This window comes from Duganella sp. OV510 (genome assembly GCF_900100205.1).
Taxonomy (GTDB): domain Bacteria; phylum Pseudomonadota; class Gammaproteobacteria; order Burkholderiales; family Burkholderiaceae_D; genus Rugamonas.
In genome coordinates, this window is record NZ_FNEQ01000015.1 from 52,965 (window position 1) to 108,470 (window position 55,506).

Below are 55,506 nucleotides of genomic sequence, written 5' to 3' on the forward strand. Positions count from 1 at the left end.
CACGCGCAGCAGCTGTGGCGCCAGGCGGCGGTCTTCGCGCAGCAGCGTCCCCAGCTGTTCGGGCGCTTGCGGCGCGGCGTAGATGTCGCCTTGCACCAGATCGCACAGGTTGTCGCGCAGGAAGGCGCATTGTGCATCATTCTGCACGCCGTCGGCAGCGACGCGGATGCCAAGGTGCAGCGCCATGGCGATCAGCGCCTGGCACAGTGCGGCGACGGCTTCGCTGTCGGTGACGCCTTGCACCACGGCGCGGTCCAGCTTGATGTAGTCGAAGGGATAGCGTTGCAGATTGCCCAGGCAGGCGGGACCGGCGCCAAACTGGTCCAGCGTCAGGCTGGCGCCTTGCTGCTTGAAGAAGTCCAGCATGGCGGCGCTGGCGGCCGGGTCGTGCATCAGCGTGGCTTCGTCCAGCTCCAGTGTCAGTGCTACCGGCGCGATGCCGTATTCATCGAGCAGCGCGGTGACGGCGGGGCCGAAGCGGGCGTCGCCCAGTTGTTGCGGGCCGAGGTTGAGCGCGACCTGCAGGTCGCAGCAGTCCAGCACGCCGCCTTGCCACAGTTGCCGGTCCTCGCAACTGCGGCGCAGCAGCGCCAGGCTGTCGCCGTGCGCCGACAGCGCTTCCACGCAGGCCACCGCGCCGTTGCGCAGGTCGACCAGCGGTTGGTAGCGCGGCGATTGATCGTCGAACTTCATCAGGCGTTCCTATCGAAATGGAAGCTTGCTGCTCGAAAATGCTATCGCTGATTATTACGGATAAGCTCGCTGCATACAACCTTTTTAACAGTGCGTAAGCGAACGGAAGCCGCTGTCCATGCGGTTCACACTGGGGTCACGTTAATCCAGGAGAAGACCCATGACTACAATCATCGCAGGCCATTTCCAGCTACAAGATGAAATTGCCGACGCCCGCCTGGCCCTGCTGGGCGCCGGTTTCGCGGCGGCGCGCATCAGTTCTTTTTATGTCAATCCGCCCGGACAGCACGATATCCATGAACTGGGCGGCGACCATGACAAGTCGCCCGGCGCCAAGGAAAGCGACGAGGGCGTGGTGCAGGGCGGCGCCGCTGGTGCGATTGCCGGCGCGGTGGCGGGCGCCGCCACCATACCTATGACCGGGCCGGTGGGACCGGTGGTCGGGGCGCTGGTCGGCGCCCACGTTGGTTCGCTGTACAGCCTGAACAAGATGAAGGAGCGCGGCGAACCGGACGAGGATGGCAGCAATGTGCAGCCACCGCGCAAGTCCGGCATGATGATCGCCGTGGCGGTGGACGATGTCACCCAGGAAGACACGGCGGTGGACATCCTGCAGCGGCTGGGCGTACGCGATCTTGAACGCGCCGAAGGCACCATCACCGCTGGCGACTGGCGCGACTTCGACCCGAACTCGCTGCCGGTGCCAGTGCCGGCATAGCCAGTGGCAACAGTGTCGGCTTGCTATCTGCCATTTGGCTGGCGCTGTTGCATATCCGAGACTAAGCCTGCGCACAGGGCAATTTTCGGTATGATAGTCGCACGACATCACACCGTGAGCGGAGGCGGCAATGACCCAGGCATGGCTAGTACTCACGCGTCCCGACGGGCGCGACGTGGCGGCGCCGTCCGAGGCCCAGCTGGCGGCAGCGCTGGCGGACGTCTACGGCGGCAAGGTCGCCAGTCCCGAGGGCGGTCCCGGCAGCGCGGTGCTGCGCTTCGGCTACGATGACGGCCTGATGTACGAAATGGAAGTGGCGGCCGATGGCGCCGTGCGCTTTGCCGAATGGTCGGACCGTGATTGCGAAATTGCCCTGGCGACGCCGCGCACCATGACAGTCAGCCAGCAGGCCGACGCCCTGCAACTGTGGCGCCTGATGGCGCAGCGGCAGGTGGCCAAGATCCGCAGCCAGCCCTGGCTCAGCGGCGACTAGCGCTGTTGTTGTTCCAGCCGCGTCTGGCAGCTGATGCATAGGCGCGCTTCCGGGCGGGCGTTCAGGCGCGAATAGCCGATCGGCCCGCCGCAGCTTTCACACATGCCATAACTACGATCACCGAACTTGCCGAGCGCGTGGCGCACCACGTCCAGCTGGCGTGCCGTCAATGTTGCCGCCTCATGCACCGCCGCGTGCAGCGTGCGCTGGCTGGCGTTGTCGGCCGGCGAGGCTTCTGCCTGGTGCGGCAGCGGCGTGCGCAGATCGGTGTTGCGGTCGAGGTCGTCCGCGAGCTGACTAAGCAGCGCGGCACTGGCGCGTTCAAGCCGGGTTTGCAGAATCTGCCATTGTTGATCGTCCAGTTGGTTCATGCCGCGTCCTCCCTTGCAGCATTGGACCGGCGCGGCGGCGTATCGTTCTACAGCGCCTCGATATGGTGCTTGAGTTTCTCCAGCGATGGCAGCACGCGTTCCGGCCGGCCGCTGGCGATGGCCGCACCGGCGCCGATCAGCTCGCCAGCCAGATCAAGCAAGTCCTTGGCGCGGTCGATGCGGGCGATGATGAGCTCGGCGCGTGCGGCCAGTTCCGCCAGTTGCTGCTGTTGCGCCTGCAAGCCGCCGGCTGCCTGCATGGCGGCATCCAGATACAGGCTGTTGGCGCGCTGGCGCAGCTGCACCTCCTGTTCAAACAGCGACTGCGCGACGCGCTGGGAAATGCCGGGCAGGGCACCGTCGGGCGTGCTCTTGCGCAGCGCGCGCATCAGGCGTAAGTGCAGGGCGTCGGCGCAGGCCGACAGGCTGTCTGCCAATGCTTCGAGGCGCGCTTGTTGCTGTGGATCGGTCATGGCGGCTCCTTATTCGGCGGGAAGGTGTTGCAGCAGCGCGCGGTGGCGCTGCGCGATCAGATCGAGATTTTTGCGCGCCAGCGTGAAGCGCAGGCCGATCAGGCGGAACTCGGCCTCCTTCTCCTGCTGCCGCGACCGGGCGAGCGCCAGCAACAGGCGGTCGCGAGTGGTGTCGAGAAAGGGGATTTCCGATTCCAGCATGCCGATCACCAGGTCTTCCTCATTGTCGCTGGACTTGCTGTACAGGCGCAGCAGCGTGCGCATGGCGTCCAGTACCTGCTGCATCGATTGCTGGCCCTCGCGCAGCATGGTGTCGACGGTGTTTTCCTGTAGCGGTCCGGTGAACGCGCGCGCGGCCAGCCGCACCAGGCCGGCGTAGGCGTTGACGTGGCGATCCTCCAGGCCGGTGTCGGGCCAGGCCTTGATGCCGGTGCTGAGGCTTTTCACCTGATCCTCCAGGTCGTACTGGCTGTCGCCGGCCAGCGCGCCCAGCGCCTGCATATACGCTTGCAGGCCGTATTGCAGCTTGACGAAATCGTCGCAGGCTTGCTGGCGGCGGGCGTCCAGCTGCTGCTCGCGGGAGTCGGCGGCCGGATACATGAACGGCTGCTGGCGCTGGTAGGTGTGGCGGTAGCGTTCGGTTAGCTCATGGTAGGCGCCCAGCTTGGGCGCATCGGCGGCGAAGGCGCGCACCTCGGCCATGCGCGGCGTGCTGCTGGCGCAGCCGGACAGCAGGACCAGCGTGGACAGCATCAGGTAGAGACGTCTCATGGATCACCCCACGGTTGAGTGGGATGATTGTGGCGTGCGGCAACGGGGCGCGTGTTGCGCCGGCGCAGACTAAGTGGTCAGCACTGCGCGCCAGCCGAGGCCGGCGTTGGTGTCGCCGGACGGCAGGTACTCGCAGCCCAGCCAGCCGTCGTAGCCGATCTGGTCGATGAAGGCGAACAGATGGCGGTAATTGATCTCGCCGGTGCCGGGTTCGTGGCGGCCGGGGGTATCGGCGATCTGCATATGCTTGATCAGCGGCAGGTTGGCCTGGATGGTATTCGACAGTTCGCCCTCCATGCGTTGCATGTGGTAGATGTCGTATTGCAGGAACAGGTTGGGGCAGTTGGCTTCAGCGATGATATCCAGGGCCTGGCGGCTGCGGCTGAGGAAATAGCCGGGCATGTCGAAATGGTTGATCGGCTCGATCAGCAGATGGATGCCGGCCGGCGCCAGCTGCGCGGCTGCATGGCGCAGGTTCTCGACATAGGTAGTGTGGGCCAGTTCCGGTGCCAGTCCGGGCGGCAGCTTGCCCGCCATGCAATGTAGCTGCGTCACGCCCAGTTCAGTGGCGTATTCCAGCGCGGTCGCCACGCCATCGCGGAACTCCTCGACGCGGCGCGGATCGCAGGCCATGCCACGATCGCCGGCATTCCAGTCACCGGCTGGCAGATTGAACAGCACCAGCTTCAGCTGATAGCGGCGCAAGCGCTCAGCGATCTGCTGCATCTTGAAAGCGTAAGGAAAGAGGAACTCAACCGCCTCAAAGCCAGCCTCATGAGCGAGGGCAAAGCGGTCAAGAAAAGGGGCGTCGGCATACAGCATCGACAGATTGGCGGCAAACTTCGGCATGGCAATACAACTCCGGGGTCAGTTCTGCCAATCGTACACGAGCTCATGTACATTTGGCAGAACTGACCCCGGATTTTTAGCGGCCGCGGCCGCCGGAGCGGTGCTGGGCGGCGGCGCGCGGGGCGTTGCCGCCGCCGGTGCCGCGCGGTGCGCTGCCGTTGCCACCATTGTTGCCGCCGGCGGCGCGTGGCTTGTTGCCGTTGCCGCCACCGCTGCCTGCCTTGCGTGGGGCGCCGCCACCACCACCGCCACCACCACGGTTGCCGCCGTTGCGATGGCCTTGGCCGCCGCTGCGCAGCTGGATCGGTTGCGCACGTGCGGTCGGATCCGGCTCGAAGCCTGGGATGATGTCACGCGGCAGCGTTTGCTTGATCAGCTTCTCGATGTCTTTCAGCATGTCGTGCTCGTCCACGCAAACCAGCGAGACCGCCTCGCCCGTGGCGCCAGCACGGCCGGTGCGGCCGATCCGGTGTACATAGTCTTCCGGCACGTTCGGCAGGTCGTAGTTGACCACGTGCGGCAACTGGTCGATGTCGATGCCGCGCGCGGCGATGTCGGTGGCCACCAGCACTTGCAGCTTGTTGTCCTTGAACTCGGACAGCGCCTTGGTACGCGCCGACTGGCTCTTGTTGCCGTGGATCGCCATCGCGCCAATGCCGTCCTTCTCCAGCTGTTCGACCAGCTTGTTGGCGCCGTGCTTGGTGCGGGTGAAGACCAGCACCTGCGACCAGTTGTTCGACTTGATCAGGTGTGCCAGCATCGGGTGCTTCTTGTCGCGGTCGACCGGGTGGATCTTTTGCGCGATGACCTCGGAGGTGGCGTTGCGGCGCGCCACTTCGATCATCGCCGGGTTGTTCAGCAGGCCATCGGCCAGCGCCTTGATCTCGTCCGAGAAGGTGGCCGAGAACAGCAGGTTCTGACGCTTCGGCGGCAGCTTGGCCAGCACTTTGCGAATGTCGCGGATGAAGCCCATGTCGAGCATGCGGTCAGCTTCGTCCAGCACCAGGATTTCGATCTTGCTGAGGTCAACCGTGCCCTGGTCCATATGGTCCAGCAGACGGCCCGGCGTGGCCACCAGGATGTCGACGCCATGCTTGAGCTGCTTGATCTGCGGGTTGATGCCGACGCCGCCAAAGATCACCGCCGAATTCAGCTTGGTGTACTTGCCGTAGGTGCGCACGCTTTCTTCGACCTGTGCCGCCAGTTCGCGCGTCGGCGTCAGGATCAGGGCGCGGATGGCACGCGGCGAGTTGTTGCTGGTCAGCTTGGAACCGACCGCGTCGGTCGACAGGCGTTGCAGCAGCGGCAGCGTGAAACCGGCGGTCTTGCCGGTGCCGGTCTGCGCGCCCGCCAGCAGGTCGCCGCCGTTCAGGACGGCGGGAATGGCCTGCTGCTGGATAGGAGTCGGCGTGGTATAGCCGGTATCACTAACCGCGCGCATCAGGGCGTCGGACAAACCGAGAGAGGAAAAAGACATATTATTCTTACGTAAAGATTCTACAGGACTGGGCTTATGCCGCAGCTTTCAGTATAGCATCTAGTTTCAATGCGGAAATAAAACCTGCAATAAAAAAAGGAGCCGGAGCTCCGTTTTTTGTAACAAGCGGTGGCTTGCTTAGGCGAAGGGAGCAAGGAGGCCAACCATCTGTGCGAACACTTTCGGGCTGGCGGCGATGATATCGCCTTTGTAGAGATAGTCGGATTCGCCGTTGAACTCGCCGACAATGCCGCCGGCTTCGGTCACCAGCAGCGCGCCGCCGGCGATGTCCCAGGGCTTCAGCCCTTTTTCGTAGAAGCCGTCGAGGCGGCCGCAGGCGACATAGGCCAGGTCCAGCGCGGCGCTGCCGGCGCGGCGCACGCCGTGGCTGCGCTCGGCCATGACGCCGTACATTTCCAGGTATTCCTTCAGCGCTTTCGGGCTGCCGGTCTGGTAGCCGGTGGCCAGCAGCGCATTCGCGATGCGGTCCAGCTTGCCAACGCGGATGCGTTTTTCGTTCAGATAGGCGCCGGCGCCCTTGGTGGCGGTGAACAGGTCGTTGCGGACCGGGTCGTAAATGACGGATTGGGTGATGACGCCGCGCTGCGACAGCGCGATCGAGATCGCGTATTGCGGGAAGCCGTGCATGAAGTTGGTGGTGCCATCGATCGGGTCGATGATCCAGGTGTATTCTGCCTCGTCGTGGGCATTGGCCGATGCGCCGGATTCTTCCGCCAGGAAGGCATGGTCAGGGTAGGCTTTCGACAGCACTTCGATGATGGCTTGTTCAGCAGCCTGGTCGACGTCGGTGACGAAGTCCTTGTGGTTTTTTTCGGTGACGATCACGCGATCGAGGTCGAAGGAAGCGCGGTTGATGACAGCTGCGCCACGGCGCGCGGCTTTCACAGCCGTATTGATCATTGGATGCATGGGCTTTTCCGTATAAAAATGCTAACGCCCACCAGGGGTTTTCCAGCCCGGCGGCACGACAGGAGACAAAATGACAAAGAGCGGGGCGGCAGTGGCAGGGAGAATTCTGCTGGAATTTCCGCGTCACTACCGCGCGATTGCGCTATTTTAAATGAACCTGCCGCAAATCAACACGAATCTTTTCAAAACATCGCTGATTTATGCTGTTTTCCGGGCGCGGAAGGTTAGGGAGATGGCCGACACCAGGAAGTAGAACGCGCCGAATCCGGCATAGCCAACCACGGTGCTTATCGATGGTTCGGCGGCAGCCTGTGCCTGGAAAATGAAGGTGGCGCCCGCCAGCGCGGACTGGCCACCGCTCAACATCATCGCCCATTGCGCGCCGTACAACTTGCGCCGGCGCAGGCCCGCACCCAGTTGCAGCAGACCCGACAGAATGGCCCATACGCCGAATACCGCCAGCACATGGTGCATGTCCGGCAGCGCCAGCCAGACGGCCGCAGCCACCACCAGGCTGACCGCAACGTTGAATGCCTGCGGGCGGTTCTGCGCCAGGCCGCCGCTGCGGGTGGCGTCCGCCAGGTTGGCCAGTGCATCCCACAGCGGGTAGAACACCAGCAATATCGCGGCGATGCCGGCGGAGCGGGGCGCCAGGCTGATGGCGGCGACTATCCAGGCGATCGAGACGGCCGCGCGTGCGAAGTAATAGGTCTTTAGCCAGCTTTCGTTGGCGGTTTGGTTCAGTGCTTGCATGGGATGTCCTTTGGTTGGTTCATGGGAGTAGCCTACCTTCTAGTAGGTTTGTCGTCAAGCCAAATCGGATGGGAACAGTTAAAATCCGCTTCACGTGACCAGCTCTTGTTTATCTTTTAATGAATCATCTTTTTAAGCAGCTCCGCTTTATTCTGGTTGAAACCAGCCGCGCCGGAAATATCGGAGCGGTGGCGCGCGCCATGAAAACCATGGGCTATAGCGACCTGGTGCTGGTGACGCCGCGCTTCGACAACGCGTTGCAGGACCCGGAAGCGGTGGCCTTTGCCTCCGGCGCACAAGACATCCTGGCCAGCGCGCGCGTGGTCGGCAGCATGGCCGAGGCGCTGGAAGGCATCAATTTCGCCGCTGCGGTGTCGGCGCGGTTGCGCGAATTCTCGCCGCCGGTGCTGTCGCCGCGCCAGCTGGCCAAGCAGCTGGTGGCACAGCAGGACCTGCACGCCGCCGTCATCTTCGGCAATGAGCGCTTCGGCCTGCCGAACGAGCTGGTCGAGAAGTGCAATGTGCTGATCAATATTCCCGCCAATCCGGAATACTCGTCGCTGAACCTGTCGCAGGCGGCGCAGGTGCTGGCCTATGAATGCCGCATGGCGGTGCTGGAGGGCAGCGGTGTTACCCACACGCCGCGCCTGCCGGCCGGTGACGCCAGCGAAGTCGGTTTCCACGGCGAAGCCGCCAGCATCGAGCAGATCGAGGGCATGTATGCGCACCTGGAGCAGGCGCTGGTGGCGATCGGCTTCCTTGATGCCAGCAATCCACGCAAGCTGATGCCGCGCCTGAAGCGCCTGTTCGCCCGCGCGCAACTGGAAAAGGAAGAGGTCAACATCCTGCGCGGCATCGCCCGCCACATGACCGGAAAGAAGGAGCCATGAACTGGGACCATCCGCAGCCCTATACGCTGGAACTGTCGCCGGGGGCCGATGATATCGACGGCCTCGACCACACCAACAACGCGGTCTACGTGCAGTGGTGCGAGAAAGCCGGCTGGGCGCACTCGGAAGCGCTGGGCCTGAGCCTGGCCGACTACCGCCGCCTGGACCGCGCGATGGCGATCCGCCGCTCCCAATACGATTACCTGCTGCCGACCGCCGCCGGCGAGCAGCTGATACTCGGCACCTGGCTGTACAGCACCGACGGCAAGCTCAACATGGAGCGCCGCTTCCAGCTGCTGCGCGCCAGCGATGGCGCCACCGTGCTGCGCGGGCGCTGGCAGCTGGTCTGTATCGAGATCAGCAGCGGCCGCGCGCGCCGCATGCCCCCGGAATTCTGCGATGGCTACCTGCCCGCCGTGGTGGTGACGGGTTAGACGCCACACTCTAACTTTGCAACTTACACTACCGTCTAACGATAAAAATGGACGGAGACAATGCAAGTATCCCGCAGATCTTTTCTGAAGATCGGCGTGGCCGGCGCGTGCACGCTCGCTGCCGGCGGCGCCGTCTATCGCCTGGCATATCCGCCACAGGCTTCCCGATTCGCGCTCGATGGCAAGGCCCTGGAAGTGCTGCACGCGGTGATTCCCGCCGTGCTGGGGCCGGTCTTGCCGCTGGCGCCGGATGCCCGCGCCGCAGCATTGCAGGCGGCCAGCCAGCGCGTGCGCGACGCGGTGCTGGGGCTGCCGCTGGCAACGCAGAAAGAGGTGCAGGATCTGTTCGGGCTGCTGGCGCTGGGCCCGGCGCGGCGCCTGCTGGCCGGCGTGCGTGGCGATTGGGAGCAGGCCGATCCGGTCCAGGTGGCAGCCTTCCTTCAAAGCTGGCGCACGCATAGCTTGCAGACGCTGCAAATCGCCTACCACGCGCTGCACGACCTGGTGATTGGCGCCTGGTATGCCGATCCATCCACCTGGGAATCGATAGGCTATCCTGGCCCGCCGAAGGAGCTGCTGGCATGAGCGTGATTCCCGATCCCATCCAGGCCGGCCTGGCCGCCGGTTGGCGCGTGACCGACTGCGCACAGCTGCAAGCCGACCAGACGCTGGAAGCCGACGTGGTCATCGTCGGCAGCGGCGCCGGCGGCGGTGTGACGGCGGAGATCCTGGCGCTGTCCGGCCTCAAGGTGCTGATCGTGGAAGAGGGCGCGCTGAAATCGTCCCGCGACTTCAAGATGCGCGAGGCCGAGGCCTATCCGGCGCTGTACCAGGAATCCGCCGCCCGCAAGACCAAAGACAAGGGCATCACCATCCTGCAAGGCCGCACCGTCGGCGGCAGCACCACCATCAACTGGACCAGCAGCTTCCGCACGCCGGACATCACGCTGCACTACTGGAACCAGCACTTCGGCCTGAAGGATTACACGCCGGAGACGCTGGCGCCGTGGTTCGCCATGATGGAGCAGCGCCTGCACATCAGCGACTGGCCGACGCCGCCCAACGAAAATAATGATCTGCTGCGGCGTGGCGCCGCCAGCCTGAACATCCCGACCGGGCTGATACGCCGCAACGTCAACGGCTGCTGGAACCTGGGCTACTGCGGCATGGGTTGCCCGACCAACGCCAAGCAGTCGATGCTGGTAACCACAATACCGTCGGCGCTGCAACACGGCGCCAGCCTGCTGACGCGGGCGCGGGCGGACAAGCTGGTCATCAAAAACGATCACGTGACGCAGCTGGAATGCGTGGCGCTGGGCACCGATGGCCTGGCGCCGACCGGCCGCCGTCTGACCTTGCGCGCGCGCCATTTCGTGCTGGCCGGCGGCGCCATCAACACGCCGGCCTTGCTGATGCGCTCGACAGCGCCGGACCCGCACGGCCAGCTGGGCAAGCGCACCTTCCTGCATCCGACCGTGATTTCCGCCGGCGTGTTCGCGCAGCGCGTCGACGGCTATGCCGGTGCGCCGCAAAGCGTGTACTCCGACCATTTCCTGCACACCGACCGCATCGACGGCCCGATCGGCTACAAGCTGGAAGCACCGCCGCTGCATCCGCTGCTGTTCTCCACCACCATGCCGGGCTTTGGCGCGCAGCATGCCAGCGTGATGCAGCAGTTCCCGCATGTGCACGCGCTGCTGGCGCTGCTGCGCGATGGCTTCCATGCCGATGCGCCGGGCGGCAGCGTGGCGCTGGTGCAGGGCGCGCCGGTGCTGGACTATCCGCTGGCGCCGTTCATCTGGGACGGCGTGCGGCGCGCGCTGTTGAGCATGGCCGAGATCCAGTTTGCCGCCGGCGCCCGCACCGTTACGCCGGCCCACGAACGGGCGGCCGCCTACACCAGCTGGGCGCAGGCGCAGGCCGGCATCAACGCCCTGCCATACAAGCTGTTGCAAACGCGGCTGGTGTCGGCGCATGTGATGGGCGGCTGCGGCATGTCGGACGACGAGCGCCTTGGCGTGACCAGTTCCAGCGGCCGCTATCACGGCCTGACGAATGTGTCAGTGCACGATGGCTCGCTGTTTCCGACCGCGATCGGCGCCAATCCGCAGCTGTCGATTTACGGCATCGTCGCGCGCCTGGCCAGCGGGTTGGCGCAGCAGCTGACCGGCCAGCCGGCGGCCCGGCCAGGCGGCGCATGAGCGCCTGAACGCGGTATCATGGCCGGATGATCAAACGACTGCTGATACTGCTGCTGGTACTGCAAGCCCTGTGCATCGGCTTGCTGGCGACCGGCCTCTACTACTGGTGGCGGCCCGCGTGGCAGGCCGAGCTGAGCGCGCCGGCGACAGCGGCGTTTTACCTGGCTTGCGGGCTGGGCGCGGTGCTGCTGGTGCGGCTGTTCATCTCGGCGAATAATTTCTTCATGAGTTCGCGCGCCGGCAGCGTCACGCCGCCAGACCATGCGCTCAACCTGTTCAGCGCCGCCAGCCTGTTCTGGCACGAGTTCAATTCTTCCATGCTGACCTCGTCGTACTACATGCTGCGGCCGATCGGCATGCGCTTGCACCCTGCTGCCCAGGGCCTGCCGGTGCTGCTGATCCACGGCTACGCCTGCAACAGCGGCTACTGGCTGCCGATGAGCAAGTTGCTGGCGCAGGCGCGCATCAGCCACTACGGCATCGACCTGGAACCGCCGGGCGCCTCGATCGATGATTTTGCGCCGCAGGTGCAGGCGGCGGTCGAGCGTTTGCGCCGCGAGACTGGCAGTGCGCAAGTCATCATCGTCGGTCACAGCATGGGCGGGCTGGTGGTGCGCGCCTACCTGCGCCGCTACGGCAATGCGCAAGTCGCCCGCGTCGTCACGCTGGGCACGCCGCACCATGGCACGGCGCTGGCGAATCTTGGCCCTGGCAGCAATGCGGCGCAGATGCGGCGCCACAGCGAATGGCTGGGCACGCTGGCGGCATCTGAGGCAAATACGCAACGCATGTTGTTCAGTTCCATCTATTCTGTCCATGACAACATCATCGCTCCACAAGATTCCAGCGACCTGCCCGGTGCGCGCAATCTGGTGTTCGGCGCCATAGGCCACGTGGCGCTGGGCCGTCATCCTGCGATCCTGCGCTGCGCGCTGCAAGAGATCGTGACAGTGGGCCAGCGCGCGCACGTGTGATTTTGTGTGATTATCTTCCAGCCTTGTTGCTGTATGGTTAGTCCTGTACGCGTGGCAAAAAGGCGAGGCGATGGCGATCGATTTCGGCACCCTGATCCTGAATGAAACTCCCGATGCGGTGGTGCTGACCAGCACTGCGGGCGAAGTGGTGTGCTGGTCCAACGGCGCGCAGTCGGTGTTCGGCTATACCAGCGAGCAAGCGGTCGGGCGTCAGCTGGATGCGCTGATCGTGCCGGCCGCGCTGGCCACCGATGGCGCCGATGTGTTGCAACAAGCCGTCAGCTATGGCATTGCCAGTTACGAATCCATGCGCCAGACCAGCGACGGCACGCTGATCTACATTGACGGCTCGTGCAAGGTGGTGCGCAACGCCGACGGCGAGCCCGAGTACATCTTGTGGAGCAAGAAGGACGTCACAGCGCTGAAGGTGCTGCGCGACGCCAAGCTGGTCGAGGCGCGCTACGACGGCATCCTGGAGTCGATGCCGGACGCGATCATCCTGGCCAATGCCGCCGGCCGCATCGTGCTGGCCAACTGCCACGCCGAAGAACTGTTCGGCTACCCGCGCCACGCGCTGCGCGGCATGGTGCTGGATAAGCTGATGCCGCAACGCTTCCGCGCCGCCCACATCCTGCATCGCAGCGGCTTTGCCGCGCAGCCGCTGGCGCGGCCGATGGGCAGCGGCCGCGACCTGTTCGGCCTGCGCAGCGACGGCGTCGAATTCCCGGTGGAGATCAGCCTGAGCCCGGTTACAACCGAGGAGGGCACGCTGGTGATGAGCGCCATCCGCGATGTCAGCGAGCGCAAGCGGATTGAAACGGCGCTGCACGAAAAGAATGTCGAACTTGCAAAGGCGGTGGCGACCAAGGACCGCTTCCTGGCCGGCATGTCGCACGAATTGCGTACGCCGTTGAACGCGATCATCGGTTTTACAGGTACTATGCTGATGAAGTTGCCTGGGCCCATCAATGACGAGCAGAGCAAGCAGTTGCGCATGGTGCAAAGCAGTGCCCGTCACCTGCTGTCGCTGATTAACGATCTGCTGGATCTGACGCATATCGAGTCCGGCCGGGTGCAACTGGATGTCGAACCCTTGCGCTGCCGCGCGCTGATCGATGAGGTGCTGACCTCGTTCAAGCCGCAGGCGCGCAGCAAGGGGCTGGCGCTGGAGTTCGAGCCGTCGGCGGAGGACTTGTTGATCAGCAGTGATCGCCGTGCCGTACAGCAGATCCTGATGAACCTGCTGCACAATGCGATCAAGTTCACCAACAGCGGCGCGGTGCTGGTGCGCATGGCCAGGTCGCTGGTGGGGGAGCGGCAGTGCGCCACCATCAGTGTCAGCGATACCGGCATCGGTATCGGCAGCGAGCAGCGTGGCAACCTGTTCCAGGCTTTTTCTCAGCTGGATGGCAATGCGCTGCGGCAGTTTGAAGGCACCGGTCTGGGGCTGCACCTGAGCCGCAAGCTGGCGTCGCTGCTGCATGGCGAGATTTTATTTGATAGCGAGTATGGCAAAGGCAGCGTGTTCACACTGGCGCTGCCATTGCAAGAATAGAGAAAGGGAGTTCCAACGTGTCAGCACGTATCCTGATCATAGAAGACAACCCCACCAACATGGAGTTGATGGTGTATCTGCTGCGGGCCTTTGGCTACGAACCGCTGTCGGCCAGTGATGGCGAAGCGGGCGTGGCGGCGGCCAGGCGCGAAATGCCGGACCTGATCATTTGTGATGTACACCTGCCCAAGCTGGACGGTTATGGCGTGGTGGCGGCCCTGAAGGCCGATCCTGAAGTACGCCACATCCCGGCGCTGGCGGTCACCGCGCTGGCGATGGTGGGCGACCGCGAGAAACTGCTGGAGGCCGGCTTTGACGGCTACATCGGCAAGCCGATCGAACCCGACACCTTTGTCGCGCAGATCGAGTCTTTCTTGCAAGGGGCAGTGTCGTCCCCGGCCAATAAAAACGATACCGCCACGATCCTGATCGTGGACGATCACGTACTCAACCGTGAATTCCTGATGACGCTGCTGAGCTACGGCGGTCATCGCCTGCTGGAGGCTGCCAACGGCGCCGAAGGCCTGAAAGTGGTGCTGGCGGAGAAGCCGGACCTGGTGATCTCGGACATCCTGATGCCGAACATGGATGGCTACGAATTCGTCATCCGCATGCACGCGCACAAGGACACCGCCGACGTGCCGGTGATCTTCTACACCGCCACCTACCGCGAGCGCGAGGCGGTGGCGGTGGCGCAGTCCTGCGGCGTGCGCTGGGTGCTGCCGAAGCCGTCCGATCCGGAAGTGATCCTGGCCACCGTGCAGGAGGCGCTGGGCCTGGCGGAGGCGCCGGCCGAGGCGCTGCCGGCCTTCGCACCGGAACCGCCCCAGGAAGGGCGGCTGCACGACATCGATCACAAGGTGGCCGAATACCTGGACGAGCTGGAGTCGAGCAGCCAGCTGATTACCCAGCAACTGGCCAACGACACCGCCGAGGCCTCGCCGGAAAACCTGACACGCATGACGCAGCGGCTGTCGCATTCGCTGTCCAGCCTGCAGGCGGTGAGCCTGCGCCTGACCGCGCTGATCGAGCTGGGCATCGAGCTGGGTGCCGAGCGCGATCCGGTCGCGCTGGTGGAAATCGGCTGTCGCGTGGCGCAGAATATCTGCGTGTCGAAATATGCCTGCATCGGCGTGCTGGAACCGGGCGCCACCGAACTGGCCCATTTTGCCAGCTGCGGCGCCGGCATGCCGGTGCGGCAGATCGCCCAGACGCCGCGTGCCGGCGTGCTGCGCGGCCTGCTGGACCAGCGTCTGCCATGCCGCATCAATGACCTGAACGGCGACCCGGCCACTATCGGCCTGCCGCCGACACACCCGCCGGTGCATTCTTTCCTTGGCGTGCCGATTGCCTCGCGCGAGCGCACCCATGGCTGGCTGTACCTGGTCGATAAATTAGGCGCGGACGGCTTCTCGGAAGTCGACGAGCGCGTTGCCGGCACGGTAGCGGCGCAGGTGGCGGTGGCGTACGAGAATCTGCTGCTGTATGACGAAATCAAGCGCCACCACGCGCAGTTGACGCTGGACATGAATGCCCGCATCCGTCTGGATGAAGACCTGCGCCGCTTCCGCCTGGCGATGGACGCCACCGCCGACGCCATCTTCCTGGTCGACCGCGCCGGCATGTGCTTTGTCGACGTCAACGCCACCGCCTGCCGCATGCTGGGCTTCGAACGCGAGGAGTTCCTCAAGATCGGCCCCAACATGACGCTGGAAGGCGAGCTGCAAAAGCTGGAAGACCTGTACGACAAGCTGCTGGCCGGCGACCAGAGCGGCGCCATGACCGAGCTGCTGTTGCAATGCAAGGATGGCACACCGCTGGCGGTCGAAGTGCAGCGGCGCACGCTGCGCTCCGGCTCCAGCTGGATACTGGTGGCGGTGGCGCGCGACATCACCGAGCGCAAGGAAGCCGAGCAGCGCCTGCTCAAGCTGGCGCACTTCGACACGCTGACCGGCCTGCCGAACCGCAGCCAGTTCTACGACTCGCTGGCGCATTCGCTGCGCCAGGCGGAAGAACACAAGTGGTCGCTGGCGGTGCTGTTCCTGGATGTCGACCGCTTCAAGAACGTCAACGACACGCTGGGCCACACCATCGGCGACGAGCTGCTGCGGCAGTTCTCCAGCCGGCTGGTCGACTGCCTGCGCGTGCGCGACACCATCGGCCGCTTCGGCGGTGACGAGTTTGCCGCCATCCTGATGCTGCCGGAAGGCGCGCAGAACGCGATTGCCGTGGTCGACAAGATCCGCGAATCGCTGCGCCGCCCGTTCGACCTGAAAGGTCACGAGGTGACGGTGACCGCCAGCATCGGCATCGCCGTCTATCCTGACGATGGCGCCGAACCGGACACGCTGATCCAGTATGCCGACACCGCCATGTACCGCGCCAAGGAAGCCGGGCGCGACGCCTTCCGCTTCTTCACCGCCGAGATGAACGCGCAATCGCTGGCGCGGCTGGACCTGGAGAACGCGCTGCGCCGGGCGATCGACAACGATGAATTCGTGTTGCACTTCCAGCCCAAGGCACACATCGATAGCGGCCGCATCAGCGGCGCTGAGGTGCTGATACGCTGGCAGCGGCCCGGTCACGGCATGGTGTCGCCGGCGCTGTTCATCCCGCTGCTGGAAGAAACCGGGCTGATCGTGCGGGTCGGCACCTGGGTGATCCACGAGGCCTGCCGCAAGATCGCCCACTGGCACAAGACCAATGCCGGTGCGGTGCACCTGTCGGTCAATGTCTCCGGCATCCAGTTCTTTGTTGGCGGGCTGGAGGAAGAGGTGCTGAAGGCGATCCGCGAACACGGCATCGCACCGGAATTGCTGGAGCTGGAGCTGACCGAAAGCTCGCTGATGTCGAATGCCGAGGAAACCATCAGCGTATTGCAGAACCTGAAAGCGCTGGGGATCCAGATCTCGATCGACGATTTCGGCACCGGCTATTCTTCGCTGGCTTACCTGAAGCGCTTCCCGATCGACAAGCTGAAGATCGACATCGCCTTTGTACGCGAAGTCACCAGCAACCCGGACGACGCCGCCATCGTGCTGGCCATCATCAACATGGCGCACAGCCTGAAGCTGAACGTGATCGCCGAAGGGGTGGAGAAGGAGGCGCAACTGGCTTACCTGCGCCGCCACAACTGCGACGAGATGCAGGGCTATTTCTTCAGCCGGCCGCTGCCGGAAGCCGAGTTCGAGGCCATGCTGCGCGAAGGACGCCGCCTGCAGGCGCCGGCCGATGGCAACATCGTCGACCAGCAGACGCTGCTGATCGTCGACGATGACGCCTTCATGCTTGATGTGCTGACCGATTTCCTGTCGCAGGACGGCTACCGCATACTGACCGCGCAGACGGCGGCCGAAGGCTTCGACATCCTGGCGCGGCACCGCGTGCAGGTGATCCTGTGCGACCAGTGCATGCCGCTGATGAGCGGCACCGAGTTCATGGAGCGGGTCAAGAACCTGTGCCCGGACACCTTCCGCATCATGCTGTCGGCCTATGCCGACCTGACGCCGATCATGGCCGCCATCAACCACGGCGCCATCGACCGCTTCTACACCAAGCCGTGGAAAGGTGCGGTGCTGCGCGAAAACATCCGCGAAGGCTTCCGCCTGCACGCCCAGGCGCATGGGCCGCTGAAGGCTGTCGCTGAAACTGCAACCATCAAGGAGTAGATTTGGGTATTTTTGATTTCTTCCGTTCCCCCCCTACCATTGAAAAATTTGCGCAGCTGGTTATCCAGGAATTTACCGCTGCCGGCAACTCCTCCCAACTACGCTATGACGCCGCCGAGTGCCGCTTGCTGGGAGACGGCGAGGGCGTGCAGATCATCAACCTTGAAAATGGCTTCCGCGATTATTGCGCCGCGCCGCGCAAACAGCGCCAGCAAGTGCTGCAGCATTTTGTGCAGGGGCTGACAGCGCCTCCATTGCCCATCAGCTTTGCCGAGGCGCGCGCCAGCGTGCTGCCGGTCATACGCGGACGCGGGACGCTGGAATATCTGCGCCTGCTGCCGGAAACGCTGGCGGGCAGCAAGGCCAAGCCCTATGGCGAGGCGTTTGCACCGTTTAGCGACGACAGCGTGATCATGCTGGCGCTGGACAGCGAACGGTCGATCCAGACCTTGACTGGCTCGGTGCTCGAAGGGTGGGGCGTTTCCTTCGATGAAGTGTTGGCGGCAGCTATCGATAATTTGCGGGACATGTCGGTGGCGAGTTTCCAGCAGGTTGTGCCGGGTGTGTTCATGGCAAGCTGGAACGACAATTACGAAACCTCGCGCCTGTTGTTCTCCGACCTGTTCTACCAGCTAGGCGTGGGTGGTGAACCGGTGGCGATGGCGCCGACACGCAACAAGCTGCTGGTGGCGTCCGCCAATGATGAAACGGGCTTGATCGCCATGCTAGCGCTGGCGCGTAGCCTGGTCGAAGATGAGGGACGGCAGGTGTCTGCGTTGATGTACCGTTTCGAGCAGGGCAAGCCTGTCGAATTCGTGCCCGTGCAGCCAGAGGTGCTGCGTCTCGCTACCGAACTGAAGAAAATTCTGCTGCTGAATGACTACCAGATGCAGAAGGAGATGCTGGACAAGCTGAATCAAAAAGCCCAGCTGGACCTGTTTGTCGCCAGCTACAAACTGGTACAGTCGGAGGCGACCGGGCGTGTACACAGTTACGGCGTCTGGACCGATCAGGTCGATACCCTGCTGCCGGAAGTCGACAAGGTGGCGCTGGTGCGCTATCACGAGGAAAGCGGCGAGCCGGATGTGCGCGTGGTCGAATGGGAAGAGCTGCGCAGCCACATCAAGGAGCTGCAGCATGCGGTGGCAGGCTACCCGGTGCGCTACCATCTGCCTACCTTTCCCAGCCGCGAACTACTGGAGTCGCTGACTTGCGTGGAAATGAACGCGTGAATAAACCTCCGGTCAAGCTTGAAAGCTAGTAACCGTGCTCTAGTTCTGCTGGCTTAGAATAAAATACCGGCAAACAGAACTCACAGGATGGAAATGGCTAAGAAGTTGAAGAAGAGCGACGACCAGTTGGCTGACGCCGTACGCATGTCGTCACAGGAGATCTGGCAGGCCGGCCTGGCTGCCTTTGCCAAGGCGCAGGAAGAGGAAGGCAAGTTCTTTTCCATGCAGCTGTTCGAGGAACGCGTGCTGCGCGCGCTGAGCTCGATCGGCGTGCCGACCCGCCAGGAAATCGACGCCCTGAACCAGCGCATCGATGCGCTGACCGCACAGGTCGCGGCACTGTCCGGCAAGCCGGCCGCGCCGAAAAAGACCGCTGCCAAGGATGCCAAGCCGGCCGCCAAAAAGCCAGCGCTCAAGAAAGCTGCTGCCAAGAAAACAAAATAGCTAACTGGCGGCATCTGGCCGCCATATGCGCCTAAAAGCGTGCGCGATGTTCCTCTGTTGTGTGCATCGGTGTTATGCTTGCAGCAGAAAAAACAGAGGTCTCCCGCTATGCTACAAAAAGCCCCCCGCCGTACCCGCGAACGCATTCTGGAGTTGTCCTTGCGCTTGTTTAATGAGTTCGGCGAGCCCAATATCACCACCACGGTGATCGCCGAAGAGATGAATATCTCACCGGGGAACCTGTACTACCATTTCCGTAACAAGGACGATATCGTCAACTCGATCTTCGTCCAGTTTGAAGCCGAAATCGAGCGCATCCTGACCGTGCCGAATGGCCGTCGCTCGAATATTGAAGACGTCTGGCTGTACCTGCACCTGATGTTCGAACTGATCTGGCGTTACCGTTTCTTCTACCGCGACCTGAACGACCTGCTGTCGCGCAACCGCAAGCTGGAACTGCATTTCAAGCAGATTCTGGCGCACAAGATCAAGGTCGCCAAGCAGCTGTGCGAGGACCTGCGCAGCGAAAAATCGCTGGAAGCGTCCGATACCGCCATCGACGCCATGGCCACCAATATGGTGGTGGTGGCGACTTATTGGTTATCCTATGAGTACGTGCGCAATCCGCGCAAGTACAGCGAGCAGCAGTCGATGGCCGACGCGCTGGCGCGCGGCTGCTACCAGGTGCTGTCGCAGATCGGCCCGTACCTGCGCAACGAGACGGCGCTGCTGTTCCAGAAACTGTCCGAAGAATATCTGAAGAAGCTGAAGTAGCTGAACAAGGAGGCCTTGATGGCGTGGACCGCTTTTCCGTATCCCGATCCGGCATACCGCTATACACCGGAGACCTTGCAGGCGGCGTGGCCGCACCTGCACGGCGGCGACCGCGAAGCATTCCCGACCCATCCGGCACTGGTGCAGGCGTGGATCGCCTTCCATGCCGGCGAGTTCGAGCGTGCGGCGCGGCTGGGGCTGGATGTCGGCGTCAATGGTTATGCGGTGGCGCACAAGGCCATCTGCATGTACACCAACTATCTGGAACTGAACGACAAGAAGCGGCTGGCCACGTTTGAATGCGTGGCCGAGCGCTGCGAGCGGCAGCAGCTGGAGCAGCCGGGCAACCCGGCCGGCTACTACTGGCACGCGTATGCGCTGGGCCAGTATTCGCAGGGCATTTCGGTGGTGAAGGCGCTGGCGCAGGGAATAGGCACGCGCATCAAGCGCAGCCTGGACATTGCGATCAAGCTGGAACCGCAGCGCGCCGACGCGCATATCGCCCTCGGCGTTTATCACGCTGAAATCCTCGACAAGGTGGGGGCCGTGCTGGCCGGCCTGACGTATGGCGTGAAGAAGGATGAAGCCTATCGCCAGTTCGAGCTGGGTATGCAGCTGAATCCGGATTCGGCCATCGCCCGCATCCAGTACGCGCGCGCGCTGCTGATGCTGGACAAGAAAAACAAGGTGGCGCAAGCCGCCGATCTATATCAACAAGCTGCCTGCTGCAATGTGCGTGACGCTACCGAGCGTCTCGACCAGGAGGCGGCGCAGAAAGCGCTTGAAGAGGAAAATATTAGTGGGTAACGTGGTCTTTAAATCGATTTGTGTGTATTGCGGCGCCAATGAGGGAGCCTCTCCCCGGTTTGCGGAACAGGCGCGCGCGCTGGCCAAGGCGCTGGTGGAGCGCAACCTGTCACTGGTATATGGCGGCGGCAAGGTGGGCCTGATGGGCATTATTGCCGACGAGGTGCTGCGCCTCGGTGGAGAAGTGACCGGCGTGATTCCCACCGCGCTGGTCGAGCGCGAAGTCGGTCACGCCGGCCTGACGCGCCAGTTCATCGTCAAGAACATGCACGAGCGCAAGGCCATGATGGCGCAACTGTCCGACGGCTTCATCGCCATGCCGGGCGGCCTGGGCACGCTGGAAGAGTTGTTCGAGATGCTGACCTGGGCCCAGTTGGGCATCCACGCCAAGCCGATTGGCGTGCTGAACGTTGACGGCTATTACGATAGTCTGGTCGAGTTCGTTCGCAATGCCACCCGGCAAGGCCTGGTGCGCCCGCAGCATGCCGAGCTGATGATGGTGGAGAGCGAGCCGGAAGCACTGCTACGCCGCTTCCTTGCCTGATTGTCGTTCTAACACCACATTAAATTCCCACCGGGAATGTTCTATTGTTTTTTTAAAAATTCAAGTGTCGTTTTGATATTTTCTGTGTTTTAATTTGGTCCAGTACAACAATCAACTGGAGACTGGATTGAAAACGAACACCATGTTGCGCGCGGCGCTAGCCGCTACCTTGCTGTCTATCGGCTCGGCGCAGGCGGCCGTCATCGAATTCGATGGAACCTCGGTCGGTCAGCTGAACCATACCAATCTGCCTTGGCCGCTGAGCCTGGTCAATGTGCACCACGGCCAGGATTATGTGGAAGACGGCTTCCTGCTGAGCAGCTCGCTGGGTGGGACCTTCCTGCACACACTGTTCGTGCCGGACGCCGGTAACGCAGTCTACCGCCCTGCAGCGGACTCGTACGCGATGGCCGCCTCGACCGGTGCCACCACCACGCTGACGGCGGTGGATAATGGTGCTTTCAACGTGGCGTCGATCGACCTGGCGCGCCTGCTGACCAGCAACCTGGCATCGAATGGCTCAGTGACGTTCTATGGCGCCAAGGCGGGCAGTACCACTGTGGTGCAGCAGACTTTCAGCTACACCGGCAGCTGGTCGACGTTCAACTTCAACAGCAACTTCAGCAACCTGTCATCGCTGGCCTGGAATCAGGGTGGGCTGTTCGGCTCCAGGTATGAGTTCGACAACATCACCGTGACGGCCGTGCCTGAACCGCAAACCGTCGCCATGCTGCTGGCCGGCCTCGGGCTGCTTGGCTGGGTGCGTCGCCGCAAGCAGGCTTAACTCCACAGCTTCCGGCCTTCGGTGTCCAGCTGCGTCAGGTACAAGCGAAGGTCGAATTCATACTGGTGGTAGTGAGGCTCCATATAAGTGCACAGCTTGTAGAACGCCTTGTCGTGCTGCTTTTCCTTGATGTGCGCCAGCTCATGCACCGCGATCATGCGCAGGAATTCCAGCGGCACGTCCTTGAACATGGTGGCCACGCGGATCTCATGCTTGGCCTTCAGCTTGCCGCCCTGTACGCGTGAAATCGCCGTGTGCAGCCCCAGCGCGTGATTGATCACGTGGATCTTGCTGTCGTACTCGACCTTGTTGATCGGCTCGGCATTGCGCAAAAACTCCGATTTCAATTCCTGCACATACTGATACAGCGCGCGGTCGGTGCGCAGCTCGTGCGGTTTGCTGTAGCGCTTGAGCAGCACTTCGCCCAGCTTGTTCTGGGCGATCAGTTGCGACACTTGCTGCTGCGTTTGTTCGGAGTAGGCGCTGAGGTACTTCAGGGAGGACATGTGGACGGCGTAAAAATGGCGAGGCGTGACTGTACCACAGCGCGCCTCAGCGGCTGCGCCGGACCAGGCGCTGCACCCAGCTGGTGTAGCAAATGACGACCGGCATCGTCGCCACCACCATCCAGAACATCGTGGCCAGGCTGGCGTGGCTGGCGACCGCGTCCCACGCGGTCAGGCTGCTGCCGGGCGCCAGCGACGAGGGCAGCACAAACGGGAACATGGCGGCGCCGGCGGTGAGGATGATGGCGGCCACCGTCACGCCGCTGGCGACGAAGGCGGCGCGCGCCTGATCGCGCACGCTGAAGCGTATCGACAACAGGGCGCCGGCGAAGGCTGCGATGGGGAGGGCCAGCGTCGGTGGCCAGCGCGTGTAGTTGTCCAGCCAGGCGCCGCTGGCGCGCCCGACCATTTTGGCGATCGGCATGAAGCGGCTGCCGGCGTCTGGCATGGTGTCGATGCGGTAGCCTTCGATGCCACAGGCGATCCACACGCCGGCGGCGGCAAACAGCACGGTGGTGGCGACGGCGGCCAGGATGGCGGCCTTGCGTGCGCGCGCCCGCAGCGCGCCGCCGCCTTGTTGTTGCAGCCAGGTGGCGCCATGCAGGGCCAGCATGCTGACGCTGAGCAGGCCGGCCAGCAGGCCGAAAGGATTGAGCAGGGTGGCGAAGCTGCCGCTGTATTGCAGCCGCATGCTGTCGTCAAACGTGAAGGGCACGCCTTGCAACAGGTTGCCGAAAGTGATGCCGAATACCAGCGGCGGCAACAGGCCGCCGGCAAACAGGCCGCAGTCCCAGGCGCGGCGTTGGCGCGCGCCGAGTTGATGGCGGAGGCGGAAGCCGAGCGGGCGGAACAGCAGGGCGGACAGGCATAGCATCAATGCCAGCGAAAAGCCGGAGAGCGCCGGCTGGTACAGCAGCGGCCAGGCGGCAAACAGGCAGGCGCCGGCGGCGATCAGCCAGAGGTGCTTGCCTTCCCAGGTGGGGGCGATGCTGCGCAGGATGGCGCCGCGCTCTTCATCGTTGCGGCCGAGCAGCGGCAGAGAGATGCCGATGCCGAAGTCAAAGCCGTCGGTCAGCGCAAAGCCGACCAGCAGCGCCCCGACCAGGCACCACCAGATGACTTTGTAGGTTTCTTAATCGAAAAACATGCTGCGGCTTTAACTGTTTTCCGTACTCCGGCCGAGTCGGAAGCTGTCGCGCACGTCGATCAGTTTCTTGACCGTGGAACCCATCTTCATCAGCGAGGCCAGCGTCTCCGGCGACAGCCGCTGCACATCGTCGAACCAGGTGCTCGATAGCTCGATCAGGCCATACATCTCGCGCATGCGTTGCTGGGCGATGCGGTCGGCGTCATTGTCCGGCTGCTCTTCCAGCGCTTCGCGCAGCATGGCCAGCGTCGGCTCGACCTCGCGGCGGCGGCGTTCCTCCAGCAGCGTCTTGAAAATGTCCCAGATATCCTTGGGCGGCTCAAAATATTCGCGGCGGTCGCCGGGCTTGTGCAACAGCTTGACCAGGCGCCAGGCTTGCAGCTCCTTTAATCCCATTGACACATTCGAACGCGAGAACGACAGCGATTCGGCGATCTCGTCGGCGTTGAGCGACTGTCCGCTGACATACAGCAGCGCATAAATCTGGCCAACAGTGCGGTTGATGCCCCAGCGGCTGCCCATTTCGCCGAAATGCAGGACAAAGCGCTGGGCCAAAGGCGTGAGTGCTTGCATAAATTCTCAATTTTCAGTAATTCCTGAAATTATAGAATGTTTCCCAGAAAAATGCCTAGTTCTTCCGGATAGTACCCAGATTGCCCTATCGCTATATAATTGAGTTTATTGCGGTTCCATCTTAAGGGAGTAGCTATGTTGAAAGCAAGTGTAGCGGTCGTTCTGGCGGCCTTCGCGGCTTCGGCCTCGGCAACGGACATCACGGTGTCGGCTGCTGCCAGCCTGACCAATGCGTTCAAGGAAATCGGCGCGGCGTTCGAGAAAGAACATGCTGGCGACAAGGTGCTGTTCAACTTCGCCGCCTCCGATCCGCTGGTGCAGCAGATCAGCAAGGGCGCCCCGGTCGACGTGTTCGCCTCCGCCGACCAGGATGCGATGGACAAGGCCGACAAGCTGAATCTGCTGGCGCCAGGCAGCCGCAAGAATTTCGCCAGCAACAGCCTGGTGCTGATCGTGCCGGAGCAAAGCAAGCTGGTGATCAAGACCGTGGCCGACGTGGCCCAGCCGGCTGTGGCGCGCATCACCATCGGCAATCCGGCCAGTGTGCCGGTCGGCCGCTACACCAGGACCGCGCTGGAAAACGCCAGACTGTGGCCGGTGGTCGAGCCGAAGCTGATCCTCGGCACCTCGGTGCGCCAGTGCCTGGATTATGTGGCGCGCGGTGAAGTCGACGCCGGTTTCGTCTATGCGACCGACGCCGCCATCGTCAAGGACAAGGTCAGGGTGGTGGCCACGGTGCAGACCACGACGCCGGTGACGTATCCGATCGCCGTAATTGCCGCCGGCCCGCAAGCCGCCGCCGGCCGCAAGTTTGCTGACTACGTGCAATCGTCCACTGGTCAGGCCATCCTTGCCAGGTACGGTTTCGGCCGTCCGTAAATGGAGCAGTTTTTTGCCGAGCCGGCATGGGTGGCCCTGCGACTGTCGCTGAAGGTTGCCGTGTGGGCCACGCTGATCGATCTGGTGCTCGGCGTGGGTCTGGGTTATTTGCTGGCGCGCAAGCGCTTTCCGGGGCGCGAGCTGCTGGACGCAGTGCTGACCTTGCCGATGGTGATGCCGCCAACCGTGCTGGGCTACTATATGCTGGTGATTATCGGCCGCAACGGCGTGGTGGGCGAGTGGTTGCAGCGCCACTTTGGCATCAACCTGATTTTTACCTGGCAGGCGGCGGTCATTGCTGCGGCCGTGGTGGCTTTCCCGCTGGTGCTGAAAGGCGCGCGGGCGGCGTTTGAAAGCATCGATACACAGTATGAGCAGGCGGCGCGGGTGTTGGGCGTGTCGTCGTTCGGCGTGTTCCTGCGCGTGACCTTGCCGCTGGCCTGGCGCGGTGTGCTTGGCGGCACTCTGCTGGCTTTCGCCCGTTCGATGGGCGAGTTTGGCGCGACGCTGATGGTGGCCGGCAGCATTCCTGGCAAAACCCAGACGCTGTCGATCGCTGTGTACGAAGCGGTGCAGGCGGGGCAGGACGACCACGCCAACCTGCTGGTGATAATCACTTCCGTGGTGTGCGTGACGGTGCTGGTCGCTGCCAATAAACTGACGCCTAACCGTAATCCTTTAGCATGAACATGCAATTCAACGTCGACATCCACAAAATCCTGCGCTCGGACGGGCGCGAGTTCACGCTGCACGCGCGCTTCGCGTCGGCCAGCCAGCGGGTGGTGGTGTTCGGCCCGTCCGGCGCCGGCAAGAGCCAGATGATGAAGGCGGTGGCCGGCCTGATGACGCCCGACAGCGGCCGCATCGAACTGGCCGGCCGCTGTCTGCTCGACAGCGCGGCTGGCATCAACCTGCCGGCGCAGCAGCGCAAGGTGGCCTACTTGTTCCAGGACTACGCGCTGTTCCCGCACCTGAACGTCCGGCAGAACATCGGCTTCGGCTTGCAGCGCGGCTGGCGCAATCCGCTGACCCGCGTGGAGGGCGAAGCGATCCGCTACTGGATGGAAGCCTTCGAGCTGGACCATGTGGCAGACCAGTTCCCGCATCAGTTATCCGGTGGCCAGCGGCAACGCGTGGCGCTGGCGCGCGCGCTGGCGCCGCAGCCGCAGGCGCTGCTGCTGGACGAGCCGTTCGCGGCGCTCGATCCGGGCCTGCGCGAACGCATGCGCGCCGAACTGGGCGCCTTGCAGCGCCGCCTGGAAATCCCGATGCTGATGATTACCCACGATCCCGAAGACGTGCGCGCCTTCGGCGATCATGTGCTGCGCATGGAAAATGGTAGCATCGTCCGTGTGGAGGAAAACGCGGCATGAGCATGGAACTGGAAGGCAATGTATGGATGACCATCGACGGGCAAAAGCTGGGCGGGCAAGACCGCGTGGCTTTGCTGGCGGCGGTGGCGTCCGAGGGATCGATCACGGCGGCGGCCAAGGCCGTCGGCATGAGCTATAAAGGCGCGTGGGACGCGGTCGAGGCAATGAACAACCTGGCCGGCGAGCCGCTGGTTGAACGCGCGGCTGGCGGCAAGGGCGGCGGCGGCACGCGGCTGACCGCGCGCGGCGCGCAGCTGGTGGAGAATTTCCGCAAGATCGATACCGCCCACCGCGAGTTTGTCGCGCATTTGAGCGGCCAGTCGCACGCGCTGGCGGATGATTTTCTGCTGATACAAAGGATGAAGATGAAGACCAGTGCACGCAACCAGTTCAGCGGCAAGGTCGTGGTCTTGAAGCGCGGCGCGGTTAATGACGAGGTGGTACTTGAAATCGTCGGTGGCCAGCAGATCGTCGCCACCATCACGCGCGACAGCAGCGATAGCCTGGGGCTGGATGTGGGCGTGGAAGCATTTGCGCTGATCAAGGCCTCGTCGGTGATCGTCGCCACAGAACTAGGCGGCGCAAAACTGTCGGCGCGCAACCGCCTGACTGGCAAGGTCAGCCGCGTGGTGCCGGGTGCGGTGAATACCGAGGTCAGCATCGAATTGCCGGGCGGCGGCACCATCGCCGCCATCGTCACCAAGGATAGCGGCGAGGCGCTGGCGCTGGAAGCCGGCGCCGAGGCCAGCGCCATCTTCAAAGCCTCCAGCGTTATCATCGGCACGCCAGCCTAAGCTGGCGCGATATCGGTCGAGCGGCTCAGTGCTTCCCAGGCGCTGATTTCCTGGCCAAGCGCAGCCAGCTTGTCGCGCACCAGGCCCAGAGCGTCGCTGCCGAGCAGCAGGTGCGCCGGTGGTTCGGCAGCCTCGGTCAAGCTCAAGATGGCTTGTGCCGCCTTTTCCGGATCGCCTGGTTGCTTGCCGCTGCGTGCAGAGCGGGTGGCCCTGATCGGATCAAACAGCGCATCGTAATCGGCGATGCTGCGGTCCGAGCGCACCATCGAGCGTCCGGCCCAGTCGGTGCGGAAGGAGCCGGGCGCCACGGCGGTGACATGAATGCCGAATTGCCGCACTTCCTTGCCGAGCGTCTCCGAGATCCCTTCCAGCGCGAACTTGCTGCCGGCATAGTAAGCAATGCCAGGCATGGTGATGAAGCCACCCATCGATGTGATATTGATGATGTGGCCGCGCCGGCGTTGCCGGAACAGCGGTAAAAACGCCTTCATCATCGCCACCGCGCCGAATACGTTGACGTCGAACTGACGCCGCATTTCCTCCAGCGGTGATTCCTCCATCACGCCTTCATGGCCGTAGCCGGCGTTGTTGACCAGCACGTCGGCCGGGCCTGCCACGGCTTCGGCCTGCGCCGCCACGCCCTCCAGCGCATCGAAGTCGGTGACATCAACCACGGCGGCATGCGCACGTCCGTGCAGGGCCTCGAAATCGGCGCGGGCCTGCGCGTTGCGCACCGTGCCGAAAACAGTGTGTCCCGCCGCCAGCGCGGCTTGCGCCAACGCGCGGCCAAAGCCGCTGCTGACGCCGGTGATAAAGAAGGTCTTGCCCATGTCTTTCCTTTCAGTCAGTGAGGAGGACATGGTAGGCGTGGCCATGCACGGCGGCCATGCCGGAAGCTCTGCATCCTATGCCTGATTCTCTGAGCGGCGGTTTCCGGAAGGATTTGAGGATTACAATCGCGGCATGGAAAATCCTATGGTCACATTGATGGAGCGCCTGGCACCGCAGGAGGGCTACAATCTTTCCGCGTTGCCGGATGTGCGGTTTCTACGTTCCAATCGCCCATTGCGACGCACGCCGGTGCTGTACGAGCCTGGCATCGTGATTGTCGGGCAGGGGCGCAAGCGCGGCTTTCTCGGCGGGCAGGAGTATGTCTATGATGCGCAGCATTGTCTTGCAGTGTCGGTGCCGGTGCCGTTTTCCATGGAAACCGAAGCCAGCGCGGAAGCGCCGCTGCTGGCCATGTATCTCCGGCTCGATTTTCAGATGACCGCCGATTTGCTGCTGGAACTGGCGGCACACGGGCAGCCAGTACAGGCCCAGCCGCGTGGCATGCTGTCGACACCGATGGATGCGCGCCTGTCGGCGTCCGTGCTGCGCTTCCTCGAAGTGCTGGCGGAGCCGCTGGACCGCGCGATGCTAGGGCCGGCCTTGCTGCGCGAAATCTACTATCGGGTGCTGACGGGCGAGCAGGGTGCGGCCATGCGCGCGGCGCTGATGCAGCAGGGCCGCTTTGCCGCGATCTCGCGCACGCTGCGCAAGATGCATGCGTCGTTCAGCGCGGATCTGGATATCGGCCGCCTGGCCAGCGAAGCCAATATGAGCGTGGCGACCTTTCATCACCACTTCAAGGCGGTGACCAGCACGTCGCCGATCCAGTATCTGAAGTCGATCAGGCTGCACCAGGCGCGGCTGCTGATGCTGCGGCACGAGATGTCGGTGGCGGTCGCCAGCGCCCAGGTCGGCTATGAAAGCGCGTCGCAGTTCAGCCGGGAGTTCAAGCGCCTGTTCGGCCTCAGTCCTGCCAGGGAAGTGGAACGGATGCGCCAGACCTTTGCCATGCCCGATCCTCAGCCATCGCAGTCGTATGTGTCGGCGCACTAGGCGGCAAAGCGCGCCGGCGTGGTGCCGAGGATGCGACGGAACAGCGCGATAAAGCTGCTGACGCTGTCGTAGCCGAGGCTGAGCGCCACCGTGGTGACCGAGGCGCCGCCGTTCAGCAGCGCCATGCCTTTCTGCAGGCGGGCGATCTGCCGCCACTCCACCATCGACATGCCGGTCTCGTTGCGGAAGTGGCGGGTCAGGCTGCGGCGTGACCAGCCCAGCTGTTCGGCCCACGCGTCCAGGTCGGTTTCATCGGCCGGGTTCTCGGCGATGGTGGCGGCCATCGCCAGCAGGCGAGGGTGGCGCGGCATGGTCAAATGCAGCGGATCGGGCTCGGCGCCGCGTATCTCGTCAAGGAAGACATTCATCAGCCGCATGCCGGCGGCGTCTTGCGGCATGCCGTCCGGCCAGTGGCACATGCGCTCCAGCAGCGACACCGCCAGCGGCGACATGCGCAGCGCCAGCGACTGCTCCGGAAAGCCGGCGCACAGCGCGGGCGCTATATGGATCGTGTGGCCGGCCAGTCCGGGTCTGAGCGTGTTGCCGTGCACGCTGGCCGAGTGTGGCATATAGGGCGGAATCCAGCCCAGCCGTCCGGGCGGCAGCACTTGCCGGTTGCCGCCGGCTTCGACCAGGATCACACCCTGCGCCGGAATGTACATCTGGCCCTCGGGGTGGTGGTGGGGCAGCTTGCCCTTGCCGACGCCGCCATCGGTATGCTGGGTCGCCACGTAGATCGGCATTTCGTCGCTCAGCCGCTTGTCGCCGTAGTAGTTGCTGTCGTTGCTCATGGTTTGGCCCGATTGCGTTATTGCTTGTCCGATTGCAGTTAGCGGGAGATCAATTCTACAGGCATTCTGTCGCTTTCATTGATTGCAAGGAAAAATATGACTGCCATCGATACGCAAGGCGTGCTGGAGCTGGTGCGCGAGGTTGGCGCGGGCTTGTGCGAGTCGTTCTGGCGCGGCCAGCCAGCGGATATCCGTGCGGCCGACGAGCAGCTGCGGCAGGCGCTGAACGCACAGTATCCGTCGATCGCCTGGGCGGATGGCGCGCTCAGCGAGGAGTACGCCCGGCATGGCGAATACTGGATCTGCGACGCCGTTGACGGCGCCATGCAGTTCCAGCGCGCCATGCCCGGCTGGAGCATGGCGCTGACGCTGATGCGCGAAGGCGTGGCTGTGTTCGCGCTGGTCTACGACGCCATGCATGATGAGATGTTCCACGCACTGTGGCGCCACGGCGCGTGGTGCAACGGGCAGCCGATGCGCGTCAGCGAGCAAGCGACGCAGCAGACGATCGCCACACGTGGCCTGGGACCGGCATCGCTGCAACTGGCGTATGTCGCCGGCGGCAGGCTGGATGCGTTCTGGCAGCGCGGCAATGACGGCTACCGCTGCATCGGCGGCGCATTGTTGGTGCGCGAGGCAGGCGGGCAGGCGACGCAGCTGGACGGCCAGCCGTATCGCCTGGCATCGTCCAGTATCGCGGCGGGCGGCGCGGCCGGCCTACTGCTTGTTGCCTCCCTTGGATGATTGTTCGGAGCCGCTGCGGTTTTTTTCAGCGGCGGCGCGCGCTGCGGACTGGCGGCTCTCGCCACCCTTGCGGCCAATGGCGGCCATGTGTTCGCGGTCGCGGCTGACCGCCTCGCCGCCTTTCTGTCCAGCCCTGCGGGCCTCTTCGGAATCGAATTCGTGGGCCGTGCCTTTTTGATGCGCGGCTTGACCACCCTTGCTGGCGATGGCGCGCTGGGTGGCTTCGTCCATGGCGGCAAAGCCGCGTTTGGCCGTGCCCTTGGTCTTGTCATTGGTCGCATTACTTGCCATATAAACCTCCGTCATATATTGAGAGAAAACAGCAGGCGAGCCCGCTGTTCTATATGATTGGAGTGGCAAGGTTGACGGAAGTTCAGTGCTGCGCGACCTGTAGCACCAGTTTGCCGAAGTTTTTCCCTTCAAACAGCATGTTCAGCGCCAGCGGGAAGTTTTCCAGGCCCTGCACGATGTCTTCCTTGCTCTTGATCTTGCCGTCCTTCATCCAGCCTGCCAGCGCCTTGATGCCGAGGTGGTAGCGGTCGGCGTAGTCGAATACCACGATGCCTTCCATGCGCGCACGGTTGACCAGCAGCGCCAGGTAGTTCGACGGGCCCTTCACCGGCGTGGTGTTGTTGTACTGCGAGATGGCGCCGCAGATGACGATGCGCGCCTTCAGGTTGATGCGGGTGAGCACGGTATCGAGAATCTCGCCGCCAACGTTGTCGAAGTAGACGTCCACGCCCTGCGGGCAATGCTGCTTCAGGCCATCCTTGACCGATTCGTTCTTGTAATCGATGCAGGCGTCGAAGCCCAGCTGGTTGACGACGAAGTCGCACTTGTCCTTGCCGCCGGCGATGCCGACCACGCGGCAGCCCAGCTGCTTGGCGACCTGGCCGACAGTCTGGCCCACCGCGCCGGCCGCGCCGGACACCACGACGGTTTCGCCGGCTTTCGGCTGGCCGGATTCGATCAGGCCGAAGTAGGCGGTCATGCCTGGCATACCCAGCGTGTTCAGGTAAGTGGTCAGCGGCGCCAGCGCCGGATCGACCTTGTGGAAGTTGCCGGTTTTGTCGTCCGCTGCGCCGGTCCAGTATTGCTGCACGCCGGTGCCGCCGGACACGTAATCGCCAACAGCAAACTTAGGCGACTTCGATTCCACCACCACGCCGACGCCGCCGGCGCGCATCACTTCGCCGATGGCGACCGGGCGGATGTAGGACTTGCCTTCATTCATCCAGCCGCGCATGGCCGGGTCGAGCGAGATGTACAGCACCTTGACGCGGATTTCGCCATCGGTCAGCAGCTCCAGTTCCGGCGAGTACTGTTCCCAGTCGCTGTCCTTGACCATGCCGACCGGACGCGCGGCCAGGCGGAATTGCAGATTCGTCTCCATCTTTGATCCTCTCATTGGGCTTAGGGGTAGTACATTATATGCGATTGAAAAAATGCTATGATGCGCACGATATCGATAACAATAATGGAGGCGGGATGAAGTTTCTGGTGTTGATTGTGTGCTGGGCAGCCAGTCTGGCGGCCAGTGCTGCCGCGCCCAAGCCGCTGTATCGCGACCCAGTGTATGACGGCGCGGCCGATGCATCCATCGTCTACGATCACGGCGCCAGACTGTGGAAGATGTTCTACACCAACCGCCGCGCGACGCTGAAGCTGGCGGACCCGAAAGATGTGGAATGGGTGCACGGCACCGCCATCGGCATCGCCACCTCGGTGGATGGCAGCGACTGGCGCTATCAGGGCACGGCCCAGCTGCCGGCCGAATGCACCAGCGTCACCTCATGGGCGCCGGAACTGTATTACGAAAACGGCGTCTACCACATGTGGCTGACTGTGGTGCCAGGCATCTTCCACCGCTGGGGCGTGCCGGGCGCGGAAGGGCGCATCGTCCACCTGACCAGTAACGACCTGCGGCAATGGACATGCGATGGCAAGGTGGAGGTCGGCGCCAGCCGCATCATTGATGCCAGCGTGCTCAAGCTCGGCGACGGCTATCGCATGTGGTACAAGGACGAGACGGCAGGTAGCGTCATCATGGCCGCAGACAGCAGCGACCTGCGCAACTGGACCAAGGCCGGCGCCAAGCCTGTCTCCGCCACGCGCGCCGAGGGACCGAAAGTGTTCCGCTTCAAGAACCAGTACTGGATGGTGGCCGACGCCTGGAAAGGCCTGATTGTGCTGCGCTCCGATGACGCCGAACACTGGGCGCAGCAGGACGATTATCTGCTGGCCCAGCATGGCACACAGCCCACCGACAAGGGACTGGGCCAGCATCCCGATGTGGTGGTGGACGGCGAGCGTGCCTACATCTATTATTTTGTCCATCAGGGCGCGGAGCCGGAAGCGGTGGCTGATCCCTATTGGCACCAGCGCACCGTGATCCAGGTGGCGGAACTGGTGTACCGTGATGGCAAACTGAGCGTGGACCGCAACGCACCGGTGACTGTCCGGTTGGCGCCACCGCAGTGAAATTTGTTTGTAGATGTCTCGTAGCCGCTACAGAAATGTAGCGCGCTTCGTGGTACATTTTCCACCTTATAAAAAGAAAAACATCGATTTATCTGTTTAAATTTGTTATCGATAACTATCAAAGGGGACGCATATGAAACTGCCGCAATCGCTGTCGCCATCCTGACTCCGCTCCTGACCGGCAGCCTGCTGCCGGCTTACCTACAACTGATGTTCACGCAGCCCGCCGCTTAGCCTCGGCCCGGGGCTCGGGGCATGTTGTGCCGTCGTTTTGACGGCGGGCCTGCGCATGCCTGAGCGCAAGGGCCTCCTTTTGTCCGCAGTTTTATAAATCAAGGAGACATATGAACACGCAATTACTAAGGACAGCGGTCGCATCCGCGCTGCTGATCTGGACCGTGCCGTCGGTGGCGGTGGATTTCGTCGCCACGCCGCAAGCCGCAGCGAGTGTCAGCGGAGCCGGCTTCAAGCACCCCGCGCTCGGCTTTACGCTGGAGCAGCTGAACTACGCGCGCCAGCAGGTCAGGGCGGATGTCGAGCCGTACAAGACCTACTACAACACACTGGCCACCGTCTGCTGCAACTACGCCAGCCTCGATCTGCAACCGACCAACCGCGATGCCACCAAGGTCGATACGCCGAATACGCCCAACTTCAACAACGGCACCGGGCAGACGCGCATCATCAACGACTCGCAAGGCGCGCTGACACAAGCGCTGCTGTACTACATGACCGGCCGCAACGAGTACCGGCGCAACGCCATGCGCATCCTGCGTACCTGGAGCAATATGAATCCTAACGGTTACGCCTATTTTCCGGATGCGCATATCCATACCGGCGTTCCACTGTTCCGCATGCTGATGGCGGCGGAAATCATGCGCTACACGCCGGCCGACGCCACCTACGCCGCCTATCCGCTGACCTGGACCGCCATCGATACGCAAAAGCTGAAGGACAACCTGATCGATCCGATGGAGCGCACTTTCTTCGCCAGCAATGAGCGCTTCATGAACCAGCACGTTTATTCGATCGTCGGGCGCATGGTCGGCGCCATCTTCACCGACAACCGTGCGCGCTATGACGAGACGGTCGAGTGGATGACGGTCAACGCTACGTCGGCGCGGCCGGACATCAACGGCGGCATCCTGCCGCTGATACCGATGATCGATGCCGATAATCCGCTCAACACGACCGGCTCTCCTTTCTACCAGATCCAGGAAATGATGCGCGACCAGGCGCACGGTGGCGACAATGTCGACAACCTGATCGGCCTGCTGCGCGTGGTGAATTCGCAGGGCACCAAGGTCGATCCATATACCGGCAAGCCATCCACGTCCAGCGATGCGGTGACTGTCTACCACTTCGGCGACAGCCGCCTGCTGCGCGGCGCCAACGCCTACGCCCAGTTCATGCTGGGCTATAACACGCCGTGGGCGGATACCACCGGCGGCACGTCCGGCATTTCCGAAGCCTATCGCGGCCGGCTGAATCAGGCCGAAGGCATTTCTGAAGTCTACAACGTTTACAAGTACGAGCAGGGCGTTGATGTTGACGCCGTGGCGCCGTACCTGGCAATTGCGGCGAAACACGCCAATGGTCCGGTGACGCGCTGGGGACGCGGCACGCCGGACAACAAGGACTTCGGCGCCGAAGCCTTCATCACCTTGCCGGTCGCACTGACCGGCACGCCGCTGCCACCGGATACCGGCATGCTGGAGACGGAACGCAAATCGATTTTCCTCAACGGCGACTGGAGCGTGGCAACCGAGGGCGAGCGCACCTTCGGCCATGGACAGATAACGCCATCGGGCGCTACCGTGGTGTTCCATGACATCACCTACGCCGACCGTACCAGGTACGCGCCGGTGGGATTGATGGTGCGCACCAACGCCGTCACCAGGCTGGCCGCCAGCGCCACCGAAAGCGCCAAGCCGTGGGCGGAATTGACGGTGCCGAATACTGGCGGACTATGGCGCTACATCGTACCGGACAGCGCCTCCGCTGCAATTGGCACGCGCAAGCTGGGCGATAACATCATCTACTTCAAGTTCAGCGGTGCCGAAGGCGCGACGGTGGACGTGGACTTCGTCAACCTGGCCGCGCCGACGCAGCTGACGCCACCGCGTTTCCAGATGCCGGTGTTCCCGGTCACCGAGTATGTGGTGCAGGGCATTCCTTATCGGGCCACCTACACTGCCACCGACGCCAATGCGGCGGACACGGTGAGTTACCAGGCCATCCGCGTTCCGGCCGGCGCCACGCTGGACACCTCCACCGGCGCGCTGGCATGGACGCCAGGTGCGGATCAGGTCGGTGAGCATGAGATAGTCATCAGCGCCACCGACGGCGTTGCCATCAGCACCATGACGGCGCGCCTGAACGTACAGCCGGACCGCCAATCGGCTTTCGTGGCGGCGCAGGGCGGCTACGATGCGTCGACCGCCTACACCACGCCATCGCTGGCCACCTTCAAGGCGGAGCTGGCGCCGCTGCAGGCCACCGTGACCACCACGCCGGACGGCGACTTTGCCGCCTTGCTAAAGCAGGTGCAGGTGGTGGCGCAAAAACTGGAGCTGGTCAATCCGCGCCTGGCGTCCGACAACAGCCTGGACTGGAGCAAGAACATGGTTACGCCGACCACCTTGAATCCGACCGCCATCCCGTCGCTGCTGGATGATGATTACAACAGCTTCTCCGGCGACCTGCGCAATGTGGTTACGCTGGACTTCGGCGAAAACTATCGGGTGGCTGTGAATGCTTTCGGCATCCGTCCGCGCTTCATGTTTGGCAACCGCACGCAGGGCATCAATGTCTACGGCTCGAACGACAATGCCGCGTGGACGCTGCTGACCAGCCGCGAGACAAGCGATACCGGCCCGCAGAATTTCATCATGGAGACGATACCGGTGGTGGCGGGGCAGGAGCAGGAACAGTATCGCTACTTCATGGTGCGGGTCGATCATGCAGGGCCGCCGACCGATCCGGCCTACCCAGGCATTTCCTCGTACAGCGAGCTGCACTTCCACGGCTCGCGCTTTGACCTGCTGGCGCCGGTCGATGTCAGCGCCAGCGCGCAGATCCAGCAGTCCGGACTGAGCATGAACCGTTTCACGCAGAAATACAGTGGCACGGTCAGCATCACCAACACCACGCAGCAGGCGATCAAAGGTCCGCTGCACTTCCGGCTGGAGAACCTGAGCGCCGGCGTGACGCTGGACAACGCCACCGGCCTCAAGGACGGCGTGCCCTACATCACGCTGCCGGGCGCCGAACTGGCGCCGGGCCAGACGGTGACGTTGACCACGACCTTCAGCAACCCATCCAAGCTGTCCATCAACTACGGCCGCAAACTGGTGCGTGCCAAATACTAAGGAGACGACCGTGATTTTTCTGAAAACCCTGATGGCCCGGCTGCTGCTGGCGACCATGCTGCTGGGCGGCGCCGCGCAGGCGGCGCAGCAGTACAACATCACCATCGACACCGCCACGCTAGGCGATGGCCAGGCCTACCTGGGCCTGTATTTCCTCGGCCTGGCCGAGGCCGCGCCGGCCAGCGCCACCGTATCCGGCCTGTCCGGTGCCTTGTTCGGCCCGGCGCAGCTTAGCGGCCCGGTCAGCGGCGCCTTGCCGGGCGCGCTGACTTTCGGCAACGGCGGCGATCTGGTGCAGGCGGTGAACCTGGGCGGCGCGCTGTCGTTCCAGGTGCTGTTCACGCAGGGCAGCGGCGATGCCGGCATTACCTTCGGCTGGGCGTTGTTCAATGATGTCAGCTATCTGGGCGCCGATGGCGATCTCGGCACGATCTCGCTGCTACCGGGAGTCGCGCCGCTGGTCAGCAATTTCAGTCCCTTGAGTAGCGTGCAGGCGGTTCCCGAGCCGCAAACGGTGATGATGCTGTTGCTGGGCCTGATGTGCATCGGCTGGCAAGTGCGTCGCCGGCGTTAAGTCCCAACAGCCAGGGCTCTGCGGCCCTGGCTGTATATTTTTGTCGTAGAAGTCAAGGCGTGCGACAATAGACGACTTTTGTCGACTCCTTTTACGGCTTTATGAGCAATCCCGAATACATTTTGACACTGTCTTGCCTCGATCAGCGCGGTATCGTGCATCGCGTATCGGGTTTCCTGGCCGAGCATGGCTGCAACATCATCGACTCGGCCCAGTTTGGCGATAGCGAATCCCAGCTGTTCTTCATGCGCGTGCATTTCGCCCGTGAAGACCAGCATGTCAGCGACGAACTGCTGCGCGCCGACTTCAGTGCACTGGCCGCCGACATGAAGCTGGAATGGGAACTGCGCGACGCCCACTACAAGCCGCGCGTGATGCTGATGGTGTCGAAGATCGGCCACTGCCTGAACGACCTGCTGTTCCGCTACAAGAGCGGCCTGCTGCCGGTGGAGATTCCAGCCATCGTGTCGAATCACATGGACTTCTACCAGCTGGCCGCCAGCTACAATATTCCATTCCACTACCTGCCGCTGGCCACTGGCGCGTCGCAGGAAGACAAGCTGGCGCAGGAAGCCAAGATCATCGAGCTGGTCAACACCCACAAGGTCGACCTGGTGGTGCTGGCGCGTTACATGCAGATCCTGTCGCCGGGCCTGTGCGAGGCGCTGAAGGGCAAGGCGATCAATATCCACCATTCCTTCCTGCCGAGTTTCAAGGGCGCCAAGCCGTATGCGCAGGCGCATCACCGTGGCGTCAAGCTGATCGGCGCGACGGCCCACTTCGTTACTGGCGACCTGGACGAAGGCCCGATCATCGAGCAGGACGTCGAGCGCGTCGACCATTCGATGGATGCGGAAACGCTGTCGGCGATCGGTCGCGACGTCGAGTGCGTGGTGCTGGCGCGTGCGGTCAAATGGTTCGTCGAGCACCGCGTGCTGCAAAACGGCCAGAAAACCGTTGTATTCAATTAAGAGATTTTTAGATGGCCCTCAAAGCAACAATTTACAAAGCAGAACTGTCGATTGCGGACATGGACCGCAATTATTACGAAACGCATCAGCTGACGCTGGCGCGCCATCCGTCGGAAACCGACGAGCGCATGATGGTGCGCCTGGTCGCGTTCGCCATCCACGCCAACGAGGCGCTGACCTTCACCAAGGGCCTGTTCGACGTCGAAGAACCGGACCTGTGGCATAAGGACCTGACCGGCGCGATCGAACTGTCGATCCAGGTCGGCCAGCCGGATGAGAAGGTGATTTTGAAGGCGTGCGGCCGTTCGGAGCACGTCTACGTGTACAGCTACGCCGCCACCAGCCACATCTGGTGGAAGGGCTTGGCCAACAAGGTCGAGCGCTGCAAGAACCTGACCGTGGTGGATCTGGACGCCGCCGCCGCCGAGCAGTTGGCCACGATGGCGCAGCGCACGATGCAACTGCAATGCACGATCCAGGACGGCCAGATCTGGCTGACCGACGGCACCACCACCGTAGAAATCGCCCGCGAAGTCCTGAAAGCCGAGCGCTAGCCCAATCCGGGGTCAGTTCTGCCAAACGTACATGAGCTCGTGTACGTTTGGCAGAACTGACCCCCGGATTTTATTTCACTACCGCTCCGCCTTTCATCACCCACTGGACTTGCTCCAGTGTCCTGACATCCTTCAGCGGATCGCCGTCCACGGCGATCAGGTCGGCGTACTTGCCGGCTTCGATGCTGCCTACCTTGTCGCTCCAGCCGAGCAGATCGGCCGCATTCACGGTGGCGGTGCGGAGCGCTTGCGCCGGGGTCATGCCCAGCTTGACCAATACGGCGAACTCGCGTGCGTTCAGGCCGTGTGGGTAGACGGCGGCGTCGGTGCCGAAGGCTATTGGCACGCCGGCCTTGATCGCCTTGCCGATGTTGATGCGCGCCTGCGGCAATACCACCTTGGCTTTTTCCAGCAGCGGCTTGGGCAGCTTGATGGCTTCGGCGTTTTCCAGCAGCCAGTCGCCAAGGTAGAGCGTCGGCACCAGGTAGGTCTTGTGTTCCTTCATCAGCTTGATGCCTTCGTCGTCGATGTAGGAGCCATGCTCGATCGAGTCGACGCCAGCCAGCACAGCGAGCTTGATGCCGTCGCCGCCGTGGGCGTGGGCGGCGCTCTTGCGGCCGAGGCGGTGGGCGTCGCCGATGATGGCTTTCAGTTCTTCCAGCGTGTATTGCGAGGTGCGCGGATCGTCGCCGAAGGACAGCACGCCGCCAGTGGCGCAGATCTTGATGACGTCGGCGCCGTACTTGATGTTGCGGCGCGTGACCTTGAGCGCTTCGTCGACGCCGTCGGCGACGCCCAGTGAGGTCGACTTGTATTCGGGCGCGTGCATGGTGTCGTCGCAGTGGCCGCCGGTGATGCCGAGCGCCGGACCGGAGGCGGCGATGCGCGGGCCGGGCACGTCGCCTTCGTTGATGGCGTCGCGCAGGCCGATATCGGCATAACCATCGGCGCCGACGTCACGGATGGTGGTGAAGCCGGCCTGCAGCGTCACGCGCGCGTTGCGGGCACCTTGCAGTGCCTGGCGGGGAATCGATTTGGCGATGATGCCGTAGCCGGCGTCTTCCGGGCGACCGGTGATATGGGTGTGGGTGTCGATCAGGCCGGGCAGCAGGGTCTTGTTGCCGAGATCGATTATTTTGGCATCGGCCGGTATGGCCAGCCTGCTGCCTGCGGCGGTGATGTGCTCGCCGCTGATGAGGACTACTGCGTTGTCGATCAGCGTGCCGTTGCGCACGTCGACCATGTGGGCGGCCTTGATGGCGGTGATGTCGGCGGCGTGCGCGGTGGCAGCAGCGCACAGCAGGAGGGATGAGGCGATCGCTTTCAAGTACATCTCCTTTATCGTGTTTTATTGAGGAGAGCCAAACCGAGCTCATTTCCTAGCGTACTCGGCAATGGTGGCGAAAGCTACAATATTTTTTCATGAGCTCCCGTGCCGACATCCTGTACAAGCAGCTGTTTGCCCATCCTGAAGTCGTGCGCGACCTGGTGGCGGGATTTCTTGTCTCCGATTGGGCGCGGGTCTTGCCGGTGGCGGCGTTTGAACGGGTGAATGCCAGCTATGCCAGTGATCGTGGCCGGGTACGGCATGAGGATGTGGTGTGGCGGGCGTGCATCGGCGGCGAGTGGGTGTATGTGTACATTCTGCTGGAGTTCCAGTCGCGGCCAGACAAGTGGATGGCATTGCGGATGCAGGTGTACGTGGGCTTGCTGTATCAGGATCTGGTGGCGCAACATAAGCTGAGCAAGCATGGCAAGTTGCCGCCGGTGTTGCCGATCGTGTTGTATCACGGCCGTTCGCCATGGCACGCAGCGACGCAGCTGGCTGAGTTGATGCTGCCCGCGCCGGCGGGGCTGGAGCACTTTCAGGCCAGTCAGCAATATCTGCTGATTGACCAGCATCACGCTGGCGTTCGCGCCGATATCGTCAGCCTGCTGTTTCGACTGTTGAGCGCAGGCACTGATGCCGAGATGCGCGATACGCTGGATGCGGTGGCGGAACGGATACGTCAGCGCGATATGGATACTGCACGCGAAAGTTTGACGCGCTGGATTCAGCTGACCTTGCAGGATGCGGCGGTGCAGACTAGCATGGATCTGGAGGAGGCGTTCACCATGAAGATGCGACGAAAATTCACTTACGATGAAATGTTCGATCCGGGAATGTTTGAACGGCCGATCGAAAAAGCCCGAGCGCAAGCCATCATAGAGGGACTGGAACAAGGTCGGCAACAAGGATTGGCGGAAGGTCGCCAAGAAGGACTGCAGGAAGGTCGCCAAGAAGGACTGCAGGAAGGCCGACAGCAAGGCCGACAAGAAGGCCGACAGCAAGGCCGACAAGAAGGCCGACAAGATGGCGAGCGGCTGGCGCTGGGACGTGTGCTGATCGCAGTGCTGGGCGAGTACGCCCAGTCGCCACAAGCAGCGGCAGTGATTTCTGCCGCCGATGCGGAGCAGCTCAATCGCTGGATTGAGGCGCTGTTTAAAGGCGTTAGCCCCCAGCAGCTACTTGCCGAGGGCCACAGAGATTAAACGCCTAACAGCGATACCGACTTGGTGTTCAGGTAGGCTTCCAGCGCTTCAGGGCCACCTTCCGAGCCGTAGCCCGAATCCTTGACGCCACCAAACGGCATCTCGGCGCTTGGCGTTGCCGGCTGGTTCAGCCACAGCATGCCGACTTCGACATTGTGCATCAGCTGATGTGCATTCTTGATCGAACGCGTGAACGCATAACCAGCCAGGCCAAACGGCAAACGATTCGACTCGGCAATCGCCTCGTCCAGCGTATCAAAACCGCGTATCGCCGCCAGCGGACCAAACGGCTCATCGTTGAACACGCTGGCATTTAGCGGCACATCCGCCAGAATGGTCGGCGCGAAGAAGTTGCCTTCCGAACCAACGCGCGTACCGCCAGTCGCCACATTGGCGCCCTTGGCACGTGCATCTTCCACAAACTGCGCCATCGCCGCAACACGGCGCGGGTTTGCCAGCGGTCCCAAGGTCGTGCCTTCCACCAGGCCATTGCCCAGTTGCAGACGCTCGGCATGTGTCACCATCGCGCGGGTGAACTCGTCCTTGATGCTGTTATGCACCAGGAAGCGGGTAGGGGAGATGCACACCTGGCCGGCATTGCGGAACTTGGCGCCGCCAGCGGCTTCGACCGCCAGCGCCACATCGGCGTCTTCCGCCACGATCACCGGCGCATGACCGCCCAGCTCCATGGTCACACGCTTCATGTGCGCGCCAGCCAGCGCCGCCAGCTGCTTGCCCACCGGCGTCGAGCCGGTGAAGGTCACTTTGCGGATCACCGGATGCGGAATCAGGTAATTCGAAATCTCGGCCGGATCGCCAAACACCAGGCCCACCGTGCCCGGCGGCACGCCGGCGTCGATAAAGCACTGGAACAGTGCTGCCGGCGATGCCGGCGTCTCTTCCGGCGCCTTGCACAGGAAGGAGCAGCCGGTGGTCAGCGCCGCCGCCAATTTACGCACGACCTGGTTGATCGGGAAGTTCCACGGCGTGAACGCCGCCACCGGACCCACCGGCTCCTTCAGCACCAGTTGCTGCGCAGCCGGATTGCGCGATGGCACGATACGGCCATACACGCGCATGCCTTCGGCGGCGAACCAGTCAATGATGTCGGCGCCGGCCAGCGCTTCGGCGCGTGCCTGGGCCAGTGGCTTGCCCTGTTCCTGCGTCAGCAGGCGGGCGATCTCGTCGGCGCGTTCGCGCAGCAGCGCGGCGGCACGACGCAGCGTCGCGGTGCGCTCGAACGCCGGCACCTTGCGCCAGGCCTCGAAACCCTTCTGCGCCGCAGCCAGCGCGCGGTCCAGGTCGGCGATGCTGGCGTGCGCCACGGTGCCGATCGACTTGCCGGTGGCCGGATTCAGCACCGGAATCGTCTTGCCGCCAATGGCTTCGGTCCACTCATTGGCGATCAGCAGGCGTACATCTGGATAGGTAATGGTCGTCATGGGAAATCTCCATTCATGTCAGGGGGCGCGACTGTCTCAACGCGCGTGCAACCGTTACTTTGCCAGAAATTCGTCAACTCCGTATTCCACTCCCTGTCGCATTGCAAAAAGGGTAAGATGGAGGGATGCGAAAAATCATCTCCTTCATTCTTCTGCTGGCTGCGGCCAGCGTCCAGGCAGCGCCGCCAGCCGGGCAGGATGCCTTGGTCGGGGCGCAAATCCGGGTCGACGTCGGCGGCCGCAAGCTGAATATGTTCTGCACCGGAAAAGGCTCGCCGACCGTGCTGTTCGAGGCCGATGCCGGCCGTGCCGGCTGGGACTGGTCGGCGGTGCTGCCGGACGTGGCCAAGCGCACCCGCGCCTGTGTCTATGACCGTGGCGGCCTGGGCGCCAGCGATCCCATCATTCGCGCCTCGACCGTGGCGAACGCCAGCAAGGACCTGAGTTTCCTCATCAAGAACGCGCGCCTGGAAGCGCCGTTCGTACTGGTTGGTGCCGGCTATGGCGCGATGGTGTCGCAGCACTTCGCACTGCGTTCGCGCAACGCAGCCGTTGCCGGCCTGGTGCTGGTGGAACCGTGGCATGAAGATGTGCTGCCGGCCGACCGCAATGCGCGCCTGGACGCCGTGCTGGTTTGTCTGAAGGCAGCCGAGCAAGGCAGGCACGAAGCCGCGTGCGCCTATCCATCCACCACCATCAACGGTGAAATCGGCCCGGCGCTGGCCGCCGCGCAGGCGGCGCAGTCGCTCAAGCCGACCTACTGGCGTGCCCGTGCGTCGGAACTCGACAGCCTGGAAACCAGCGCCAACCAGCTGCGCAGCGCACGCAAGCCGTTTGGCGAGCTGCCGGTGATCGAAGTTCAGCAAGGCGAGCCAGCTGCCATCACTGCCGCCGTCTTCCAATTGCTTGACAAGCTGAAACCGTAAATGCGGAGAAGGCCGGCTGTGCCAGGCTTGGCAATCGTGGTGCTGCTGCACCTGGCCTTGCTATGGCTGGCGTTGCGGCCGGTGCATCAGCCGGTGGTGCGCGATAACCGGATCTGGCTGCAACTCTGGCAGCCACCCGCAAAGTTGACGCCAGCGCCCCCGGCCGTGGCGCTTCCGGGGAGCATTCCCGTGTCCGCGATCGTGTTATCACCGATTGCCCGCGCCGTAGTCTCCTCAGGTGCTGCCGCTCCGCCCGCAGCGGTGCTGGCCCCGGCTGCGCCCGCACCAGCCACGGCTTCGGCTGCCCCCGCACCGGCCTCGCTCGCCGATACGCCGGAAGTCCAGGCATTGCTGGCCGCGCCGGCGCCAGAGAAATCGCTACCGCCCGACGTGGTGCGCCAGGCCTTGAAAGATGTTGCTGCGATCGACCGTCAACTGCGCGCCGAGCATCCTCAAGCGTTGACGCCGCCGCCCGGCTCGCCGAACGCGCGTCTTGCACGCGGCATCGCGGCCGCCGGCGCCGCAGTCAAGCCGAAGTGGTTCGAGCAGGCGAGGATCGAGCTGTTCAGCGCGCCCAATGATCCGAAGCGCATCTACCGCGTCATCACGGCGATGGGCGAATACTGCCTGTTCTATCCGGACACCGGCAGCATCTCATTCAACAGCGCGCCGAAATCCGGTTGGGCCGGCTCCGGGCAGCCGACCATGTCGGACTGCCCGACGCGGTTCTAGCTTACATCGGCGCGCTGCCCATGCGCTTGATGGTGCCGGAGCCCATGATGCTCTTGCTGATCTGCGGATCGCCGTAGTAGTTGATGTCGCCGGAGCCGGCCACACTGACGTTCAGCGTCTTCCTGGCCCAGACGGTGGCCTGGCCCGAGCCGCCGATGCTGACCACGGCGTCGCGGCTTTGCAGCTGGCCGGCCTGCACGCGGCCCGAGCCGCCGATCGACACTTGCAGGCGCTCGGTGTTGCCGGCTGCCTTGAAGCTGCCGCTGCCGCCCAGCGCCACGGCCAGCGATTCGCTCTCCACCTGGTCGACATTGAAGGACCCGGAACCGCCGATATCGATGGTCAGGCTTTCGCCGCGCAGCTTGTCGGCGGTGACATTGCCCGAGCCGCCGATCGACAGCTTGTCCAGCGTGCGCGCCTGCACGATCACTTTCAGGTGGCGCGTATCCAGCCGCACATTTTTGGCCGTACGGACGCGCAGCACACCGTTTTCCACCACCGTTTCAATCAGCGCCTGAACGTTGTCGTCGGTTTCCACGGTCACGCCCTCGGTATTGCCGGAGCGGATTTCCACATCGCCGCCGATGCCCACCGACAGCGCGCGGAAATGACCGACGTCGCGGTTCTGCTTGACGACTTTGCCGCTGCCCTGCACGCGCTCGCCGCCGCCGATCCAGCTCAGCGGGCCGGCTTGCGCGGGTAGCAGCGGCGCACTGGCGGCCAGCAGGCCGGCGGACAACAGCAGGGTAGGCAGGATGCGCTTGACGGTCATGGTGATCTCCTCGAATTCGTTTGTCTTGAGTCTGCATCCTACGGGGCTGCGGGCGCCGGCGACACCGTGCTGCGACGAACTGCAGCCGGCGCGGCGCAGAATGCCGCCAGCCGGGGATAGGCTGCGCATGAGGTATGATTCGGGTTATGCTGACTATAACCATCAAACAGGGCAAGGAAAAACGCCTGCTGGCAGGCGACATCCTGATCTATGCCACCGCCATCGAGCGCGTCGACGGACGCCCGCAAGAAAAGAACAAGCCTGGCACCACCGCCATTGTGCAAACTTCGTCACGCCAGTTCCTGGCGCGCGCCGCCTACAACCCGAAATCCGAGATCGTCGCTCGCGTCTGGAGCTACAAGGAAGATGAGCCGGTCGATCATGCGATGATGAAGCGCCGGGTGCGCGCCGCCATTGCCAAACGCGCCGCAGCCGTGCGCGCCGCCGCGCCGACCGACATCGTGCCGGTCATCCGTGGCGATGCCGACGGCTTGCCGGGCCTGCTGGTCGACAGCTGGGGCGGCACCGCCGGCTTCCTGATCTGCCAGTTCCAGTCGGCTGGCGTCGATGCCTGGAAAGTGCCGATCGTGCAGGCGCTGCTTGCCGATACCGGTTGCCCGAATGTCTATGAACGCTGCGATGAGCTGCTGCGCAAGTCGGAAGGCTTGCCGGTGTTTTACCGTCCGCTGGCCGGCGAGGAGCCGCCCGAGCATGTGCTGGTGACGGAAAAGGGGCAACGCTTCAGCATGGATTTGCGTACCGGCTTCAAATATCCCCGGTTGCGCGATTAAATAGTTTCGGTAATGCAAGATTTTCTCTTATAATCATCCGGGCATCCCACGGAGGTTTGAGCAGAGATGGAACATTATCAATCGTCGCAAATTCGCACCCTCAGCTACATCGAGAACGAAGACCATCCGGTCTTCGGCACGCTCGTCGAGCAGATCCTTCACCTGCTGAACTCCAAGCTGATTTTCAGCGACATCCTGATCCACCAGAACAGCCCGTTGATGTTGCGCCAGCCGAAAGGGCTGGTCGCCGTCACCGATTCGCCGATCACGCGCGAGGAGCTGCAGGAATTCTTTGAGGTGGTGGAGCCGAATTGGGCCGAGCGCATCCAGGAGCGCGCCTTCGACCGCGCGGTGGACTTGCATACCGCCCGCATCCGCGCCAACTGCTTCAGCTTTCAGGGCCGCAAGCGCCTGGGCTGCGTGATCCGCCGTTTCCCGAAAGAGCCGATGCCGCTGGCCAAGTTGGGCCTGGGCAAGCACGAACAGAACTTCGCCAGGCTCACTAGCGGCCTGGTGCTGATTATCGGCGATACCTGCCAAGGCAAGTCGACCACCATCGCCTCGATGCTGGACGAGATCAACAAGAACCGCTCCGGCCACATCATCACGATTGAAGATCCGGTCGAGACGCTGATACCACAGCGCCAGTGCGTGATTACCCAGCGCGAAGTCGGCTCGGACGGCGACGTCGAAAGCTTCTACCTGGGCGCGCTGGATGCGCTGCGCGAACGTCCGGACGTGATCGTCATCGGCGAGATCCGCGACGCCCAGACGGCGCAGGAAGCGCTGGCGCTGGCGGAAGCCGGTCCGCTGGTGCTGGCCTCGCTGCACGCGCGTTCCACCGAGCTGGGGCTGCAAAAGATGCTGCGCCTGCTGGGCAACACCGAAGCGCAGGCGCAGGCGCTGGCGCACGCCTTGCGCGGCGTGCTGTGCCAGGCACTGCTGCCGGCAGTCAAGGGCGAGCGCTATTACCTGGCCACCGAGTGCCTGACCAATAATCCGGAAGTGACCGAGATGATCGCCAACGGCCAGATCTCCAACCTGCGCATCTGGATGGAAGACAAGCCGGGCGAAGGCTGCCACACGATGAACACCTCGCTGCACGCGCTGCTCGACGAGGGCCGGATTGCGGTCGATGATGCGCGCAACGCCACCACCGACCGCATCGGCTTCGTCGCCTAAGCCTAATCCTAATCCAGCGGCACCGCGCGGTAGCGGTTGACTTCGGTGCCGGTGACCGGCGGCGCGTTGTTGCCCCAGGCGCTGCGCAGGTAGGACACCACCTGCGCCACTTCCGTGTCGTTCAGCGCGTGGCTGAATGGCGGCATGCTGTACGGCCGTGGATTGCCTGCCGTGCCGGGCGCGAAACCGCCATTCAGCACGATGCGGATCGGGTTGACCGCACTGTCCATCGCCAATGCCTGATTGCCCGCCAGCGGCGGGTAGGCCGACGGCTGGCCGGCACCATTGGCGCCGTGGCAATCCACGCAGTGTTTCTCGTAGAGCTTGCCGCCCGCCGCCAGGAAGGCGACCGCTTCCTGACTATTGTCGCGCTCAAATGGCGCTGGCTTGGGGCCAGGCGGCAGCGCTTGCAGGTAGACCGCCATGGCGTTGATGTCGCTGTCGCTCAGGTGTTGCAGGCTTTGCTGCACGACTTCCGCCATCGGGCCGAATACGGTGGCACGTGGCGAGACGCCGGTCTTCAGCAATGCCGTCAAATGTGCCTGTTGCCAGTCGCCGCGTGCGTTGAGCGCCGGTGCATACCAGCCCTGTGCTGGAATCATGCCGCCGGACAGGCTCTCGCCCTCCGATGCGCCCAGCGGGTTGCGTGCGCTGTGGCAGGCGCTGCAATGGCCGAGGCCTTGCACCAGGTAGGCGCCACGGTTCCACTCCAGCGATTGCCCGGTTTCCGGGCGGAAGACGGCGGGTTTGAAGTACAGGCCGCGCCAGATTGCCAGCGAGATTTGCAGCTTGTATGGAAAGCGCAGCTGGTGCGGCTGATTGGCCTGGCTCACCGCTGGCACGGTCTGGAAGTAGGCGTACAGCGCATCGGCGTCGTCGCGCGTGATGCGCGTGTAGTTGGTATAGGGGAAGGCCGGGTAGAGCAGTCGGCCGTCGCGGGATTTGCCGTTGTGCAGGGCGCGCCAGAAGTCGTCGGCGCTCCACATGCCGATGCCGGTGGCGCGGTCGGCGGTGATGTTGGGCGAGATGACGGCGCCAAATGGCGTTTGCAGCGCGCGGCCGCCTGCATAGGCCTGGCCGCCGCGCGTGGTGTGGCAGGCCAGGCAGTCGCCCGCTTGGGCGAGGTAGGCACCACGGGCGATGCGCTCCGCTGGCGTCAGTTTTGCGGTGTGCGTTGCTGGCGGGCCGACGTCGTCGGTCTGCCAAAATAGCCAGGTTGTCGCAGCAATGGCGGTGAGCAGCACGGCGGCGATCAGCGTATAGACGGTTTTCCTCATTTTGCGCCTCCGGCGGATGCCGTGCCTGGGCGGAGTGCGGGCGGCTGCTGCGGTGCGCTGCCGGCACCGGGCGCAGCTTGATGGGCTGCGGTGGCAGCGGGCGCTCGCGTGGCGGACGATGGCACGCTGCCGCAGGCGATGGGCAGCGGCGCGGGCAGGCTGGTGGCCGGGCGGGCGTCGGCGTCGGGCGGTTGCCGGCTGAGCCAGGCGGAGAGGGCGGCGACGTCTTCCACGCTGAGGCGGGCGGCGATATCGGCCATGCAGTCGGGCGCGGCGGCGCGGCGCGTCTTGCCTTTCCAGTTGCCGAACTGGGCGTTGATGTAATCGCTTGGCAGGCCCAGCAGGCCGGGAATGGCCGGCTCAACGTCGGTCAGTCCGGCGCCATGACAGGCCACGCAGGCAGGGATCTTCTTGCCTGCATCGCCATGCCGCACCAGGGCCTCGCCGCGTGCCAGCTGGACGGCTGAGGCGCTGGCGCCGCTGCCGGCCGCCGCTGTGGCATAGGGCGGATGCTGCGCGGCGAAGTAATCGGCAATCTCGCGCAGATAAGCGTCCGGCAGGTGCGCCACCATGTAATTCATCATCGGATACTGCCGATGGCCATCACGGAAATTGCGCAGCTGGTTGTACAGGTAGCCCGCTGGCTTGCCGGCGATGCGCGGGAAATAGGCGTCGCCACGCTCCTTGACGCTGTGGCAGGAAAGGCAGGCAGCAATGCGCTGCTCCAACGTGTCCGGCGGCGCCGAAGACGCCATCGGTGTGGCGCTCAGCGCGGCGGCAAGGCCCAGTGCATGAAAGGTCCGCATACTCCTCCTGGTGCAGGCGGCGCATGGCGGCCGCGAGCCTAGGATATACCGGTTTTTGGCGGTTTTGGCAACTTCACCGGTTTCAGCGGTGGCAGCTGGTTGCCCAGGCCGAGCCAGTGGCGGTAGACGCGCAAGGCCACCTGGGCGTCGTCCGCCGCATACAGGATCTGCTTTTCGTTCAGGCGCGGCAGGGCCCAGTTGGTGGTGGAAATCTTCTTCGACTTCTGCAGCTTCAGCCCAAAGAACTTGGCCACGGCGGTCTTGGCGCCGAGGTCGTTGCGCTGGCCGGGCGTGCGTAGCACCACCGACATGTCGACGATGCCGGCGGCGCGGATATCCAGCTTGGCGTGCAGGCGCTTGACGTCGTCCGCCAGGCCAAAGCCTATCTTCAGCGGCAAGGGGCGCTCCAGCACCGCCAGCAGCATGGCGCGGATGTGGGGTTCGGTGCTGTGGCCGATCTGGAACAGCCAGGCTTTCTTGTCGGTAGCGAACTGGATCAGGTGCGGCCCGGTCGAGGTCTCGCCACGGGTGAAGGTCGGCTTGGACTCGGTATCGAAGCCGATGGCGTCACACACCAGCAGGGCGTCGCGCGCGGCGACGGCCTGTTCCGGCGTGACCACCAGCTGCACATCAGCGATAGCGATGCCGTTGTAGGGCGGCAGTTCGTCTTCCGCCGCCGGCACAGGCAGGTCGTCCAACTTAGCTCTTTTTGGAGAACTTCGCGGCCAGCTGGTTCAGCTTGTCGGCGTGCACGCGGGCGGCTTCCTCGGCTGCCTTGGCATCGCGCTCGGCCTTCTTGCGTTCCGCTTCTTTTTTGTAGCGTTCCTGCAGCACCTGGGTGGCATGGGCGCGATGGGTATCGGTCACTTCGGCGCCAGGCTTGCCATCGAGGTCGTGACGGACCTTGGCTTTTTCCATGACTTTCAGGTAACGCAGCGAACCGGTGTGGATGCCCAGCGCAGTGCGCATGGTTTTGCGGTCCAGGTCCGGCATCACGGCCAGCAGCTGTTTATCGATACCGATAGCCAGCGGCAGGAAATCGCGGAAAGCAGGGAATTGGGTTTGCAACTGTTTCAGCAGGCTGCGCGGGGTTTGGGCGGCAGGCGCCGGTGCGGAGGCAGCGGTTGCTGGCTCGGTGGCCGGAGGCTGGGGGGTAAGACTAGTGTTCATCGACTTCATAGGTTAAGCAACAGCCGTCAGCATATCATGCTGCCCAGCGTAATGCAGTGCATTTTAGGCCATTGTATCGTATAGACCATGCTCAGAATGGCGTTAAGCGCACCGGCGGACGTGCGCTCGGGGCATAAAATGTGTATAATGTTCGACGCACTAATGCAGTACGGTGTGGTTCAGCTTGGAACAGGATGCGATTCGGATGGTCTGACCAAGGGCGATTGCCCTTCTCATTTGCCCTTCTCATTCTTCCCTGAAAAGAGAAACAAGCCCGTGACTGGTAGCGGGCTTTTTTTATTCCGCAGAAAATCGTCAACTAAATTACAACATTTCCACCCATGCGCACCGCTCGCGGTCGGCGCGGGGCCAGCTTTTTTGTAATTTCTGACGAATACGCATTGAGAGATTTTAATGACAAAACCGAAAACTTTAACGTTGTCCGTCAAAAAGCCTACCCGCGCAAGCGCTGCGCCGCTGGTCGTGCCGAAGACGACTCTATCTTATGTCATCGATAATGAAGAGGCAGCGAGCAAAGTCACGGTCGTCAAAAAGAAAACCCGCCTGAGCGCCGCCGCTGAGGCCGCCCAGGTGGATGTGGCCACGGTCGAAACCGCCGATGAGCCGGCCAAAGCCGTCAAGGTCGCCCGCAAGAGCGCGTCGACCACCGCTACCGCGTCGGTCGACACGCCTGCGGTGGTGGTCAAGGCCGCGCCGAAATCGAAACTGGTCAAGGCCAAGGTTGAGCCTGCACCGGCCATCATCGCCACCGCTGGCCCGGTGGTCAGCCAGGTGACCGACGCTGCCACGCTGGCGTCGATCGACACCTCGGGCTACCTGCTGCCGGGCGTCAAAGTGCCGGGCCGCCGTGGCCGCAAGCCGTCGGAATTCACGCCGGAAAACGATGAGGTCGCCGCACTGAACGCGGTCGAGCGCGCCGAGCTGAAGGCTGTGTCGAAGGCGCGCGAGCGCAAGGCCAAGGGCAGCGAACTGCTGGGTATCGATCCGAAGGCCAGCGCCGAGGAACTGGAAAAGCGCCGCGCCCAGATCAAGAACCTGATCAATATGGGCAAGGAGCGCGGCTTCCTGACCTATGCCGAGATCAACGACCAGTTGCCGGAAAACATCATCGATCCGGAAGCGATCGAAGGCATCATCGCCACCTTCAACGACATGGGCATCGCCATTTACGAGCGCGCGCCGGATGCGGAAGCGCTGCTGCTCAGCGATAACGTCGCCACCGTCACCTCGGACGATGAGGTGGAAGCAGCTGCTGCCACCGCGCTGTCGACCGTCGATTCCGATTTCGGCCGCACCACCGACCCGGTCCGCATGTATATGCGTGAAATGGGCGCCGTGGCGCTGCTGACCCGCGAAGGCGAGATCGAGATCGCCAAGCGTATCGAAGAAGGCCTGAAGGACATGATCCAGGCGATCTCGGCTTGCCCGACCACCATCGCCGAGATCCTGGCGCTGGCCGACAAGATCACGCTGGACGAAATGAAGGTCGACGACGTGGTCGACGGCTTTGTCGACCCGAACGAAAGCGCGCCAGCGCCAGCCGTGGTGGCCTCGTCGGATGACGAAGATGAAGAAGACGACGAAGAAGTCGGCGAAGAAGATGGCGATGCCGGCGGCGGTGCGGCCGGCTACTCGACCGAGCAACTGGCGCAGCTGAAAATTGCCGCGCTGGACAAATTTGCCTTCATCTCGGGTCAGTTCGAGAAAATGCGCAAGGCGACCGGCGGCTACGGCTCCAAATCCTATGTCGCCGCGCAGGAAGCCATTTCGGCCGAGCTGCTGGGCATCCGCTTCACTGCCAAGGTGGTCGAGAAGCTGTGCGACACGCTGCGCGGCCAGATGGAAGAAGTGCGTTCGATCGAGCGCGCCGTGCTGGACCTGTGCGTCAACCGTTGCGGCATGCCACGCGCGCACTTCATCAAAGTCTTCCCAGGCAATGAAACGGACCTGGACTGGGTTGATGGCGAAGTGGATGCCGGCTATCCGTACAGCACCGTGCTGGGCCGTAACGTGCCGGCCGTCAAGGAACTGCAACGCAAGATGATCGATCTGCAACAGCGCGTGGCGCTGCCGCTGGCCGACCTGCGCAAGATCAACAAGCAGATGGCTGCCGGCGAGAAGCGCGCCCGTCAGGCCAAGCGCGAAATGACCGTGGCCAACTTGCGTCTGGTGATTTCGATCGCCAAGAAGTACATCAACCGCGGCCTGCAATTCCTGGATCTGATCCAGGAAGGCAATATCGGTCTGCTGAAGGCGGTGGACAAGTTCGAATACCGTCGCGGCTACAAGTTCTCGACCTATGCGACCTGGTGGATCCGTCAGGCCATCACCCGTTCGATCGCCGACATGGCGCGTACCATCCGTGTGCCGGTGCACATGATCGAAACCATCAACAAGATGAACCGCATCTCGCGCCAGATCATGCAGGAAACCGGCAGCGAGCCGGACCTGGCGACGCTGGCGGTCAAGATGGAAATGCCGGAGAACAAAGTTCGCGAAATCATGAAGATCGCCAAAGAGCCGATCTCGATGGAGACGCCGATGGGCGAGGATGGCGATTCGCAACTGGGCGATTTCATCGAAGACAACACCACGCTGGCGCCGCTGGATGCCGCGCTGCACGCCTCGATGCGCAACGTCATCAAGGAAGTGCTGGATTCGCTGACCCCGCGCGAAGCCAAGGTGCTGCGCATGCGTTATGGCGTGGAAATGTCGAACGATCACACGCTGGAAGAAGTCGGCAAGCAATTCGACGTCACCCGCGAGCGCATCCGCCAGATCGAAGCCAAAGCCATGAGCAAACTGCGCCAGCCATCGCGCTCGGACAAGCTGAAAACCTTCCTGACGCAAAACTAAGCAGCACACCAGAAGGGAGGCAGATGCCTCCCTTTTTTTATCATGCTAGTATTCTCGCAAGGGGGATGCGGCATGAGCGACCAGCATTTGTATGGCAGTTGTTTGTGTGGCGGCGTGCGCTACAAGGCGGCGCTGCCGGTGTTTCACGCCAGCCACTGTTACTGCACCATGTGCCAGAAGCAGCATGGCGCAGCGGCGGGCAGCTACGCCAATGTGGCTCGCGCCGGGCTGGTGATCGAGTCCGGGCCGGAGCTGGTTACGGAATATGCGTCGTCCGAGGACGGTCGCCGCAGCTTTTGCCGTGTTTGCGGCTCTACGCTGTTCTGGCACAGCACCCAGTCTCCCCACCGCATCGCGATTACGCTGGGTACGCTGGAGCCGGAATATGACGGACCGGTCGAGCGCGAGCTTTACTCCGACACCAAACCCGCCTGGCTACCGCATGGAGGCTGATGATGCCCGCCAAGGAAATGGATGGCTACGAGGTCGAGTTCACCGGCGAACTGCTGGAAGGCAGCGAGCAATGGGGCGCCTATGTTTCGATCTTTGCGCCGTCAGATAACCCCATGCACATGAATAACGTCTGCCCGAAGCGGCGGGTGGCGGCAGATCAGACCTTTACCGCTCAGAGGGCCGCCGAAGTGGAGGCCGAGCGCGCAGCAACAGGCATCCTGGAAGAATTGCGCGCATAAAGAAAACGCCCCGGCTGAGCGGGGCGTTGGCTGCTTAGCCGGTGTTGCGCAAACCTGCCGCGACACCATTAATTGACAAGTGAATGCCGCGATGCACCCGTTCGTCCGCCTTGCTTTCCGCGGACAGCGCGCGGTGGCGCTTGATCAGCTCCACCTGCAAGTGGTTCAGCGGATCGAGGTAGGCGAAGCGGTTCTGGATCGAACGCGCCAACAGCGGATTGCCGGCCAGGCGTTCATTGGCGCCGGTGATGCTTTCCAGGATGTCCAGCGTGTTCGCGTGCTCTTCGGTGATGCGCTTGAAGATGCGCTCGCGCAGTTCCTTGTCCTGCACCAGCTCGGCATAGCGCGAGGCGATCGCCAGGTCGGTCTTGGCCAGCACCATGTCCATGTTCGACAGCAGCGTGGCAAACAGCGGCCAGTGCTTGAACATTGCTTGCAGCTGCGCCAGGCGCTCGGCCTTGTCGCCGTCGGCAATCCAGCCGCCGATGGCGCTGGCGAAACCGTACCAGCCCGGCAGCAGCAAACGGCACTGGCCCCACGAGAAGCCCCATGGAATCGCCCGCAGGTCTTCGATCCGCTTGGTCGACTTGCGCGAGGCCGGGCGCGAACCCAGGTTCAGCTCGGCGATCTCGGCAATCGGCGTGGCGGTGAAGAAGTAGTCGGTGAAGCCAGGGGTTTCATAGACGAGGTTGCGGTAAGCCTTGTAGGCGCGATCGGAAATCTCGGCCATGATGGTTTCGAACTGGCGCAGCTGCTGGCTGTGCCCGGAGTCTTCCGGCTGCGGCAGCAGGCTGGCTTCCAGCGTCGCCGCCACCAGCAGTTCCAGGTTGCGGCGGCCGATGTCCTTGTTGGAGAACTTCGACGCGATGATCTCGCCCTGTTCGGTCAGGCGGATCTGGCCGTTGACCGTGCCGTGCGGCTGCGCCAGGATGGCGTCGTACGACGGGCCGCCACCACGGCCGACGGTGCCGCCACGGCCGTGGAACAGCCGCAGCTTGACGCCGGCTTTTTCAAACACGGTCACCAGGTTGGTTTCGGCCTTGTACAGTTCCCAGTTGGAGGTGAGGAAGCCGCCGTCCTTGTTGGAGTCCGAATAACCCAGCATGACTTCCTGGATCTGGCCCTGCTTGGCGATCAGTTCCTTCACCAGCGGGATCGCCATGACCGCTTCCATGATGCCGGAGGCGCGTTGCAGGTCGGGGATGGTTTCGAACAGCGGGATCACCATCAGGTCCAGCTCTTTCTCGGCGATGCGCAGCAGGCCCAGCTCTTTTTGCAGCAGCAGCACTTCCAGCAGGTCGGACACGGTTTCGGTGTGCGAGATGATGTAGTTGCGGATCGCCCGCGCGCCATAGCGGGCACGGATCTCGCGCGCCGCGCGCAGCACGCCCAGTTCCGATACCGTCTCGGCCGAATAGCTGACGTAAGGCGAATTCAGCAGGCGCGGTTGCCCCAGTTCGCTCAGCAGCAGCTTGACCTTGGCGTCTTCGTCCAGCGCGGCATAGTCGGCCTGTACGCCGGATTTGGCGAACAGTTCGGCCAGCACGCGCTCGTGGATGTCTGACGACTGGCGCATGTCCAGCGACGCCAGGTGGAAGCCGAAGATGTCGGCCGCGCGTTTCAGCGTCGACAGGCGCGGCTGCACCAGCACGCTGCCGTGGTTGGCGTTGAGCGAGTCGACCAGCACTTGCAGGTCGGCGGCGAAGGCGCGCGCATCGGCATACGGTTCGGCATGGCCGACTTCCTTGCGCAGGATGTTGGTGGCGCCCAGTGCGCGCGCGGTCGACGCCAGGCGCGCATAGATGCCGATCAGCGCGCGGCGATACGGTT

General features: G+C 63.3%; 57 protein-coding genes (2 of these 57 running past the window's edge). 34 read left to right on the forward strand and 23 right to left on the reverse strand.

Annotated features, from left to right (window positions below; genetic code table 11):
• Nucleotides 1–693 carry the 5' portion of an EAL domain-containing protein gene (locus BLS51_RS28055; RefSeq protein WP_090192263.1) on the reverse strand. It extends 810 nt beyond the left edge of the window, so only the first 693 of its 1,503 coding nucleotides appear in the window; the start codon lies at nt 691–693; its stop codon lies beyond the left edge, outside the window.
• A gap of 160 nt (nt 694–853) precedes the next feature.
• On the opposite strand from BLS51_RS28055, the gene BLS51_RS28060 reads away from it, so the two are divergent.
• A complete protein-coding gene (locus BLS51_RS28060; RefSeq protein WP_090192262.1) occupies nt 854–1,411 on the forward strand; it encodes a glycine zipper domain-containing protein in 558 nt (185 codons plus the stop codon).
• A gap of 130 nt (nt 1,412–1,541) precedes the next feature.
• Nucleotides 1,542–1,904: a hypothetical protein gene (locus BLS51_RS28065; RefSeq protein ID WP_090192261.1), complete on the forward strand. Its 363-nt coding sequence runs from the start codon at nt 1,542–1,544 to the stop codon at nt 1,902–1,904.
• Here BLS51_RS28065 and BLS51_RS28070 read toward each other — a convergent pair.
• The 7 genes from BLS51_RS28070 to BLS51_RS28100 form a co-directional block, all read right to left on the reverse strand.
• Entirely contained in the window at nt 1,901–2,275 is a 375-nt protein-coding gene (locus BLS51_RS28070) for a TraR/DksA family transcriptional regulator (protein ID WP_090192260.1), read from the reverse strand. The two genes, BLS51_RS28065 and BLS51_RS28070, sit on opposite strands and share 4 nt — an antisense overlap.
• 47 nt (nt 2,276–2,322) lie before the next feature.
• Nucleotides 2,323–2,748, reverse strand: coding sequence for a hypothetical protein (locus tag BLS51_RS28075; RefSeq protein ID WP_090192259.1), 426 nt, complete (start codon nt 2,746–2,748; stop codon nt 2,323–2,325).
• Between the two features lie 9 nt (nt 2,749–2,757).
• Nucleotides 2,758–3,519 (reverse strand): hypothetical protein, encoded by a 762-nt coding sequence (locus tag BLS51_RS28080; RefSeq protein ID WP_090192258.1) that lies wholly within the window; start codon nt 3,517–3,519, stop codon nt 2,758–2,760.
• 69 nt (nt 3,520–3,588) lie between these two features.
• A complete protein-coding gene (gene otnI, locus BLS51_RS28085; RefSeq protein WP_090192257.1) occupies nt 3,589–4,368 on the reverse strand; it encodes a 2-oxo-tetronate isomerase in 780 nt (259 codons plus the stop codon).
• Between the two features lie 76 nt (nt 4,369–4,444).
• On the reverse strand, nt 4,445–5,845 hold the full coding sequence (locus tag BLS51_RS28090; RefSeq protein WP_090192256.1) for a DEAD/DEAH box helicase: 1,401 nt from the start codon (nt 5,843–5,845) through the stop codon (nt 4,445–4,447).
• Nucleotides 5,846–5,983: 138 nt separating this feature from the next.
• Complete coding sequence (locus BLS51_RS28095) at nt 5,984–6,766, reverse strand: inositol monophosphatase family protein (protein ID WP_090192328.1); 783 nt, start codon at nt 6,764–6,766, stop codon at nt 5,984–5,986.
• A gap of 207 nt (nt 6,767–6,973) precedes the next feature.
• The gene (locus BLS51_RS28100; RefSeq protein WP_090192255.1) at nt 6,974–7,528 is read right to left on the reverse strand and encodes a hypothetical protein; all 555 of its coding nucleotides are present in this window, start codon (nt 7,526–7,528) and stop codon (nt 6,974–6,976) included.
• A 119-nt stretch (nt 7,529–7,647) separates the two neighbouring features.
• Between BLS51_RS28100 and BLS51_RS28105 the strand changes: the two genes are divergently transcribed.
• From BLS51_RS28105 to BLS51_RS28165, 13 genes are all read left to right on the forward strand, one after another.
• Nucleotides 7,648–8,418 carry an RNA methyltransferase gene (locus BLS51_RS28105; RefSeq protein ID WP_090192254.1) on the forward strand — a complete coding sequence of 257 codons (771 nt, stop codon included), beginning with the start codon at nt 7,648–7,650 and terminating at the stop codon, nt 8,416–8,418.
• A complete protein-coding gene (locus tag BLS51_RS28110) occupies nt 8,415–8,852 on the forward strand; it encodes an acyl-CoA thioesterase (RefSeq protein ID WP_090192253.1) in 438 nt (145 codons plus the stop codon). Before BLS51_RS28105 ends, BLS51_RS28110 begins: the two co-directional genes overlap by 4 nt.
• 60 nt (nt 8,853–8,912) lie before the next feature.
• On the forward strand, nt 8,913–9,437 hold the full coding sequence (locus BLS51_RS28115) for a hypothetical protein (RefSeq protein WP_090192252.1): 525 nt from the start codon (nt 8,913–8,915) through the stop codon (nt 9,435–9,437).
• A complete protein-coding gene (locus tag BLS51_RS28120) occupies nt 9,434–11,053 on the forward strand; it encodes a GMC family oxidoreductase (protein ID WP_090192251.1) in 1,620 nt (539 codons plus the stop codon). Before BLS51_RS28115 ends, BLS51_RS28120 begins: the two co-directional genes overlap by 4 nt.
• A 26-nt stretch (nt 11,054–11,079) precedes the next feature.
• Nucleotides 11,080–12,027: an esterase/lipase family protein gene (locus BLS51_RS28125; protein WP_090192250.1), complete on the forward strand. Its 948-nt coding sequence runs from the start codon at nt 11,080–11,082 to the stop codon at nt 12,025–12,027.
• Nucleotides 12,028–12,097: 70 nt separating this feature from the next.
• Nucleotides 12,098–13,582 carry a PAS domain-containing sensor histidine kinase gene (locus BLS51_RS28130; RefSeq protein WP_090192249.1) on the forward strand — a complete coding sequence of 495 codons (1,485 nt, stop codon included), beginning with the start codon at nt 12,098–12,100 and terminating at the stop codon, nt 13,580–13,582.
• Nucleotides 13,583–13,599: 17 nt separating this feature from the next.
• Nucleotides 13,600–17,250 (forward strand): EAL domain-containing protein, encoded by a 3,651-nt coding sequence (locus tag BLS51_RS28135; RefSeq protein ID WP_090192248.1) that lies wholly within the window; start codon nt 13,600–13,602, stop codon nt 17,248–17,250.
• 2 nt (nt 17,251–17,252) lie between these two features.
• The gene (locus tag BLS51_RS28140) at nt 17,253–18,482 is read left to right on the forward strand and encodes a DUF1444 domain-containing protein (RefSeq protein ID WP_090192247.1); all 1,230 of its coding nucleotides are present in this window, start codon (nt 17,253–17,255) and stop codon (nt 18,480–18,482) included.
• Between the two features lie 93 nt (nt 18,483–18,575).
• The gene (locus BLS51_RS28145; RefSeq protein ID WP_090192327.1) at nt 18,576–18,926 is read left to right on the forward strand and encodes a phasin family protein; all 351 of its coding nucleotides are present in this window, start codon (nt 18,576–18,578) and stop codon (nt 18,924–18,926) included.
• A 108-nt stretch (nt 18,927–19,034) separates the two neighbouring features.
• Nucleotides 19,035–19,700, forward strand: coding sequence for a TetR/AcrR family transcriptional regulator (locus BLS51_RS28150; protein WP_090192246.1), 666 nt, complete (start codon nt 19,035–19,037; stop codon nt 19,698–19,700).
• Between the two features lie 18 nt (nt 19,701–19,718).
• Nucleotides 19,719–20,507 (forward strand): tetratricopeptide repeat protein, encoded by a 789-nt coding sequence (locus BLS51_RS28155; protein ID WP_090192245.1) that lies wholly within the window; start codon nt 19,719–19,721, stop codon nt 20,505–20,507.
• The gene (locus BLS51_RS28160; protein ID WP_229207786.1) at nt 20,500–21,051 is read left to right on the forward strand and encodes an LOG family protein; all 552 of its coding nucleotides are present in this window, start codon (nt 20,500–20,502) and stop codon (nt 21,049–21,051) included. The genes BLS51_RS28155 and BLS51_RS28160 overlap by 8 nt, the downstream gene beginning before the upstream one ends.
• 127 nt (nt 21,052–21,178) lie before the next feature.
• Nucleotides 21,179–21,835 carry a PEP-CTERM sorting domain-containing protein gene (locus BLS51_RS28165; RefSeq protein ID WP_229207785.1) on the forward strand — a complete coding sequence of 219 codons (657 nt, stop codon included), beginning with the start codon at nt 21,179–21,181 and terminating at the stop codon, nt 21,833–21,835.
• Here the strand turns inward: BLS51_RS28165 and BLS51_RS28170 are convergent.
• From BLS51_RS28170 to BLS51_RS28180, 3 genes are read right to left on the reverse strand one after another with little or no spacing between them, the layout of a single operon-like run.
• Nucleotides 21,832–22,341 (reverse strand): YgjP-like metallopeptidase domain-containing protein, encoded by a 510-nt coding sequence (locus BLS51_RS28170; RefSeq protein ID WP_090192243.1) that lies wholly within the window; start codon nt 22,339–22,341, stop codon nt 21,832–21,834. The genes BLS51_RS28165 and BLS51_RS28170 overlap by 4 nt on opposite strands.
• A gap of 46 nt (nt 22,342–22,387) precedes the next feature.
• Entirely contained in the window at nt 22,388–23,458 is a 1,071-nt protein-coding gene (gene cydB, locus BLS51_RS28175; RefSeq protein WP_255369081.1) for a cytochrome d ubiquinol oxidase subunit II, read from the reverse strand.
• A gap of 39 nt (nt 23,459–23,497) precedes the next feature.
• Entirely contained in the window at nt 23,498–24,061 is a 564-nt protein-coding gene (locus BLS51_RS28180; protein WP_090192242.1) for a GbsR/MarR family transcriptional regulator, read from the reverse strand.
• A 135-nt stretch (nt 24,062–24,196) separates the two neighbouring features.
• Here BLS51_RS28180 and modA point away from each other — a divergent pair, with 135 nt between their 5' ends.
• From modA to BLS51_RS28200, 4 genes are read left to right on the forward strand one after another with little or no spacing between them, the layout of a single operon-like run.
• Entirely contained in the window at nt 24,197–24,940 is a 744-nt protein-coding gene (modA, locus tag BLS51_RS28185) for a molybdate ABC transporter substrate-binding protein (protein WP_090192241.1), read from the forward strand.
• Entirely contained in the window at nt 24,941–25,627 is a 687-nt protein-coding gene (modB, locus tag BLS51_RS28190) for a molybdate ABC transporter permease subunit (RefSeq protein WP_090192240.1), read from the forward strand.
• Between the two features lie 2 nt (nt 25,628–25,629).
• Entirely contained in the window at nt 25,630–26,313 is a 684-nt protein-coding gene (locus BLS51_RS28195) for an ABC transporter ATP-binding protein (RefSeq protein WP_090192325.1), read from the forward strand.
• A 2-nt stretch (nt 26,314–26,315) separates the two neighbouring features.
• A complete protein-coding gene (locus tag BLS51_RS28200; RefSeq protein WP_090192324.1) occupies nt 26,316–27,107 on the forward strand; it encodes a TOBE domain-containing protein in 792 nt (263 codons plus the stop codon).
• Here the strand turns inward: BLS51_RS28200 and BLS51_RS28205 are convergent.
• Nucleotides 27,104–27,937, reverse strand: a complete 834-nt coding sequence (locus tag BLS51_RS28205; protein WP_090192239.1) for an oxidoreductase — start codon at nt 27,935–27,937, stop codon at nt 27,104–27,106. The genes BLS51_RS28200 and BLS51_RS28205 overlap by 4 nt on opposite strands.
• 145 nt (nt 27,938–28,082) lie before the next feature.
• Between BLS51_RS28205 and BLS51_RS28210 the strand changes: the two genes are divergently transcribed.
• A complete protein-coding gene (locus tag BLS51_RS28210; protein WP_217636507.1) occupies nt 28,083–28,991 on the forward strand; it encodes an AraC family transcriptional regulator in 909 nt (302 codons plus the stop codon).
• Here the strand turns inward: BLS51_RS28210 and BLS51_RS28215 are convergent.
• A complete protein-coding gene (locus BLS51_RS28215) occupies nt 28,988–29,782 on the reverse strand; it encodes a helix-turn-helix domain-containing protein (protein ID WP_090192237.1) in 795 nt (264 codons plus the stop codon). The genes BLS51_RS28210 and BLS51_RS28215 overlap by 4 nt on opposite strands.
• Nucleotides 29,783–29,878: 96 nt before the next feature.
• On the opposite strand from BLS51_RS28215, the gene BLS51_RS28220 reads away from it, so the two are divergent.
• Nucleotides 29,879–30,526 (forward strand): inositol monophosphatase family protein, encoded by a 648-nt coding sequence (locus BLS51_RS28220; RefSeq protein WP_090192236.1) that lies wholly within the window; start codon nt 29,879–29,881, stop codon nt 30,524–30,526.
• Here BLS51_RS28220 and BLS51_RS28225 read toward each other — a convergent pair.
• Together BLS51_RS28225 and BLS51_RS28230 are read right to left on the reverse strand one after the other, a co-directional pair.
• Entirely contained in the window at nt 30,500–30,817 is a 318-nt protein-coding gene (locus BLS51_RS28225; RefSeq protein WP_090192235.1) for a KGG domain-containing protein, read from the reverse strand. The two genes, BLS51_RS28220 and BLS51_RS28225, sit on opposite strands and share 27 nt — an antisense overlap.
• A gap of 82 nt (nt 30,818–30,899) precedes the next feature.
• Nucleotides 30,900–31,919 carry an NADP-dependent oxidoreductase gene (locus tag BLS51_RS28230; protein ID WP_090192234.1) on the reverse strand — a complete coding sequence of 340 codons (1,020 nt, stop codon included), beginning with the start codon at nt 31,917–31,919 and terminating at the stop codon, nt 30,900–30,902.
• Between the two features lie 95 nt (nt 31,920–32,014).
• Here BLS51_RS28230 and BLS51_RS28235 point away from each other — a divergent pair, with 95 nt between their 5' ends.
• The 5 genes from BLS51_RS28235 (at nt 32,015) to BLS51_RS28255 (ending at nt 38,477) form a co-directional block, all read left to right on the forward strand.
• A complete protein-coding gene (locus BLS51_RS28235; protein ID WP_090192233.1) occupies nt 32,015–33,007 on the forward strand; it encodes a glycoside hydrolase family protein in 993 nt (330 codons plus the stop codon).
• A 344-nt stretch (nt 33,008–33,351) separates the two neighbouring features.
• Nucleotides 33,352–36,378, forward strand: a complete 3,027-nt coding sequence (locus tag BLS51_RS28240) for a putative Ig domain-containing protein (protein WP_090192232.1) — start codon at nt 33,352–33,354, stop codon at nt 36,376–36,378.
• Between the two features lie 10 nt (nt 36,379–36,388).
• A complete protein-coding gene (locus tag BLS51_RS28245; RefSeq protein ID WP_090192231.1) occupies nt 36,389–36,952 on the forward strand; it encodes an NF038129 family PEP-CTERM protein in 564 nt (187 codons plus the stop codon).
• Between the two features lie 101 nt (nt 36,953–37,053).
• Nucleotides 37,054–37,923: a formyltetrahydrofolate deformylase gene (gene purU, locus BLS51_RS28250; RefSeq protein WP_090192230.1), complete on the forward strand. Its 870-nt coding sequence runs from the start codon at nt 37,054–37,056 to the stop codon at nt 37,921–37,923.
• 11 nt (nt 37,924–37,934) lie between these two features.
• Nucleotides 37,935–38,477, forward strand: a complete 543-nt coding sequence (locus BLS51_RS28255) for a YaeQ family protein (protein ID WP_090192229.1) — start codon at nt 37,935–37,937, stop codon at nt 38,475–38,477.
• Nucleotides 38,478–38,547: 70 nt separating this feature from the next.
• Here the strand turns inward: BLS51_RS28255 and BLS51_RS28260 are convergent, their stop codons facing one another.
• Nucleotides 38,548–39,804, reverse strand: coding sequence for a Xaa-Pro dipeptidase (locus tag BLS51_RS28260; RefSeq protein ID WP_229207784.1), 1,257 nt, complete (start codon nt 39,802–39,804; stop codon nt 38,548–38,550).
• A 95-nt stretch (nt 39,805–39,899) separates the two neighbouring features.
• Between BLS51_RS28260 and BLS51_RS28265 the strand changes: the two genes are divergently transcribed.
• Nucleotides 39,900–41,009, forward strand: coding sequence for an Rpn family recombination-promoting nuclease/putative transposase (locus BLS51_RS28265; protein ID WP_090192227.1), 1,110 nt, complete (start codon nt 39,900–39,902; stop codon nt 41,007–41,009).
• Here the strand turns inward: BLS51_RS28265 and BLS51_RS28270 are convergent.
• The gene (locus BLS51_RS28270) at nt 41,006–42,451 is read right to left on the reverse strand and encodes an NAD-dependent succinate-semialdehyde dehydrogenase (RefSeq protein ID WP_090192226.1); all 1,446 of its coding nucleotides are present in this window, start codon (nt 42,449–42,451) and stop codon (nt 41,006–41,008) included. The two genes, BLS51_RS28265 and BLS51_RS28270, sit on opposite strands and share 4 nt — an antisense overlap.
• 125 nt (nt 42,452–42,576) lie before the next feature.
• Between BLS51_RS28270 and BLS51_RS28275 the strand changes: the two genes are divergently transcribed.
• Entirely contained in the window at nt 42,577–43,377 is an 801-nt protein-coding gene (locus BLS51_RS28275) for an alpha/beta fold hydrolase (protein WP_090192225.1), read from the forward strand.
• An 18-nt stretch (nt 43,378–43,395) separates the two neighbouring features.
• Entirely contained in the window at nt 43,396–44,109 is a 714-nt protein-coding gene (locus BLS51_RS28280; protein ID WP_139168813.1) for a hypothetical protein, read from the forward strand.
• Between the two features lies 1 nt (nt 44,110).
• Here BLS51_RS28280 and BLS51_RS28285 read toward each other — a convergent pair whose 3' ends face one another.
• Nucleotides 44,111–45,010: a head GIN domain-containing protein gene (locus BLS51_RS28285; RefSeq protein WP_090192223.1), complete on the reverse strand. Its 900-nt coding sequence runs from the start codon at nt 45,008–45,010 to the stop codon at nt 44,111–44,113.
• A gap of 17 nt (nt 45,011–45,027) precedes the next feature.
• Here BLS51_RS28285 and BLS51_RS28290 point away from each other — a divergent pair, with 17 nt between their 5' ends.
• Both BLS51_RS28290 and BLS51_RS28295 read left to right on the forward strand, forming a co-directional pair.
• Nucleotides 45,028–45,672, forward strand: a complete 645-nt coding sequence (locus BLS51_RS28290; protein ID WP_090192222.1) for a class I SAM-dependent rRNA methyltransferase — start codon at nt 45,028–45,030, stop codon at nt 45,670–45,672.
• Between the two features lie 66 nt (nt 45,673–45,738).
• Entirely contained in the window at nt 45,739–46,854 is a 1,116-nt protein-coding gene (locus BLS51_RS28295) for a type IV pilus twitching motility protein PilT (protein WP_090192221.1), read from the forward strand.
• 8 nt (nt 46,855–46,862) lie between these two features.
• Here the strand turns inward: BLS51_RS28295 and BLS51_RS28300 are convergent, their stop codons facing one another.
• The 4 genes from BLS51_RS28300 to BLS51_RS28315 are packed head-to-tail and all read right to left on the reverse strand — an operon-like array spanning nt 46,863 to nt 50,116.
• Complete coding sequence (locus tag BLS51_RS28300) at nt 46,863–48,131, reverse strand: cytochrome c (protein ID WP_090192220.1); 1,269 nt, start codon at nt 48,129–48,131, stop codon at nt 46,863–46,865.
• Entirely contained in the window at nt 48,128–48,937 is an 810-nt protein-coding gene (locus BLS51_RS28305) for a c-type cytochrome (RefSeq protein WP_307188173.1), read from the reverse strand. Before BLS51_RS28305 ends, BLS51_RS28300 begins: the two co-directional genes overlap by 4 nt.
• A 38-nt stretch (nt 48,938–48,975) precedes the next feature.
• On the reverse strand, nt 48,976–49,626 hold the full coding sequence (locus BLS51_RS28310; RefSeq protein ID WP_373994365.1) for a 3'-5' exonuclease: 651 nt from the start codon (nt 49,624–49,626) through the stop codon (nt 48,976–48,978).
• Between the two features lie 10 nt (nt 49,627–49,636).
• Complete coding sequence (locus BLS51_RS28315; protein WP_090192219.1) at nt 49,637–50,116, reverse strand: ProQ/FINO family protein; 480 nt, start codon at nt 50,114–50,116, stop codon at nt 49,637–49,639.
• A 405-nt stretch (nt 50,117–50,521) separates the two neighbouring features.
• Between BLS51_RS28315 and rpoD the strand changes: the two genes are divergently transcribed.
• The 3 genes from rpoD to BLS51_RS28330 all read left to right on the forward strand — a co-directional run bounded on the left by rpoD (nt 50,522) and on the right by BLS51_RS28330 (nt 53,676).
• The gene (gene rpoD / locus BLS51_RS28320; protein WP_090192218.1) at nt 50,522–52,984 is read left to right on the forward strand and encodes an RNA polymerase sigma factor RpoD; all 2,463 of its coding nucleotides are present in this window, start codon (nt 50,522–50,524) and stop codon (nt 52,982–52,984) included.
• Between the two features lie 72 nt (nt 52,985–53,056).
• Complete coding sequence (locus tag BLS51_RS28325) at nt 53,057–53,437, forward strand: GFA family protein (RefSeq protein ID WP_090192217.1); 381 nt, start codon at nt 53,057–53,059, stop codon at nt 53,435–53,437.
• Nucleotides 53,437–53,676 carry a hypothetical protein gene (locus BLS51_RS28330; protein ID WP_229207782.1) on the forward strand — a complete coding sequence of 80 codons (240 nt, stop codon included), beginning with the start codon at nt 53,437–53,439 and terminating at the stop codon, nt 53,674–53,676. The genes BLS51_RS28325 and BLS51_RS28330 overlap by 1 nt, the downstream gene beginning before the upstream one ends.
• Nucleotides 53,677–53,710: 34 nt before the next feature.
• Here the strand turns inward: BLS51_RS28330 and ppc are convergent, their stop codons facing one another.
• A protein-coding gene (gene ppc / locus BLS51_RS28335; RefSeq protein ID WP_090192216.1) for a phosphoenolpyruvate carboxylase crosses the window boundary here: on the reverse strand, nt 53,711–55,506 show its 3' portion. The gene runs 1,018 nt beyond the window's last position; only the last 1,796 of its 2,814 coding nucleotides appear in the window; the start codon falls outside the window, past its right edge; its stop codon occupies nt 53,711–53,713.

Excerpts from the sequence above, each read along its gene's own strand:
- BLS51_RS28150 (WP_090192246.1), top strand. The coding sequence starts at position 19,035 with ATGCTACAAAAAGCCCCCCGCCGTACCCGCGAACGCATTCTGGAGTTG.
- BLS51_RS28090 (WP_090192256.1), bottom strand. The coding sequence starts at position 5,845 with ATGTCTTTTTCCTCTCTCGGTTTGTCCGACGCCCTGATGCGCGCGGTT.
- BLS51_RS28240 (WP_090192232.1), top strand. The coding sequence starts at position 33,352 with ATGAACACGCAATTACTAAGGACAGCGGTCGCATCCGCGCTGCTGATC.
- BLS51_RS28125 (WP_090192250.1), top strand. The coding sequence starts at position 11,080 with ATGATCAAACGACTGCTGATACTGCTGCTGGTACTGCAAGCCCTGTGC.
- BLS51_RS28170 (WP_090192243.1), bottom strand. The coding sequence starts at position 22,341 with ATGTCCTCCCTGAAGTACCTCAGCGCCTACTCCGAACAAACGCAGCAG.
- BLS51_RS28200 (WP_090192324.1), top strand. The coding sequence starts at position 26,316 with ATGGAACTGGAAGGCAATGTATGGATGACCATCGACGGGCAAAAGCTG.
- BLS51_RS28275 (WP_090192225.1), top strand. The coding sequence starts at position 42,577 with ATGCGAAAAATCATCTCCTTCATTCTTCTGCTGGCTGCGGCCAGCGTC.
- BLS51_RS28265 (WP_090192227.1), top strand. The coding sequence starts at position 39,900 with ATGAGCTCCCGTGCCGACATCCTGTACAAGCAGCTGTTTGCCCATCCT.
- BLS51_RS28330 (WP_229207782.1), top strand. The coding sequence starts at position 53,437 with ATGATGCCCGCCAAGGAAATGGATGGCTACGAGGTCGAGTTCACCGGC.
- BLS51_RS28225 (WP_090192235.1), bottom strand. The coding sequence starts at position 30,817 with ATGGCAAGTAATGCGACCAATGACAAGACCAAGGGCACGGCCAAACGC.
- otnI (WP_090192257.1), bottom strand. The coding sequence starts at position 4,368 with ATGCCGAAGTTTGCCGCCAATCTGTCGATGCTGTATGCCGACGCCCCT.
- modA (WP_090192241.1), top strand. The coding sequence starts at position 24,197 with ATGTTGAAAGCAAGTGTAGCGGTCGTTCTGGCGGCCTTCGCGGCTTCG.
- BLS51_RS28270 (WP_090192226.1), bottom strand. The coding sequence starts at position 42,451 with ATGACGACCATTACCTATCCAGATGTACGCCTGCTGATCGCCAATGAG.
- BLS51_RS28095 (WP_090192328.1), bottom strand. The coding sequence starts at position 6,766 with ATGATCAATACGGCTGTGAAAGCCGCGCGCCGTGGCGCAGCTGTCATC.
- BLS51_RS28285 (WP_090192223.1), bottom strand. The coding sequence starts at position 45,010 with ATGCGCAGCCTATCCCCGGCTGGCGGCATTCTGCGCCGCGCCGGCTGC.
- BLS51_RS28145 (WP_090192327.1), top strand. The coding sequence starts at position 18,576 with ATGGCTAAGAAGTTGAAGAAGAGCGACGACCAGTTGGCTGACGCCGTA.
- BLS51_RS28315 (WP_090192219.1), bottom strand. The coding sequence starts at position 50,116 with ATGAAGTCGATGAACACTAGTCTTACCCCCCAGCCTCCGGCCACCGAG.
- BLS51_RS28300 (WP_090192220.1), bottom strand. The coding sequence starts at position 48,131 with ATGAGGAAAACCGTCTATACGCTGATCGCCGCCGTGCTGCTCACCGCC.
- BLS51_RS28325 (WP_090192217.1), top strand. The coding sequence starts at position 53,057 with ATGAGCGACCAGCATTTGTATGGCAGTTGTTTGTGTGGCGGCGTGCGC.
- BLS51_RS28080 (WP_090192258.1), bottom strand. The coding sequence starts at position 3,519 with ATGAGACGTCTCTACCTGATGCTGTCCACGCTGGTCCTGCTGTCCGGC.
- BLS51_RS28220 (WP_090192236.1), top strand. The coding sequence starts at position 29,879 with ATGACTGCCATCGATACGCAAGGCGTGCTGGAGCTGGTGCGCGAGGTT.
- purU (WP_090192230.1), top strand. The coding sequence starts at position 37,054 with ATGAGCAATCCCGAATACATTTTGACACTGTCTTGCCTCGATCAGCGC.
- BLS51_RS28195 (WP_090192325.1), top strand. The coding sequence starts at position 25,630 with ATGCAATTCAACGTCGACATCCACAAAATCCTGCGCTCGGACGGGCGC.
- BLS51_RS28210 (WP_217636507.1), top strand. The coding sequence starts at position 28,083 with ATGGTCACATTGATGGAGCGCCTGGCACCGCAGGAGGGCTACAATCTT.
- BLS51_RS28075 (WP_090192259.1), bottom strand. The coding sequence starts at position 2,748 with ATGACCGATCCACAGCAACAAGCGCGCCTCGAAGCATTGGCAGACAGC.
- BLS51_RS28110 (WP_090192253.1), top strand. The coding sequence starts at position 8,415 with ATGAACTGGGACCATCCGCAGCCCTATACGCTGGAACTGTCGCCGGGG.
- BLS51_RS28065 (WP_090192261.1), top strand. The coding sequence starts at position 1,542 with ATGACCCAGGCATGGCTAGTACTCACGCGTCCCGACGGGCGCGACGTG.
- BLS51_RS28060 (WP_090192262.1), top strand. The coding sequence starts at position 854 with ATGACTACAATCATCGCAGGCCATTTCCAGCTACAAGATGAAATTGCC.
- BLS51_RS28100 (WP_090192255.1), bottom strand. The coding sequence starts at position 7,528 with ATGCAAGCACTGAACCAAACCGCCAACGAAAGCTGGCTAAAGACCTAT.
- BLS51_RS28105 (WP_090192254.1), top strand. The coding sequence starts at position 7,648 with ATGAATCATCTTTTTAAGCAGCTCCGCTTTATTCTGGTTGAAACCAGC.
- BLS51_RS28290 (WP_090192222.1), top strand. The coding sequence starts at position 45,028 with ATGCTGACTATAACCATCAAACAGGGCAAGGAAAAACGCCTGCTGGCA.
- BLS51_RS28130 (WP_090192249.1), top strand. The coding sequence starts at position 12,098 with ATGGCGATCGATTTCGGCACCCTGATCCTGAATGAAACTCCCGATGCG.
- modB (WP_090192240.1), top strand. The coding sequence starts at position 24,941 with ATGGAGCAGTTTTTTGCCGAGCCGGCATGGGTGGCCCTGCGACTGTCG.
- BLS51_RS28215 (WP_090192237.1), bottom strand. The coding sequence starts at position 29,782 with ATGAGCAACGACAGCAACTACTACGGCGACAAGCGGCTGAGCGACGAA.
- BLS51_RS28180 (WP_090192242.1), bottom strand. The coding sequence starts at position 24,061 with ATGCAAGCACTCACGCCTTTGGCCCAGCGCTTTGTCCTGCATTTCGGC.
- BLS51_RS28305 (WP_307188173.1), bottom strand. The coding sequence starts at position 48,937 with ATGCGGACCTTTCATGCACTGGGCCTTGCCGCCGCGCTGAGCGCCACA.
- BLS51_RS28235 (WP_090192233.1), top strand. The coding sequence starts at position 32,015 with ATGAAGTTTCTGGTGTTGATTGTGTGCTGGGCAGCCAGTCTGGCGGCC.
- BLS51_RS28230 (WP_090192234.1), bottom strand. The coding sequence starts at position 31,919 with ATGGAGACGAATCTGCAATTCCGCCTGGCCGCGCGTCCGGTCGGCATG.
- BLS51_RS28155 (WP_090192245.1), top strand. The coding sequence starts at position 19,719 with ATGGCGTGGACCGCTTTTCCGTATCCCGATCCGGCATACCGCTATACA.
- BLS51_RS28115 (WP_090192252.1), top strand. The coding sequence starts at position 8,913 with ATGCAAGTATCCCGCAGATCTTTTCTGAAGATCGGCGTGGCCGGCGCG.
- BLS51_RS28120 (WP_090192251.1), top strand. The coding sequence starts at position 9,434 with ATGAGCGTGATTCCCGATCCCATCCAGGCCGGCCTGGCCGCCGGTTGG.
- BLS51_RS28205 (WP_090192239.1), bottom strand. The coding sequence starts at position 27,937 with ATGGGCAAGACCTTCTTTATCACCGGCGTCAGCAGCGGCTTTGGCCGC.
- BLS51_RS28255 (WP_090192229.1), top strand. The coding sequence starts at position 37,935 with ATGGCCCTCAAAGCAACAATTTACAAAGCAGAACTGTCGATTGCGGAC.
- BLS51_RS28070 (WP_090192260.1), bottom strand. The coding sequence starts at position 2,275 with ATGAACCAACTGGACGATCAACAATGGCAGATTCTGCAAACCCGGCTT.
- rpoD (WP_090192218.1), top strand. The coding sequence starts at position 50,522 with ATGACAAAACCGAAAACTTTAACGTTGTCCGTCAAAAAGCCTACCCGC.
- BLS51_RS28295 (WP_090192221.1), top strand. The coding sequence starts at position 45,739 with ATGGAACATTATCAATCGTCGCAAATTCGCACCCTCAGCTACATCGAG.